Source organism: Phytohabitans maris, assembly GCF_031085175.1.
Lineage (GTDB): Bacteria > Actinomycetota > Actinomycetes > Mycobacteriales > Micromonosporaceae > Phytohabitans > Phytohabitans maris.
Genome location: NZ_JAVHUY010000021.1, coordinates 114,470 through 158,684 on the forward strand (window position 1 = coordinate 114,470; position 44,215 = coordinate 158,684).

At 72.9% G+C, this 44,215-nt stretch carries 40 protein-coding genes (1 of these 40 only partly in view); 28 read left to right on the forward strand and 12 right to left on the reverse strand.

The window, feature by feature from the left end; genetic code table 11:
- The 5 genes from RB614_RS22820 to RB614_RS22840 all read left to right on the forward strand — a co-directional run.
- Nucleotides 1–402, forward strand: the end of a protein-coding gene (locus tag RB614_RS22820) for a ribonuclease J (protein WP_308714626.1). 1,287 nt of this gene lie to the left of the window's left edge; 402 of the gene's 1,689 nt are visible here — the last part of the coding sequence; the start codon falls outside the window, past its left edge; its stop codon occupies nt 400–402.
- 214 nt (nt 403–616) lie between these two features.
- Nucleotides 617–1,510: a helix-turn-helix domain-containing protein gene (locus RB614_RS22825; protein ID WP_308714627.1), complete on the forward strand. Its 894-nt coding sequence runs from the start codon at nt 617–619 to the stop codon at nt 1,508–1,510.
- A 98-nt stretch (nt 1,511–1,608) separates the two neighbouring features.
- Complete coding sequence (locus RB614_RS22830) at nt 1,609–1,806, forward strand: DUF397 domain-containing protein (protein WP_308714628.1); 198 nt, start codon at nt 1,609–1,611, stop codon at nt 1,804–1,806.
- A 108-nt stretch (nt 1,807–1,914) separates the two neighbouring features.
- Nucleotides 1,915–2,103 (forward strand): DUF397 domain-containing protein, encoded by a 189-nt coding sequence (locus tag RB614_RS22835; protein WP_308714666.1) that lies wholly within the window; start codon nt 1,915–1,917, stop codon nt 2,101–2,103.
- 124 nt (nt 2,104–2,227) lie between these two features.
- Nucleotides 2,228–3,757 carry a S1 family peptidase gene (locus tag RB614_RS22840; RefSeq protein ID WP_308714629.1) on the forward strand — a complete coding sequence of 510 codons (1,530 nt, stop codon included), beginning with the start codon at nt 2,228–2,230 and terminating at the stop codon, nt 3,755–3,757.
- Nucleotides 3,758–3,911: 154 nt separating this feature from the next.
- Here the strand turns inward: RB614_RS22840 and RB614_RS22845 are convergent, their stop codons facing one another.
- Nucleotides 3,912–6,368 carry a DNA translocase FtsK gene (locus RB614_RS22845; protein ID WP_308714630.1) on the reverse strand — a complete coding sequence of 819 codons (2,457 nt, stop codon included), beginning with the start codon at nt 6,366–6,368 and terminating at the stop codon, nt 3,912–3,914.
- Between the two features lie 156 nt (nt 6,369–6,524).
- On the opposite strand from RB614_RS22845, the gene RB614_RS22850 reads away from it, so the two are divergent.
- The 8 genes from RB614_RS22850 to RB614_RS22885 all read left to right on the forward strand — a co-directional run bounded on the left by RB614_RS22850 (nt 6,525) and on the right by RB614_RS22885 (nt 13,640).
- Nucleotides 6,525–6,962 carry a type III secretion system chaperone family protein gene (locus tag RB614_RS22850; RefSeq protein ID WP_308714631.1) on the forward strand — a complete coding sequence of 146 codons (438 nt, stop codon included), beginning with the start codon at nt 6,525–6,527 and terminating at the stop codon, nt 6,960–6,962.
- Nucleotides 6,963–7,112: 150 nt separating this feature from the next.
- A complete protein-coding gene (locus tag RB614_RS22855) occupies nt 7,113–8,918 on the forward strand; it encodes an HSP90 family protein (protein WP_308714632.1) in 1,806 nt (601 codons plus the stop codon).
- Nucleotides 8,915–10,483: a type III secretion system chaperone family protein gene (locus RB614_RS22860; RefSeq protein ID WP_308714633.1), complete on the forward strand. Its 1,569-nt coding sequence runs from the start codon at nt 8,915–8,917 to the stop codon at nt 10,481–10,483. Before RB614_RS22855 ends, RB614_RS22860 begins: the two co-directional genes overlap by 4 nt.
- 314 nt (nt 10,484–10,797) lie before the next feature.
- A complete protein-coding gene (locus RB614_RS22865) occupies nt 10,798–11,172 on the forward strand; it encodes a type II toxin-antitoxin system RelE/ParE family toxin (protein ID WP_308714634.1) in 375 nt (124 codons plus the stop codon).
- A gap of 20 nt (nt 11,173–11,192) precedes the next feature.
- Complete coding sequence (locus RB614_RS22870) at nt 11,193–11,483, forward strand: helix-turn-helix domain-containing protein (RefSeq protein WP_308714635.1); 291 nt, start codon at nt 11,193–11,195, stop codon at nt 11,481–11,483.
- A gap of 115 nt (nt 11,484–11,598) precedes the next feature.
- Nucleotides 11,599–12,294 (forward strand): alpha/beta fold hydrolase, encoded by a 696-nt coding sequence (locus RB614_RS22875; protein WP_308714636.1) that lies wholly within the window; start codon nt 11,599–11,601, stop codon nt 12,292–12,294.
- A 196-nt stretch (nt 12,295–12,490) separates the two neighbouring features.
- Nucleotides 12,491–13,144, forward strand: coding sequence for a helix-turn-helix transcriptional regulator (locus RB614_RS22880; RefSeq protein ID WP_308714637.1), 654 nt, complete (start codon nt 12,491–12,493; stop codon nt 13,142–13,144).
- A 7-nt stretch (nt 13,145–13,151) separates the two neighbouring features.
- Entirely contained in the window at nt 13,152–13,640 is a 489-nt protein-coding gene (locus tag RB614_RS22885) for a DUF3291 domain-containing protein (protein WP_308714638.1), read from the forward strand.
- Between the two features lie 31 nt (nt 13,641–13,671).
- On the opposite strand, the gene RB614_RS22890 is transcribed toward RB614_RS22885, so the two are convergent.
- Nucleotides 13,672–15,696: a putative bifunctional diguanylate cyclase/phosphodiesterase gene (locus RB614_RS22890; RefSeq protein WP_308714639.1), complete on the reverse strand. Its 2,025-nt coding sequence runs from the start codon at nt 15,694–15,696 to the stop codon at nt 13,672–13,674.
- A 139-nt stretch (nt 15,697–15,835) separates the two neighbouring features.
- Nucleotides 15,836–17,095 (reverse strand): D-arabinono-1,4-lactone oxidase, encoded by a 1,260-nt coding sequence (locus RB614_RS22895; RefSeq protein WP_308714640.1) that lies wholly within the window; start codon nt 17,093–17,095, stop codon nt 15,836–15,838.
- Between the two features lie 94 nt (nt 17,096–17,189).
- Here RB614_RS22895 and rimO point away from each other — a divergent pair, with 94 nt between their 5' ends.
- From rimO to pspM, 6 genes are all read left to right on the forward strand, one after another.
- The gene (gene rimO, locus RB614_RS22900; protein WP_428983091.1) at nt 17,190–18,617 is read left to right on the forward strand and encodes a 30S ribosomal protein S12 methylthiotransferase RimO; all 1,428 of its coding nucleotides are present in this window, start codon (nt 17,190–17,192) and stop codon (nt 18,615–18,617) included.
- The gene (gene pgsA / locus RB614_RS22905; RefSeq protein ID WP_308714641.1) at nt 18,614–19,207 is read left to right on the forward strand and encodes a CDP-diacylglycerol--glycerol-3-phosphate 3-phosphatidyltransferase; all 594 of its coding nucleotides are present in this window, start codon (nt 18,614–18,616) and stop codon (nt 19,205–19,207) included. The genes rimO and pgsA overlap by 4 nt, the downstream gene beginning before the upstream one ends.
- Nucleotides 19,200–19,691: a CinA family protein gene (locus RB614_RS22910; protein WP_308714642.1), complete on the forward strand. Its 492-nt coding sequence runs from the start codon at nt 19,200–19,202 to the stop codon at nt 19,689–19,691. The genes pgsA and RB614_RS22910 overlap by 8 nt, the downstream gene beginning before the upstream one ends.
- A gap of 127 nt (nt 19,692–19,818) precedes the next feature.
- Complete coding sequence (locus RB614_RS22915; protein WP_308714643.1) at nt 19,819–20,373, forward strand: helix-turn-helix domain-containing protein; 555 nt, start codon at nt 19,819–19,821, stop codon at nt 20,371–20,373.
- A gap of 189 nt (nt 20,374–20,562) precedes the next feature.
- Complete coding sequence (locus RB614_RS22920) at nt 20,563–21,426, forward strand: PspA/IM30 family protein (protein ID WP_308714644.1); 864 nt, start codon at nt 20,563–20,565, stop codon at nt 21,424–21,426.
- Between the two features lie 12 nt (nt 21,427–21,438).
- Nucleotides 21,439–22,248, forward strand: a complete 810-nt coding sequence (gene pspM / locus RB614_RS22925; RefSeq protein ID WP_308714645.1) for a phage shock envelope stress response protein PspM — start codon at nt 21,439–21,441, stop codon at nt 22,246–22,248.
- Between the two features lie 519 nt (nt 22,249–22,767).
- Here the strand turns inward: pspM and RB614_RS22930 are convergent.
- Nucleotides 22,768–23,253, reverse strand: a complete 486-nt coding sequence (locus RB614_RS22930; protein ID WP_308714646.1) for a MarR family winged helix-turn-helix transcriptional regulator — start codon at nt 23,251–23,253, stop codon at nt 22,768–22,770.
- A gap of 84 nt (nt 23,254–23,337) precedes the next feature.
- Between RB614_RS22930 and RB614_RS22935 the strand changes: the two genes are divergently transcribed.
- Complete coding sequence (locus RB614_RS22935) at nt 23,338–23,715, forward strand: DoxX family protein (RefSeq protein ID WP_308714647.1); 378 nt, start codon at nt 23,338–23,340, stop codon at nt 23,713–23,715.
- A gap of 80 nt (nt 23,716–23,795) precedes the next feature.
- On the opposite strand, the gene RB614_RS22940 is transcribed toward RB614_RS22935, so the two are convergent.
- Nucleotides 23,796–26,195 carry a sigma-70 family RNA polymerase sigma factor gene (locus RB614_RS22940; RefSeq protein ID WP_308714648.1) on the reverse strand — a complete coding sequence of 800 codons (2,400 nt, stop codon included), beginning with the start codon at nt 26,193–26,195 and terminating at the stop codon, nt 23,796–23,798.
- A gap of 206 nt (nt 26,196–26,401) precedes the next feature.
- Here RB614_RS22940 and RB614_RS22945 point away from each other — a divergent pair, with 206 nt between their 5' ends.
- Nucleotides 26,402–27,133 (forward strand): hypothetical protein, encoded by a 732-nt coding sequence (locus RB614_RS22945; protein ID WP_308714649.1) that lies wholly within the window; start codon nt 26,402–26,404, stop codon nt 27,131–27,133.
- Here RB614_RS22945 and RB614_RS22950 read toward each other — a convergent pair.
- Together RB614_RS22950 and RB614_RS22955 are read right to left on the reverse strand one after the other, a co-directional pair.
- A complete protein-coding gene (locus RB614_RS22950; protein WP_308714650.1) occupies nt 27,124–27,951 on the reverse strand; it encodes a DNA-formamidopyrimidine glycosylase family protein in 828 nt (275 codons plus the stop codon). The two genes, RB614_RS22945 and RB614_RS22950, sit on opposite strands and share 10 nt — an antisense overlap.
- A 5-nt stretch (nt 27,952–27,956) precedes the next feature.
- A complete protein-coding gene (locus RB614_RS22955) occupies nt 27,957–28,238 on the reverse strand; it encodes a WYL domain-containing protein (protein ID WP_308714668.1) in 282 nt (93 codons plus the stop codon).
- 59 nt (nt 28,239–28,297) lie between these two features.
- Here RB614_RS22955 and RB614_RS22960 point away from each other — a divergent pair, with 59 nt between their 5' ends.
- Nucleotides 28,298–29,050, forward strand: coding sequence for an N-acetyltransferase (locus RB614_RS22960; protein ID WP_308714669.1), 753 nt, complete (start codon nt 28,298–28,300; stop codon nt 29,048–29,050).
- 8 nt (nt 29,051–29,058) lie between these two features.
- Here the strand turns inward: RB614_RS22960 and RB614_RS22965 are convergent, their stop codons facing one another.
- Nucleotides 29,059–29,844, reverse strand: a complete 786-nt coding sequence (locus RB614_RS22965; RefSeq protein WP_308714651.1) for an SAM hydrolase/SAM-dependent halogenase family protein — start codon at nt 29,842–29,844, stop codon at nt 29,059–29,061.
- Between the two features lie 69 nt (nt 29,845–29,913).
- Between RB614_RS22965 and RB614_RS22970 the strand changes: the two genes are divergently transcribed.
- Nucleotides 29,914–30,822: an LLM class F420-dependent oxidoreductase gene (locus tag RB614_RS22970; protein WP_308714652.1), complete on the forward strand. Its 909-nt coding sequence runs from the start codon at nt 29,914–29,916 to the stop codon at nt 30,820–30,822.
- A gap of 123 nt (nt 30,823–30,945) precedes the next feature.
- On the opposite strand, the gene RB614_RS22975 is transcribed toward RB614_RS22970, so the two are convergent.
- A complete protein-coding gene (locus RB614_RS22975; protein ID WP_428983092.1) occupies nt 30,946–35,598 on the reverse strand; it encodes an ATP-dependent helicase in 4,653 nt (1,550 codons plus the stop codon).
- A 2-nt stretch (nt 35,599–35,600) separates the two neighbouring features.
- Here RB614_RS22975 and RB614_RS22980 point away from each other — a divergent pair, with 2 nt between their 5' ends.
- The 5 genes from RB614_RS22980 (at nt 35,601) to RB614_RS23000 (ending at nt 40,923) form a co-directional block, all read left to right on the forward strand.
- Nucleotides 35,601–35,927 (forward strand): hypothetical protein, encoded by a 327-nt coding sequence (locus RB614_RS22980; protein WP_308714653.1) that lies wholly within the window; start codon nt 35,601–35,603, stop codon nt 35,925–35,927.
- Between the two features lie 56 nt (nt 35,928–35,983).
- Nucleotides 35,984–37,249: a cation:proton antiporter gene (locus tag RB614_RS22985; RefSeq protein WP_308714654.1), complete on the forward strand. Its 1,266-nt coding sequence runs from the start codon at nt 35,984–35,986 to the stop codon at nt 37,247–37,249.
- Nucleotides 37,249–38,544: a hemolysin family protein gene (locus RB614_RS22990; protein ID WP_308714655.1), complete on the forward strand. Its 1,296-nt coding sequence runs from the start codon at nt 37,249–37,251 to the stop codon at nt 38,542–38,544. Before RB614_RS22985 ends, RB614_RS22990 begins: the two co-directional genes overlap by 1 nt.
- Nucleotides 38,545–38,665: 121 nt before the next feature.
- Nucleotides 38,666–39,958 carry a hemolysin family protein gene (locus tag RB614_RS22995; protein ID WP_308714656.1) on the forward strand — a complete coding sequence of 431 codons (1,293 nt, stop codon included), beginning with the start codon at nt 38,666–38,668 and terminating at the stop codon, nt 39,956–39,958.
- Nucleotides 39,959–39,966: 8 nt separating this feature from the next.
- A complete protein-coding gene (locus tag RB614_RS23000) occupies nt 39,967–40,923 on the forward strand; it encodes a sporulation protein (RefSeq protein ID WP_308714657.1) in 957 nt (318 codons plus the stop codon).
- Between the two features lie 391 nt (nt 40,924–41,314).
- Here RB614_RS23000 and RB614_RS23005 read toward each other — a convergent pair whose 3' ends face one another.
- From RB614_RS23005 to RB614_RS23015, 3 genes are all read right to left on the reverse strand, one after another.
- Nucleotides 41,315–42,238, reverse strand: a complete 924-nt coding sequence (locus tag RB614_RS23005) for an RNA polymerase sigma-70 factor (protein ID WP_308714658.1) — start codon at nt 42,236–42,238, stop codon at nt 41,315–41,317.
- Nucleotides 42,239–42,244: 6 nt separating this feature from the next.
- Nucleotides 42,245–43,189, reverse strand: coding sequence for an NAD-dependent epimerase/dehydratase family protein (locus tag RB614_RS23010; protein ID WP_308714659.1), 945 nt, complete (start codon nt 43,187–43,189; stop codon nt 42,245–42,247).
- Nucleotides 43,190–43,321: 132 nt separating this feature from the next.
- Nucleotides 43,322–44,215, reverse strand: an 894-nt coding sequence (locus tag RB614_RS23015; RefSeq protein WP_308711405.1) for an ABC transporter substrate-binding protein, incomplete at its 5' end; no start/stop codon positions are given.

Below are 44,215 nucleotides of genomic sequence, written 5' to 3' on the forward strand. Positions count from 1 at the left end.
GACGTGGTCGACCTGGTCGAGGGGCGGGCGCGGCTGGTCGGGCACGTCAAGAGCCGCTACGTGTACGTCGACGGGCTCGCCGTCGGCGACGTGGGCGAGTCGCTGCTCACCGAGCGGCGGATCCTCGGCGACGGGGGCTTCATCGCCGCGACCGTGGTGGTCGACTCGGTGACCGGCAAGGTGGTGGGCGGGCCGACGGTCTCCGCCAAGGGCTTCTCCGAGGACCCGGAGGCGTTCAACGCGGTCATCCCGCTGATCACGGAGGCGCTCGACCGGGCCGCGCTCGAGGGCGTCACCGACCCCCACCAGCTCCAGCAGATCGTGCGCCGTACGGTCGGCCGCTGGGTCAACGAGGCCTACCGCCGCCGCCCCATGATCGTCCCCACGGTCGTCGAGGTCTGAAAGCCGCTCTCTCACCACGCCTTGTCGCACATAGTGGCATGGCGATCTCGGAGCGTTCCGCCCATACTGTCGGCACCTGATCCCCAAGCCGTCCCGCGAGTTGTTGTGTTGTCCTGGCGTGTTCGCAGTGACACGTGTAACGTCCTGCATCGTGTCGTGTGGCGGAACAGCAATCTGCCACATGGCAGGTTTGCTCCAGCTCACTGGTTGGATCATGACTTCGCCCGAGCCGCCCGCGGTCGCACGCCGCCGCGTCCGCCTCGCGTTGCGCGCGGCACGCGAGGCGAGAGGTTTCACCCAGCAACACGTCGCGGATGAGCTCGACTGGTCACTGAGCAAGGTAAACCGCATCGAAAAGGGCGATGTCACCGTCTCGAAGACCGATCTGCTCGCGCTACTGGAGTTGTTCGGCGTCGATGACGACGATCTGATCGACGAGTTGGTGCGCGCCGCCCGTTCGTCGCGGCAGCGGGGGTGGTGGGACGAGCCGCGCTACCGCGAGCACCTCACGGCGGCGATGCTTCAGCTCCTGCAGTTCGAGACCGAAGCGACGGCGATTCGCGTCTTCCAGCCGACCGTCGTCAACGGCCCGTTCCAGACCCGGGCGTACGCGCAGGCGGTCCTCGATTTCTGGCAGCCCGAGCTGTCCCAGGTCGTCCGCGAGGCGCGCTTGGAGACCCGGCTGCGAAGGGGGGAGCAGCTGCTCGGTCGCGCCGATCCGCCGGACATCTTCTGCATCTTCGACGAGTCGGTTCTGCACCGCCCGGTCGGCGGCGTCGAGGTGATGGCGGAGCAGCTCCGGCAGCTCCTGGTCATCATGCGCCGGCCCAATGTGCACGTCCGGGTCGTGCCGTTCGCCCAGGGTGCGCTGGTCGCGATGCTGGGACCGTTCCTCATTTTCGACTTCGGCGACGAGGAAAATGCCGTCCTGTACCGGGAGAGCCTGCTGCTCGACGAGGTGCTGCATACCGGAGAGGCGCTCATGCGCCATCGCGGCTATTTCGAGCATCTCTGGCGAGAATCGCTGGGCGAGACGGAGTCCGCGAAATTGATAGCGGCTCGGGCCGACCAGATGCTGCCGGAGTCGGATCGATATACCAGCGGCTGAAAAGCTTCGGCCGCGGTAATCCTCGAAACGCAACAGTGTGGCGAGGCCCCCGTGGGCCGGGGGTAACACACACTATTAACCTATCCGAGGAGAACCGAATGGAGCAGACCGCCGTGCCTGTCTGGCGAAAGAGCGGGCGTTGCGACAGCAACACGTGTGTCGAGGTCGCCGTGGTCGGCCGCGACATCGCGATCCGCGACTCGAAGCAGCCGGACGGGCCGACGTTGCTCTTCACCAGGGCTGAGTGGGACGCCTTTGTGGGCGGCGTGCACGACGGCGACTTCCTGTTCGACTGAGCTCTGACCGAGGCGGCATCGGGGCGCGTGCGCCCGGGGTGCCGCCTCTTCCTTTCGGCGGAATGATTACGTATCGTGAAGGTGCCCCTGCACGGAGTGGAGTCGGTGATGGCAGACACCGAACGCCTTCAATGGCGCAAGAGCGCTCGCTGCGATAGCTCGAGCTGCGTGGAAGTTGCACAGATAGATGGCGGGATCGCGCTTCGGGACGGCAAGGATCCGGGCGGACCGCGACTGATCTTTACGGCCCGGCAGTGGACCTCCTTCCTCGCCTGGGCTCGCCAGCGCACAGAGTGATCAGTTCACTACTTTCTCGGCTTTCTCTGTGAGATCAGGCACGGCGGCCCCATTCATCCGCGTCTAGCTCTCCGGCCGTACACCGATTTGCCGGTTCAGTACGGCTATGTGGGAGGTGTTGCGGATGGACCGCAGGAGGGCGTTGACCATCGGCCTGGTGGTGGCCACAGCTGGAGCCGCGGCCGCGGTGACGATCCCGGCGGTGGCGACCACGAGAGGCGCGGCGCCCGGCGCGCCAGAGCCCGAGCTGCTCTCGGCGCTCCAGCGCGACCTCGGTCTGACCCAGGACCAGGCCCGCACGCGGCTGACGAGCGAGCGCTCCGCCAGTCGTACCATCGCCGAACTGAAGGCCGGCGCGGCCGACGCCTGGGGTGGTGCCTGGCTGAGCGCGGACGCCACCCGCCTGACCGTGGCCGTGACCGATCCGGCGCTGGCCGAGCGGGTGCGTGCCGCGGGCGCCGAGCCCAAGGTGGTCAGCCGCAGCGCCGCGGACCTCGACACGGTCAAGCGCACGCTCGACCAGAACGCGGACGCGGCCACCCCCAACCTCCCCGGTTGGTACGTGGACGTGGCCGACAACACCGTTGTCGTGCTCGCCCAGAAGGGCGGGGAGGCGGCGGCCCGCGAGTTCGCGACGGACGCGGGCGCGCCGGCGTCGAGCGTGCGGGTGGTCTCCACGGAGGAGGCACCGACGCCGTTCTTCGACGTACGCGGTGCCGACCCGTTCTTCATCGACAGCGCCGCCCGCTGCTCGATCGGCTTCTCGGTCGTCGGCGGCTTCGTGACCGCCGGCCACTGCGGCGAGGTCGGGGCCACGACCACTGGCTTCAACCAGGAGGCGCAGGGCACGTTCACGGCGTCCTCCTTCCCCGGCGACGACTGGGGCGTGGTCGAGGTCAACGGTGACTGGACGCCGCGTCCGGTCGTCAACGACTTCAACGGCGGCGAGGTCACCGTCGCGGGCGCCGAAGAGGCCCCGGTCGGCGCCTCGATCTGCCGCTCCGGCTCCACGACCGGCACCCGCTGCGGCGTCGTACAGGCCAAGAACGCGACGGTCAACTACCCCGAGGGCACCGTGACCGGCCTGACCCGCACCGACGTGTGCGCCGAGCCGGGCGACTCGGGTGGCTCGTGGATGTCCGGCGACCAGGCCCAGGGCGTGACCTCGGGCGGTTCGGGCGACTGCACGGTCGGCGGCATCACGTTCTTCCAGCCGCTCACCGAGATCCTCGAGGTCAACCAGCTGACCCTCGTCACCAGCAACGGCGAGGTGCCCCCGCCGCCCGAGACGAGCACCCCGCCGACCACCGCCCCGCCCGCGCCCGAACCCCCGGCGGCCAACGCGTGCGCGGACGAGGAGGTCACGGTGGCCGGTGAGCTGAGCCGTACGGGTGCCCGCCAGTCCCAGCCGAACGGCCGCTTCTTCCGTACCGGCGGCGGCGAGCAGACCGCCTGCCTGGACGGGCCGGACGGCACCGACTTCGACCTCTCCCTCCAGCGCTGGAACGGCCAGTCGTGGCAGACCGTGGCGCGGGCCACCGGCGCGGAGGCGGACGAGACGCTGACCTTCGACGGCGACGCGGGCATCTACCGGTACCGGGTGCAGTCGAGGAGCGGATCGGGCGAGTACACGCTGGGGTTCTCCACCCCGTAACCGCGGCAAGAGTCTTCAGCAAGGCGTCGCGGGCACATCCGGTAACTGCCAGCCGGGGCCCGCGGCGCGCCGCAGCGGACGCGCCTCCTCGGCCGCGGCGGCGAAAAGAAGCCCGTACACCGCCATCTCGGGCCGGCGGTGAGCGGGCGGAGGGCTACTCGGGGCGGAGCTGGGCCAGGGCCTCTTCCAGCTCGTCCGGCTTGACCAGCACGTCTCGCGCCTTGGAGCCCTCGGACGGGCCGACGATGCCGCGGGTCTCCATCAGGTCCATCAGGCGGCCCGCCTTGGCGAAGCCGACCCGCAGCTTGCGCTGGAGCATCGAGGTCGAGCCGAACTGCGACGTGACGACCAGCTCGATCGCCTGTACCAGCAGGTCGAGGTCGTCGCCGATCTCCTCGTCGATCTTCTTCTTCGGGTCCTGCACCGGGGTCAGCACGTCCGGCCGGAACTCCGGCTCGCGCTGGTCCTTGCAGTGCTTGACCATGGCGTTGATCTCGTTTTCGCTGACCCAGGCGCCCTGGATGCGGATCGGCTTGGAGGCGCCCATCGGCAGGAAGAGGCCGTCGCCGCGGCCGATCAGCTTTTCCGCGCCGGGCTGGTCGAGGATGACCCGGGAGTCGGCGAGCGACGAGGTGGCGAACGCCAGGCGGGACGGCACGTTCGCCTTGATGAGGCCGGTTACCACGTCGACCGAGGGGCGCTGGGTGGCCAGTACCAGGTGGATGCCGGCCGCGCGGGCCAGCTGGGTGATCCGGACGACCGAGTCTTCGACGTCGCGCGGGGCGACCATCATGAGGTCGGCCAGCTCGTCGACGATCACCAGCAGGTACGGGTACGGGCGGATCTCCCGTTCGCTGCCCGGCGGAGGCTTGATCTGCCCACCGCGTACCTTGCGGTTGTAGTCGTCGATGTGGCGTACCCCGGCGGCGGCCAGGTCGTCGTACCGCATGTCCATCTCGCGGACGACCCAGTCGAGCGAGTCGGCGGCCTTCTTCGGGTTGGTGATGATCGGGGTGACGAGGTGCGGGATCCCCTCGTACGAGGTCATCTCCACGCGCTTCGGGTCGATCAGGACCAGCCGTACCTCGTCCGGCGTGGCCCGGCTCAGGATCGAGACGAGCAGCGAGTTGAGGCAGGACGACTTGCCCGCTCCGGTGGCGCCGGCGATGAGGATGTGCGGCATCTTGGCGAGGTTGGCCACCACGTAGCCGCCCTCGATGTCCTTGCCGAGCGCCACGAGCATCGGGTGGTGGTCGCCGGTGGCGGCGCGCGAGCGGAGCACGTCGCCGAGCGCCACGTCCTCGCGGTCGGAGTTGGGGATCTCGACGCCGACCGCGCTCTTGCCCGGGATCGGGCTGAGGATCCGCACGTCGGGGGACTTCACCGCGTACGCGATGTTGCGCGACAGCTGCGTGATCCGCTCGACCTTGACGCCGTGGCCCAGCTCCACCTCGTACCGGGTGACCGTCGGCCCCCGGGTGAAGCCGGTGACCGCCGCGTCCACGTCGAACTGCTCGAAAACACCCTGCAGGGCGGCGATGACCTCGTCGTTCGCCTTGCTCCGGGCCTTGGCCGCGGCGCCCTGCTTGAGCAGGTTGGCCGGGGGCAGCTTGTAGTCGCCGGCCATGCCGGTGATGGCGAGCTGCTCGGCGCGGGTGGGGGGCGGCGAGTGCTCGGGCGGCTCGGCGGCCTTGCGGGCGGCGGGTACGGCGGCCGGCGGCTTGCGCGGCAGCAGCACCGTGTCGTGGACGACCTCCTCCTCGGCCGGCTCGCCCGCTTCGTCCGCGAGGGCCGCCTGCCTGCGGCGCGACGGCGATCGGCGCCGCACCGGCGGGGGCTCCTCTTCCTCTTCGTCGTCCTCGTCATCGGACGAGTCGGGTTCGTCCGGCGGAAGCGGCCGCCCCAGCACGGAGCCGATCAGCAGGCCCAGCCGCTCCGGGACCTTGTTGATCGGGGTGGCGGTGATGACCAGCAGGCCGAAGAGCATCAGCAGGACGAGCAGCGGGAACGCCACCCACTCGGTCACCGCCCGCTCCAGCAGCCCGCCGAGGCCGGCGCCGACCAGCCCGCCCGCGTAGTCGCGCTGGGCGTTGTCGATCGGGTCCTGGGCGAGGTGGAGCAGGCCGGCCGCGGAGAGGATCAGCGCGGACCAGCCGACCACCCCCCGGCCCCGCTGCTCGGGGTCGCTCGGCGCGCGCATCAGCCGGATCGCGGCGACGAGCAGCAGCAGCGGCAGCGCGGCGGCGATCGCGCCGAGGAAGAGTCGTACGGTGTCGGCCACCCGGTCGCCGACCGGACCGGCACCGGAAAACCAGACCGCGACGCCGGTGAGGATCGCCAGGCCCAGCAGCAGGAGGCCACCGCCGTCGCGGCGGTGCTCGGGGTCGAGGTCACGGGCGGTGGCGGCCTGGCGGCCGACGCCCCGGACCACCCAGCCCACGCCGTGCGCGATACCCATCCAGAGCGCGCGGACGCCCCGGCCGACGAAGACGGCCGGGCTGCCGGTCGAGGTGCGGCGGCGGGTGCGTGAGGTCTGACGGGCGCGACCGCTCGCGGCGCGCGCGGTGGACGCGCCGCGCCGCCGACTCGCCTGGGTGGTGCGGCCAGCCATAGGCCCTAGGATCACACGGTAGTCGCACGGCACGGCGGACCTGGGGTCTCCGGCGGCGTGTCTCGGCCGGGCGCGACCCGTTGATCCGCGTTGGCGCCGCCGTCGTATCGTGCCCCGGGGATTCAACGCAGCCACACCCGAAGGGACATTTCTCGCATGCCAACCGACGGCGAGGTGCAGACACTCGCGCCGCTCACCAACGGGCTGATCGCCGAGGTGCTGACCGCCCGCGGCTACAACTTCGGCACAGACGACGACGGTGACATCGGCGGGATGTGGGACGACAACCTCATCTGGTTCTTCCGCCGCGGCTCCCAGGGCGAGATGCTCCAGGTACGTACGCTCGCCGCCGCCGAGTTCACCGTGGACGACGTGCCGCGGCTCTACGCGTTCTGCAACGAGTGGAACCACGACCGCCTGTGGCCGAAGGCGTTCGTCCACGTCAACGACGACGGCACGGCCCGCGTCTTCGGCGAGGTCACCACCGATCTGGAACGCGGAGTCTCGCACGCCCAGCTCGACCAGCTCATCGGCTGCGGCATCTCGACCGGCTGCCAGCTCGCCGAGGCGGCGGCGGGGCTGAAGGCACCGTGAGCGAGCGAGCGAACCAGGAGGCACCGTGAGCGAGCGAGTTGGCGCGGCGGCGTCTGGACTGAGGGGCCCCGCCGACGAAGTCGGGGTTTCGGGGTCGCGAGGGAAGACGTCGCCTTCGGCGCCGCACGAGCGAGCGAACCAGGAGGCACCGTGAGCGGGACCGAGCACCGGTTTCAGGTCGACCTGCGCGGTGTGGTCGACCTGCTCAGCCACCATCTTTACGCGAGCCCGCGAGTCTTCGTACGCGAGCTGTTGCAGAACGGCACCGACGCGATCACCGCGCGTCGCGCCGCGGACCCGGACGCACCCGCCGGCCGCGTGGTCATCGAGTCGCTGCCCGGCGGCGCGCTGCGGGTGACCGACAACGGCATCGGGCTGACCGAGGCGGAGGTGCACACGTTCCTGGCCAGCGTCGGGCGCACCTCCAAGCGCGACGACCTGGGCTTCGCGCGGCAGGACTACCTCGGCCAGTTCGGCATCGGGCTGCTCTCCTGCTTCATGGTCGCGGACGCGATCGAGGTGGTCTCCCGCTCCACGAAGGGGGGCGAGGCGGTCAGCTGGACCGGGTACGGGGACGGCCGCTACACCGTCGGCGCCGCCGAGGCCGCGGAGGTCGGCACGACGGTCACCCTCCGCCCGCGCGCCGGCGCCGAGCACTGGCTCACCCCGGCCACCGTCCGCGAGCTCGCCAGGTCGTATGCCCAGCTCCTGGACATCGAGGTCACCGTCGGGGGCGAGCGGATCACCGAGCCGCGGGCTCCGTGGGAGATCAGCTATGACGATCCCGAGGTACGCCGCTCGGCGCTCCTCGACTACGGCGCCAAGCTGCTCGGCAGCCGCCCGATGGAGGTCATCGACCTGAGCGTGCCCGAGGCGGGGCTGCGCGGGGTCGGCTTCGTGCTCGCCTCCCCGGCCCAGGTCGGGCAGGGCGGCCACCGCGTGTACCTCAAGCGGATGCTGCTCAGCGAGGACGCCTCCAAGCTGGTGCCGGAGTGGGCGTTCTTCGTCCGCTGCGTGGTCGACACGAGCATGCTGCGGCCGACCGCGAGCCGCGAGGCGCTGTACGAGGACGACCTGCTCTCCGCCGTGCGCGCCGGGCTCGGCGAGCAGATCCGCACCTGGCTGCTCGACCTGTCGGTCAACGACCCCGAGCGGCTCGCCGCGTTCCTGCGCGTGCACCACCTGGGCGTCAAGGCGCTCGCCGTGCGCGACGACGAGATGCTCAAGCTGGTCGACGCGTGGTTGCCGTTCGAGACGAGCCGGGGCACGATGCCGCTGCGGGTGTTCCGCCGCGGCCTCTCGATGATCCGGTACGTGGAGACGGTCGACGAGTTCCGTTCGCTGGCCGCGATCGCCAGCGCCGCCGGTACCCCGGTGGTCAACGCCGGGTACGCGTACGACACCGAGATCCTGGAGCGACTGTCCAGGGTGGACTCCGAAGCACGGGTGCGCCGCCTCGACCCGGGCGAGCTGGCCGCGCGGCTCGACCCGCTGCCGCCGGCCCAGGAGGAGCTGGTGGCGCCGTTCCTGGAGACCGCGCGGGCGGTGCTGCGCGAGCTGGACTGCGTGCCGCTGATCCGCCAGTTCGACCCGGTGTCGATGCCCGCGCTGTACGTGATGAGCCAGAAGGCGCGCACCCAGGACACCGTCCGGCGCAGCATCGAGGCGGTCGACGAGCTGTGGTCGGACGTGCTCTCCGCGTTCAACGACGTGACCGTGGAGCACCGGCCGGAGCTGGTCTTCAACTGGCGCCACCCGCTCATCCGCAAGATCACGTCGTACCCGCCGGGGCCCGCGCTACGCCACGCCGTCGAGGCCCTGTACGGCCAGGCGCTGCTCGCCGGACACCACCCGCTGCGCGCGGTGGACCAGGCGGCGCTCAACCGTTCCTTCCTCGCTCTGCTCGACCGTGCCTTTACGGACGTCCCGTCATCTGATTCAACGGAGAAGTCATGACCACCGCGCACGAGTTGCAGGAGGCCCTCGAAGAGGCCCGCGAGCTCCCCGACGGCGACGGCAAGATCGCCGAGCTGGAGCGCATCGCGGCCCACGCGGACGCCGCCGGCGACGTACGGCTGGGCTACGACGCCCGGATCGACCTCATCGACGCGTACAACAACCACACCGAGCGGTGGCGCATGCTGCCCGCGTTCGGCTGGTGCCTGGCGGCGTACGACCGCGACCCCTCGATGTTCGAGGAGTGGGACGGCGAGCAGTTGCGCTGGTACCACAAGTGGGCGGTGGCCACGCTGCGCAGCACGCCGCGCGTGGGCCTGGCCCAGACGCAGGCCGCGCTCGACGACATGGAACGGCGCTTCCGGGCCGGCGGGCACAGCATGCAGACCATCTACAACCTCCGCTGCAAGATCGCCGACCACATCGGCGACGAGCCGGGGGCGCGCAAGTGGTTCGACCTGTGGCGCACCGCCGAGCGCGACGAAAACAGCGACTGTGCCGGCTGCGACCCGTCCCGCCAGGCCGAGCTGCTCGCCGGCTGGGGCGAGTGGGACGACGCCGTCAAGACGGTCGAGCCGGTGCTGAGTGGCGTGCTGGGCTGCGCCGAGCAGCCGGAGAAGGCGCTGGTCGCGGTCCTCATGCCGTACCTGCGGCTGGGCCGCCACGAGGAGGCGGCGAAGGCGCACGTGCGGGCGTACCGCCGGCACCGCCACGAGCGGGACGCGTTCGCGTTCCTCCCCGAGCACCTGCGGTTCTGCGTGCTGACCGGCAACGCCGACCGGGCCGTCGACATCCTCGCCGAGCACCTGAGCTGGCTCGACCGCCCGTACGACGACGCCTCCGCGATGGAGTTCGCCGCCGCGGGCGCGCTGGTGTGCCGGCTGGCCGCACCGACCGGCCGGACCATCCATCGGCCGTCGTTCGAGAGCCGCCCCGAGGCCACGCTCACGCTGGAGCAGCTCGGCGCCGACCTGGCCGCGCAGGCCCGGGAGATCGCCGGGCAGTTCGACGCCCGCAACGGCACCGACCACCAGTCTCGCCGGATGGCCCGGTGGATGTCCGCGGAGCCGATGCTGGACAGCCTGGAGCTGCCGCCGGACCAGCCCACCCCGTCGTACATGACCGAGCCCGGCCTACCCCCCGAGGGCCGCGAGGAGGTCGTGGCGCCGCTGAACGTGCAGAGCATCACCGCTGCCCTGGACGACCGCGGCGACCGGTACTACGTCGACGAGGACGGCACGGTCGGCGGCCAGTGGGGCAAGGGCATGCTGACCTTCGACCGGATGGGCGAGCAGGGCGAGATCCTGCACGTACGCGTGGTGGCCCAGCGCCGCCTCCCGGCCGACCGGCTCATGGAGGCGTACGCGTTCTGCAACGCCTGGAACCACGACAAGCTGCTGCCCAAGGCGTACGTGCACGACACCGGCCAGGGCGACCTCATCCTGGCCGGCGACATCACCACGGACCTGGAGCACGGCGTGGCCGCGCCCCAGCTCGGCGTGCTGCTGCACGCCGCGATCGTCACGAGCGCCCAGTTCGCCGACGAGGTGGCCGACCTGCCGTAGCCGGTAAAGTCGCGGGGGCGCCCCCCCCCGGGGCGGGGGGGGGGGGGGGCCCCCGGCCCCGGCGGGCCCCCCCCCCCCCCCCGGCGGCCCCCCCCGCGCCCCCCCCCCCCCCCGGCGCGGCCGGGCGCCCCCGCGGCCGGACGAAGCGGCCCCACGAGACCACGACGGCGTCGCCGCCAGATCGTGCGCGGCCTGCGCCAGGCGAGAAACCCGCCGAAGACCGCATACGCCACGAACGCGAAGTGCAGCCCCAGAATCACGCCCGTGAGGCGTACGATCTGGACGATATACCGAGGATGGTATATCGTCGGTAAGTGCCGGACCGCTACGTGATCGAGTTGGAGCCAGAGGTTCGAGAGTGGTTGGACACGCTCTCGCTGAAGGACTACGCGAAGGTCGAGGCGATGGCGGACATCCTCGCGGATCAGGCCGAAACCTTGGGGGAGCCCTATTCGCGGCACCTTTCGGGCAAGACTCGCGAGCTGCGGTTCTATCTCGAGCGCAGTGCGGTGCGGATCAGCTATTGGCTCGCCCCTGGCCGACGAGTGGTGTTGTTGACGGTCTTTCGTAAGACCAGGCAGGCGGAACGAGCCGAGGTCGATCGAGCGGTGGCCGCGCAGCATGGGTGCGCGGCGGGACATGAGGCACACGCACCGGCCGATCAGGTGTACGGACGCAAGTGGCTGTGACGTCCGGGAAGGGGTACAGGATGACGACGCGACACACGCGGTGGGAGCGCACCGGGGCTGATGAGCGCGCCGCCGCCTACGAGGAGGCGCGAACGTCGCTGATGCTCGGCCAGATGGTGCACGACCGGCGCGTTGAGCTGGGTCTCACGCAAGCCGAGCTGGCGGAGCGCGCGGGCATGACCCAGCCTCAGCTTTCCCGCCTGGAGTCCGGAGGTGCCACGCCCACCGTGCCGCTGCTGGCTCGCCTCGCGGTGGCGCTGAACGCAGACCTCGACATCGCCTTCCGGCCGCATACCCCTGTTGCGGCCTGACGGATGCTGAAGGAGCTTCGGCGCGGGCGCCGAAGCTCGGGCGTCGGTGCTTTCGGCGCGGGGGTGGAGCATAAAGCGGAAGTAGAGCGTCCGGAATCTGTCCTAGCCTGGCCGCATGGAGATTGTGTTGGTTGCCGGCCTGTGGCTCGACGCCTCGGTGTGGGACGGCGTCGCCGCCGCGCTCGAACCGCTCGGTCACCGTCCCGTGCCGGTCACCTTGCCGGGCCAGGGCGACGGGGCCGGGTCCGCGACGCTGGAGGACCAGGTGGCCGCGGTGCTCGCCGCCGTCGACGCGGCGTCCGCCAAGCCGATGGTCGTGGGGCACTCCGCCGCCTGCACGCTGGCCTGGCTCGCCGCCGACGCGCGGCCGGAGCGGGTGGCCAAGGTCGCCCTCGTCGGTGGCTTCCCCTCCGGCGACGGGGCGCCCTACGCCGACTTCTTCCCGGTGAAGGACGGGGTCATGCCGTTTCCCGGCTGGGGACCGTTCGAGGGGGCGGATGCCGCCGACCTCGACGAGGAGGCCAGGCGCCGGATCGCGTCCGCTGCCATCCCGGTCCCGGAGGCGGTGGCCACGGGCGTGGTGCGCCTGACGGACGAGCGGCGGTTCGACGTCCCGGTGGTCGTCGTGTGCCCGGAGTTCACGCCGGCCCAGGCGCGGGAGTGGATCGACGCGGGTGAGGCGCCCGAGCTCGCCATGGTCAAGCGGCTCGACCTGGTCGATATCGACTCGGGTCACTGGCCGATGGTCACCAAGCCGGGCGAGCTCGCCCGCCTCCTGGCAGCCGAAGCAGCCAAAACAGCCGAGACCTGACCGCCGGCCAGCAGGCAGCCGGGCCGACCGGACGGCAAGGCCGACCAGCGCCGACGGAACGGCAAAGCCGAGCAGCGCCGCCCGGACGGCGAGGCCGACCAGCGGGGGCGGCGAGCAGGGCTGAGCAGCGGCGGGCGCCAGCAGGGACGCTACGAGGCGAGAGACAGGCCCGCGAACTGGCCTCTATTGTCAACCCGTGGAGGATTTAGAGGCGCTGGCGCTGCTGACCGACCCGGTGCGGCGCTCGGCGTACCAGATGGTCGCTGGAGCTGGCGCGGAGCCGGTGGGGCGCGACGAGGTGGCGGCGGCACTCGGGGTCGGCCGCACTCTCGCCGCCTTCCACCTGGACAAGCTGGTCGACGCCGGCCTGCTGGAGGCGTCGTTCGCGCGGCGGTCCGGGCGGTCCGGGCCGGGGGCCGGGCGGCCGGCGAAGCTGTACCGGCGGGCGGCGGCCGAGCGGGCGGTGAGCGTGCCGCCGCGGGCGTACCTTTCGGCGGCCGAGCTTCTCGCCGAGGGGGTGGAGCGGGCCGGCGCGGACGCGGCGGTCTACGGCGTCGCGCGCGAGCACGGGCGGGAGGTCGGTGCCGCCGCCGGCGCGGGCGCCGATCCGGTCGGGGTGCTCGCCGGCCGAGGCTACGAGCCGGAGACCGACGGCGCCACCGTGCGCCTGCGCAACTGCCCCTTCCACCAGCTCGCCGCGCGGTTTCCGCCGTTGGTCTGCGGCATGAACCTGGCGCTGGTCGAGGGCGTCCTGGAGGGGGCTGGCGCGGCGGGGTGGGGGGCGCGGCTGGACCCCACGCCGGGGCGCTGCTGCGTGACGCTTTCTAAAAACAATGAAGATGCCATATAGTACCGTCATGAGCGACTTCCACCTGGCCCAGCTCAACGTCGCGTATCCCCGCGCGCCGCTCGACGACCCCGCGATGGCCGGCTTCGTCGCCGACCTCGCGCTCATCAACGCGCGTGCCGACGAGGCACCCGGCTTCGTGTGGCGGCTGGTCGGCGAGGACTCGGACGACGCGACGGCGCTCCGCCCGTTCGGGCCGGACCTGATGGTGAACATGTCGGTGTGGGAGTCGGTCGAGGCGCTGCGCGACTTCGCCTACCGCGACGGCGTCCACCTGGAGTCGCTGCGCCGGCGGCGGGAGTGGTTTTCGCACGAGGGGCTCGGCTCGCACCTGGTGCTCTGGTGGATCCCGGCCGGCACGCTGCCCACTTTGGACGAAGCGCGGGAGCGGCTCGCGCTGCTCGACCGGGACGGCCCGGGGCCGGCGGCGTTCACGCTCCGCGAGCCGTACCCGGCCCTCCGCACGTCTGTGATCGAAGCTCCCTTCACGTCGTTCTAGCGACGTGAAGGGAGCTTCGATCACAGACCAGCTAGGAGGCGGGGACCGAGTGGCGGCCGGCCAGCAGGTCGAGGGCGGCGTCCGGGGTGAGCGGCGCGGAGAGCAGGTTGCCCTGGCCCCAGGCGCAGCCCAGGCCGCGCAGGGCCGAGCGCTGCTCCTCGGTCTCCACCCCTTCGGCGATCACGCCGAGCCGGAGCGAGTCGGCGATGGCGAGCACCGCCCGCACGATGCCCCGGTCGGTGTCGTTGGCGGCCACCCCACCCACGAACGAGCGGTCGACCTTGAGCAGGTCGATCGGAAACCACTTGAGGTAGTTGAGGCTGGAGTACGACGTGCCGAAGTCGTCGAGCGCGAAGTGCAGCCCGGCCGAGCGGAGCACCGCCGCGCTCTCGGTGACGTCGTCGCGCAGGTAGCTGTGCTCGGTCACCTCCAGGCACACGTCGCCGGGGTCCACACCGGAGCGTCGCACGATGTCGAGCAGCTCGTGGGCGAGGTCCGGCTGCTGCAGCTGTACCGGGGAGAGGTTGACGTTGACCCGCACCCGCCGTCCGCCGCCGGTGCCCCAGCGGGCCAGCTCGCGGCAGGACCGCTCGAGCACCCAGTGTCCGATGGGGACGATCGCGCCGGTCTCCTCGGCGAGCGGGATGAAGACGTCGGGCGGCACCGGGCCGCGCCGCGGGTGGGTCCACCGCAGCAGCGCCTCGAACGCCACCACCTGCCCGCTGCCCAGGTCGCAGATCGGCTGGTAGTGGACCGCGAACTGGTCGCCTTCGAGCGCGCCGAGCAGGTCGGAGCGGAGCCCGAGCCGGTCCAGCGAGCGGCTCGACGCGTCGTCGTCGAAGACCTCGATCAGGCCGAGGCCGCGCTCCTTCGCCGCGTACATGGCGGCGTCCGCGTCGCGCAGCATCGCCGACGCCGTGGTACCGCGGCGCACGCCGAGCACCCCGCCGACGCTCGCCGAGATGCGCACCGGCTCGTCGTGCAGCTGGAACGTGTCGTCCAGCGCGCGGGCCACCCGCCGGCCGATCTGCGCGACGTGGGCCAGGTCGCGTACGGCGTCGAGCACAACCACGAACTCGTCGCCGCCGAACCGGCCGAGCAGGTCGCCCGGGCGCAGGCTCTGCCGCAGCCGCGCGGCCACCTGCTTGAGCAGGTCGTCGCCGGCCTCGTGGCCGAGCCGGTCGTTGACCGCCTTGAACCGGTCGAGGTCGCAGAAGAGCACCCCCACGTGGTCGGCGCCGCGCGGGTCGGCCAGCGCCTCGGCGAGCCGCTGCGCCACCAGCGTGCGGTTGGCCAGGCCGGTCAGCGGGTCGTGGGTGGCCCGCAGCCGCAGCTCGTCTTCGAGCCGCTTGCGGTCGTCGACCACGCGGGAGGAGAGCACCACCGTGCCGCCGGCCGAGGGGGCGGGGCGCAGCGCGCTCTCCACCCAGGTCCAGCGGCCGGAGCCGGTACGCAGCCGGTACTCCACCTTGTCGCCGGAGGCGGCGCCCTTGAGCGCGCTCTCCAGCCGGTCGCGGTCGTCCGGGTGCACGAAGTCGGTGACCCGCCGCCCGACCAGCCGGTCCGGCTCGCGGGCCAGCTCCCGACTGTGCGAGGGGGAGGCGTACGCGAAGCGCCCGTCCGCGCCGACCATCGCCACCAGGTCGCTGATCGAGTCGGTGACCAGGCGCAGCGAGGCCTCGCTCTGGCCGAGCGCGCGGTACAGGTCGGCGTTGGTGATCGCGGCCGCGACGTAGTTGGCGAAGACCGCGATGATGTCGAGCGCGTCGCCGGTCGCCGGGCCGGAGAGCGAGCGGGCCGTGTAGAGCAGGGCGCAGGGCTCGCCGTCGCGCATCACCGGGACGCAGACGAGCCGGCGCTCGCCGTCGACCAGCACGTACGGCGCGCCGCGGCAGACCTCCTCCCACCCCGGCAGCCAGTCACCCGGCTCCAGCGTGTCGTCGGCGCCGGTCAGCTCGCGCAGCAGCGCCGCCGCCTCGTGCAGCAGCGGCACCAGGTCGAGGTGACGGGCCAGCCGGTGGCCGGACTGGGCGAGGCGGACCATGAACTCGGTCACAGCGCGATCGCCACCCTCGCGGCGTGACCGGCCGCCCGCGGGTCGGCAAGCGCCGCCGCGGGCCCCGCGGACCTCTGGTCACGCTGGGTGAGCACGACGTATCTTCGCACACTTCCGGGGCTCGCGGGACCCCGGCTGATCAGCCGAGGTAGCGGTCGAGCATCTCGTTGCGGAAGGCGCCGCGCGGGTCGTGGGCGCGGGCGAGAGCGGCGGCGTCGCGGAGCCTCGGGTAACGCTCCGCGACCACCTCGGGCGCCATCGCGAAGACCTTCCCCCAGTGCGGCCGGGCGCCGAACGGTGCCAGCCGCTCCTCGATCGCGGCCACCGCCGGGGCGACCGCCGCCGCGTCCTTGATCCACGTGAAGTGGAAGGCGACGCTGTCCCGCCCGTACGCGGGGCTGAGCCACAGCCGGTCCGCCGCGATCGTGCGGATCTCGCAGATCTGGAGTACCGGGGCGATCCGGTCACGCACCGTGTCCAGCGCCTCCAGCGCGGCGACCGCGTCCGCGCGCGCCACGAAGTACTCGGTCTGCAGCTCCTCGCCGCTGCTCGGGGTGAACTCCAGCCGGAAGTGCGGCAGCCGCGCGTGCCACGGGCCGGGTACGCCGAGCTGCTCGGTGCAGTTCTCCGCCGGCATGCCGGGCACGGGGTGGCGGGGCCCGTCCGCCCGTACCGCCCCCAGCCACTCGACCGGTGGCGGAAGGGGCTCGTCGACCCGGCGCTTCACCCACACGTTGCGCAGCGTCGGGCCGGCCCAGCGGGTGAACGCGCTCACGCTGTAGGCCGCGGCCATCACCTCGGTGAAGTGCCCGCGGAGCGCGTCGAACGGCAGGTCGTCGTAGACGTACTGCTCGACCTCGAACGCGGGCAGGATGTCGAGCGTGAGCCGGGTGGCCACGCCGAACGCGCCGAGCCCCACCACCGCCGCGTCGAAGAGGTCGCCATCGGCCCGGGTGAGCTGGATCAGCTCGCCGCCGGCGGTGACCAGCTCGATCGCGGAGACGGCAGTGGCGAGGCCGCCGTTGCGCACCCCGGAGCCGTGCGTACCGGTCGCGCAGGCCCCGGCCACCGACAGGTGCGGCAGCGAGCCGAGGTTGTGCAGCGCGTACCCCTTGCCGTCGAGGTAGGGGGCGAGCTCGCCGTACCGCAGGCCGGCCGAGACGGTGACCGTGCCGGCCGCGCTGTCGATGTCCATCACCGGCGGCAGCCCGGCCACGGTGACGAGGTCGCCGGGGGAGTCGGCGACCCGGCTGAACGAGTGGCCGGTGCCGAGCGCGTGGATCCGCTCCGCACCGGCGACGAGCGCCTGGAGCTCCGCCACGGTCGAGGGGCGGTGCAGGCGTGCCGCGGTGAACGTGACGTTGCCGGCCCAGTTGCTGGTCCGCTCGTGATCTCGCATGGCACCGCCCTGATCTCGCATGGGCGGTATCGTCTCGCACTTCGGGTACGGACGCCTCGGGCGCTTCCGCAGCCGGGACCGGTACCCTCGGGTGGTGTCTCCCTCCTCCGCCGAAACCCGTCGCGTAGCCCTGCTGACGTTGGGCTGCGCCCGTAACGAGGTCGACTCGGAGGAGCTGGCGGGCCGCCTGCACGCCGAGGGGTGGGAGGTCACCACCGACGGCGAGCGGGCCGACGTGGTGCTGGTCAACACCTGCGGCTTCGTCGACAAGGCCAAGCAGGACTCGATCCAGACGCTGATGGCCGCCGCCGACACCGGGGCCAAGGTGGTCGCCGCCGGGTGCATGGCCGAGCGGTACGGGCGGGAGCTCGCCCAGAGCCTCCCCGAGGCGCACGCGGTGCTCGGCTTCGACGACTACCCGCAGATCGCCGCCCGCCTCGACGCGGTGCTGTCCGGCGAGCGGCTCGACGCGCACACCCCGCGCGACCGCCGCGAGCTGCTGCCGCTCACCCCGGTCGCCCGCCGGGACAGCACGGTCGTGGTCCCCGGCCACCTGCCGAAACACCTGCGCCGGCGCCGCCTCCAGGACGGGCCGGTCGCCTCGCTCAAGCTGGCCAGCGGATGCGACCGCAGGTGCGCGTTCTGCGCGATCCCGGCATTCCGCGGCGCCTTCGTCTCGCGTACGCCCGACGAGCTGCTCGCCGAGGCCGAGTGGCTGGCCAAGACCGGGGTGCGCGAGCTGGTGCTGGTGAGCGAAAACTCCACGTCGTACGGCAAGGATCTCGGCGACCCCCGCCTGCTGGAGAGGCTCCTGCCCCAGCTCGCCGCGATCGACGGGATCGTGCGGGTGCGGGCCAGCTACCTGCAGCCCGCGGAGACCCGCCCCGGCCTGGTCGAGGTGCTCGCCACCACGCCCGGCGTCGCGCCGTACTTCGACCTGTCCTTCCAGCACTCCAGCGAGCCGGTGCTGCGGCGGATGCGGCGGTTCGGCTCGACCGGGCGCTTCCTCGAGCTGCTGGAGTCGGTGCGGGCGCTGGAGCCGGAGGCGGGCGCGCGGAGCAACTTCATCGTGGGCTTCCCGGGCGAGACCCGGTCCGATGTGGACGAGCTGGTGCGCTTCCTCGCCGACGCGCGGCTCGACGCCATCGGCGTCTTCGACTACAGCGACGAAGACGGCACCGAGGCCGCCGCGATGACCGGCAAGGTCGGTCGGGCGACCATCAAGCGGCGGTACGACAAGCTGCTCTCCCTCGCCGAGGAGCTGTGCGCCCAGCGTGCCGCCGAGCGGCTCGGCTCGGTCGTCGAGGTGCTGGTCGACACCGTCGACGACGGCACCGTCGAGGGGCGCGCCGCCCACCAGGCGCCCGAGGTCGACGGTTCGGTGACGCTGGTCGCCGGCGACGCCGGGGTCGACCTGGCCGCGCTGCTCCCGGGCGACCTGGTCCGGGCGACGGTCACCGCGACCGAGGGCGTCGACCTGGTGGCGGTGCCCAGCGAGATGCTCTCCGCGGCGGCGCGATGACCGACTCCGGTCTGCGCGCGGCACCGTTGCCTCCACCGGTGCCGCTGGTCAACGCGGCGAACGCGATCACCGCGCTGCGGCTGGTCATGGTGCCGGCGTTCGTGGCGATGGTCATCGCCTCCGACATGACCGGGCGCGACTGGCGGATCGCGGCCTGCCTCACGTTCGGGGTGGCCTCGCTCACCGACTTCGTCGACGGCTGGATCGCCCGGCGGTACGGGCTGGTCACCGCGTTCGGCAAGGTCGCCGATCCGATCGCCGACAAGGCGCTCACCGGCGCGGCGCTGGTGCTGCTGTCCTGGTACGACCGGCTGCCGTGGTGGGTGACGGTGGTGATCCTGGTGCGCGAGGTGGGCGTGACGCTGCTGCGCTTCTGGGTGATCCGGTACGGCGTGATCGCGGCCAGCCGCGGCGGCAAGATCAAGACGACGCTGCAGATCCTGGCGATCGGCTGGTACCTGTGGCCGTTCCCCGAGCCGCTCTCCGACGTCGGCCCGTGGATCATGGCGGCCGCGGTAGTGACCACCGCCGCCACCGGCATCGACTACACGTTCCGGGCCCTGCGCATGCGGGCGGCGGCGCGTGCCTGATCCGGTAAACCCCGCCGCGATCCCGTCGGTGGCCGCCGGAGTGGTGCACGCCCTCGTGGAGCGGAAGGAGACGCTCGCCACCGTCGAGTCGCTCACCGGCGGGCTGATCGCGGCCACCATCGTCGAGGTGGCCGGGGCGAGCGCGGTCTTCCGGGGCGGCCTGGTGGTGTACGCGACCGAGCTCAAGGCGACCCTGGCCGGGGTGCCGCGGGACCTGCTCGACGCGCGCGGCGCGGTCGACCCCGAGGTGGCGGTCGCGCTGGCCGAGGGGGGCCGTGCCCGGTGCGGAGCCGACTGGGGGCTCTCCACTACGGGTGTGGCCGGTCCCGAGCCGCAGGATGGCCAGCCGGTCGGCCTCGTCTACGTGGCGGTGGCCGGGCCAAACGGTTCAGCCGTGCGCGAACTCTCCCTGGGCGGCGGCCGCCAGGCGATCCGCTCGGCGAGCGTCACCGAGGCGCTCCGCCTGCTCACGGAGTACCTCTGAGGAATCTTTTGTCGGCTTCTCCGGTTGGTGCGGGGACAGGCGCGGCCGGCGGCCCGCCGCAAGTGGGAAGCTGTCGCCGGGCCTGGAAGCGGGTAACGTTGCGGGCAGCGTTTCCAGGGGAGGTGCGATGATCCTGCTACGCCGTGTGATCGGCGACGCACTACGCGCGCGCCGGCAGGGGCAGCACCGCACCCTGCGCGAGGTCTCCACCGCCGCCAACGTGAGCCTCGGTTACCTGTCCGAGATCGAGCGCGGGCAAAAGGAGGCGTCCAGCGAGCTGCTGGCCTCGATCTGCGAGGCGCTCGGCGCCCAGCTCAGCGAGCTGTTGCGCGAGGTCAGCGACGAGATGGCGCTGGCCGAGCAGATGGAGCACGTGCTCGTTCCGGCGCAGGGTGGCGACCGCGACGGCCGCGACACGCCGCCGGCCGCGGCACCGGCGACCAGGCCCGCGCCCACCCCGGCCCCGGTGCCGGCCACGGCGGGTGCCGGCGACGAGACCCCGAGCCAGCCCGAGGCGGCCGTGCACCACGTGGCCCGGCCCAGCAAGGTCGCCGGTGGCAAGATCACCGACGGGGCGGTCTCGGTCTCCATCCGCCAGGACACGCCGCTCAGCGCGGTCCTGCGCACCACGCGCACCGTGCGTCCCACCCCGCGCGACCGGGATGTAGTCTGCGTCGCTTGACGCGCGTAGGGTTGACGCGCGGACCCGGCATCCACCCAGTCGCGTCGGCACATACCCGGATATCCCCCTGAGGTCGCATGACGGGTTGGCGCCGGGCTGGGAGTATGGAACTCTGCCGGACCGCGGGGGCCTGCCGCCCGTGCGGTGGCGGCCCGACCGGAGTGCTGACACTGAGGGGATACCGCGGAGATGGCGAACCCGTTCGTCAAGGGCTGGCGCTACTTTATGGCGTTGTTCGGCGCCAAGATCGACGAGTACGCCGATCCCAAGGTGCAGATCCAGCAGGCGATCGAAGACGCGCAGCGACAGCACCAGGCGCTCGTCCAGCAGGCCGCCGCCGTGATCGGCAACCAGCGGCAGCTGGAGATGAAGCTCTCCCGCCAGATGGCCGAGGTGGAAAAGCTGCAGTCGATGGCCCGCCAGGCGCTGGTGCTCGGCGACAAGGCGCGGGCGGGCGGTGACGAGGCCGAGGCGGGTCGATACGAGCAGACCGCGCAGACGCTCGCCACCCAGCTGGTCGCCGCCGAGCAGTCGATGGAAGACCTCAAGACGCTGCACGACCAGGCGCTCGGCGCCGCCGGCCAGGCCCGCCAGGCGGTGGAAAACAACCAGATGATCCTCCAGCAAAAGCTCGCCGAGCGCACCAAGCTGCTCAGCCAGCTGGAGCAGGCCAAGATGCAGGAGACCGTGGCCCGCTCGCTGGAGTCGATGTCCGCGCTCGCCGCGCCGGGCAACACGCCCTCGCTCGACGAGGTGCGGGAAAAGATCGAGCGGCGGTATGCGAACGCGATGGGGCGCGCCGAGCTCGCCGGCAACTCGGTCGAGGGGCGCATGCTCGAGATCCAGAAGTCCACGTTGGACCTCGCCGGCTCGTCACGGCTGGAGCAGATCCGGGCCAGCATGGCCGGTGATCAGCTGGCGTCCAAGCCGGCCACACCCGCCGTCGAGCCGGCCAGCGCCGCCGACTCGGCCGGGGTCGCCCGCCTCGACCAGATCCGGGCCAGCCTCGCCAACAAGGAAAAGAGCACCGGCGACGCCAGCGCGGCCGGCTAGCGGGAGCCTCTGGTGAAAGATCCCCGGGCCCGCCACTTCCGGCGGCTGCGCAGGCTGCGCCGTTCCGCGCGGCGGTGGAGCGTCCTGGCCGCGGGCCTGGGCGGCGCCGCGGCGGTGCTCACCCCCTACGCCGGCCTGGGCCTGCCCGACGCGGCCTGGGCCGCCGCGGCGGGCGGCTCGATCGCGCTGGCTGCGTGGCGCTGGGTCGACTTCCGCGGGCTGGCCGCGCAGCCCGCACCGCCACCGCTCGACCCCGCCACGGCCGGCGAGCAGGCCCGCGCCAAGCTGGTCGCCGCCGTCCAGCGGCTGCCCGTGGGCCGGACCGCCCTCGACGAGGTTCGCCGCCAGCAGGCCCGCTTCGCCCTCCGCGGCTCGGCGGCGGCCGGCCCCTGGATCCGGCTCGACCGCGCGTCGCTGACCCTCTCCGGCCTGGCCGGCCGCCTGACCGGCCCCGGCGAGCCGGCGGTGCTGGAGGCCGCGGTGGCCGAGCAGTCGCTGCGCGACCTTGCCCAGCGGGTGGCGAGCGTCGAAAAGGCGCTGCGCTTCGCGCCCGACGACTCCCGGCCCGCGCTGGAGGAGGCCCGGCGGACGCTGCTCCAGCAGCTGGAGGGCGGCGTCGTGGCCTACGAACGCCTGGTCGCGGCCGCAGCCAGCTACGTCGCCGAAGACGGCCGCGCGGCGACCGAGCACCCGGCCGTGTCCCGCCTGACCGACGCGAGCGACATGCTGCGCGGCGTCGCCGCCGGCCTGGCCGAGCTACGCGACCTGACCGAGCCGATGCGCATCCCCGACCAGCTCCGCACGCCGCCACAGACCGCATAGAGCATTGAGCTACCGCGATGCCGGCGATAGTCCAGACCGTTGCGCGGGGCCCCTGGGGAAACGTGGAGCGTCTTCTTGGGCTGCGTTCCCGCGGCCTCACCCACCGCGGTTCCCATCATTTCCGCTCCGGCCCGCGGTCCGCGCGGACGATGACCGGATCCAGGCCATTCGTCGAGATCGTGGTACTTAGGTGCCCCGCAGGGGGCACTGGAATACCACGATCACCGCATGAGCCCGCTGATCGAGCGCTGGGCTTCATCGCGGGGCCCGAGGCGTGCGTGGAGCTCTTGAGCCGCACGCGCAAACGGGGCAGCTTGAGAGCGCCCCCACACGCGGTACCCGTTCCGTCCTCGTGTCCGGAGCGCTCCTGCCGGAGGCGGGAGGGTTACCCGTGACCAGGCGCGGAGGGTGAGGCCGCGGGAGCAACGGCCTGGACCGGGACGGGCGTCGCGGTAGCCCAAAGTCTCTTGAATCGGGCCCTGGCAGAGCCGGGCCGCGAGCCGGGGGATCGTGGGTCTTTCAACGGGTGGGGCAGGTGCCGCCGGGGTCGACGGCTGCCATGATGCGCCGGCCGATGGTGCCGAGCTGCCGCTGCTGGGCCTTGGTCATCGGGTCGAAGACGAGGCGGCGGACCTCCTCGACGTGTCCGGGCGCGGTCGCCACCACCTTGGCCCAGCCCTCCTCGGTGAGGATCGCGAGCGTGTAGCGGCCGTCGTCGGGGTCGGGGGTGCGCCGGATCCAGCCGCGCCGTTCGAGGCGGGCGACCACCTGGGAGAGGCGGGGGAGCGAGGCGTCGGCGAACGCGGCCAGGTCGCTCATCCGCAGCGTCCGCTCCGGCGACATGGAGAGGCCGGCGAGCACCTGGTACTCGAAGTGGCTGATCGCGGCGTCCCGCTGGAGCTGCCGGTCGAGCGCGGCGGGCAGCCGGATGAGCAGGCTCAGCAAGGCTAGCCAGGTCTCCCGCTCGTCGGCGTCCAGCCACCGCGGCTCCGCCTCGGTCCCCATGCCGGGATCATATCTTCACTTGCGCCGTTAAGTGATCAACGCTAGCTTTTGGTTAAAGCTTGAAGTGATCGGCAGGAGGACTCCGTGAACGTCGTGTTGTGGATCATCGCCGGCCTGCTCGCCGCGCTCTTTCTCGGAGCCGGCGTCCTCAAGTTGGCCCAGCCGAAGGAAAAGCTGGCCGCGTCCGGCATGGGGTGGACCGACGACTTCTCCGCCGGCACGATCAAGCTGGTCGCCGGGCTGGAGGTCCTGGCCGCGGTCGGGCTGATCCTGCCGGCCCTCCTCGACATCGCGCCGGTGCTCGTGCCGCTCGCCGCGCTCGGCCTGGTGATCGTCATGGTCGGCGCGGTGGTCGTGCACGCGCGGCGCAAAGAGGTCCCGCAGGTCGCCCTGAACCTGGTGCTGCTCGCGCTCGCCGCGGTGGTGGTGTGGGGCCGCTTCGGCCCGGAGTCCTTCAGCTAGCGCGCCCCACCGGTCCCGCCGTGATCGAAGCTCCCTTGACGTCGTTCTAGCGACTTCAAGGGAGCTTCGATCACGGGCCGTCAGCCGGAGACCACCGCCACCGGGCCGAGAAGCCATGCGTCCGTGGTGGACGAGGCGGTGAGGGTGGCGGTGCGGGGTCGGGCCGGCAGTACGCGCGCGTCGGTGCCCAGCGTGTGCCAGCCCGTCGGCGTGCCGCCCGACCAGCCGCCCACCACGTTGCCCCCGCCGACCGCCGCGCCGCCGACCGTGAGGCGCTCGCCGGCGAGGGTACGGTCGCCCTCCCAGGCGACCAGCCCCACGCTCGCCGGGCCGGGCACTCCCCACAGTGGAGACGAGTACGACGCGCCGCGCGCCAGCGGCGTGAAGCCGTCGAAGACCGCCACCGTCCGCTGTGGACCGCCCGCGTCGACGACCACGAGCAGCGCCCAGCCGCCGTACGCGTTGAAGCCGCCCTTGAACGCGTCCCGGTCCACCGCCACCCACCAGGTGCCGCCACGGCTGCCCCGCACCAGGGAGGTGACGTCGGCCGACGCCTGGTACACGGAGCCGAAGTCGGCGCCCGACGCGCTGTCGACGCGGCTGGCCGCCACGGTCACGTACCGGTCGGCGCCGGGCACCCGCAGCCGCGCGGCCGGCTCGTTCGGGCGGGGGCCGGTGCCGGACCAGTAGAGGCCGGCCCAGAGGACCTTGCCGCGTACCGGGATCGTGGCCCCGCTCACCGCCGAGCCGTACGGCAGCCCGGCCGGCGCTTGGGCCTCGGTGTACCGGGTCATGTAGTAGTCGCCGTTGTCCGCCTTCCGCTCGCCCGACCGCGCCTTCCCGCAGGTGAGCGAGATGCCGCCGCAGGAGAGCAGCGAGTTGCCGCCGACCGCGAGCGTGGCCGGCGCGGTGCCGGCGAAGACCGCGGGGAGGCCGCTGGGGCGTACCCCGACCGGGGCGGCGACCGCCAGCGTGCGGGCGCGGGGCGCGGTGAGCCGCACCCGGGGCACCTCGGTGCCGGCCGAGTCGGAGACCGTCACCGGCAGGTACGCCCGCGTGGTGCCGCCCACCCCCAGCCCGCGCCGGGTGCAGCGGGCGGCGGTGCAGGTCCAGCCGTCACCGGCCGGACCGGCGCGCAGCGTCACTCCACGAGGGAGGGTCACCTGCGCGGCGAGCGGCCCGGTGTCCACAGTAGATGGCGCGGAGGCGGGGACCGGGCCGCCGCCGCCGGAGCCGCCTGGCTGTCCAGGGTGGACGACGGTGAGCGCGAGCACGCCCGGCCGTCCCCGCACCAGCGTGCCGACCGGCTCCAGCCGCGCCTCCATCGGCACCACGGCCGGCGCGGGCGAGGACGGCGGCGCGGACAGCGGCGAAGGCCCGCCCGGCGGCACCGCGGGCGAGGGCGTCGATCCCGGCGGCGGTACCACGGTGGACGGTGGCGCGGAGGGCGGCACCGCCGTGGAGGGTACGGGCGGCGGGGGTGCCCCGGGACCGGCCGGAGGAGGCTCGGCCACGGTCGTCGACTCTCCGGTCCGCACCATCGCGAACGCGGCCAGCCCGAGGGCGACCACCACCACGCCCGCGGCCGCGGCCTGCACCGAGCGCCGCCGGGCCAGCCGCGAGATGAGGCTCGAGCCGGCGCTGGCGCCGGAGCCGGCCACGTACGCGGCCGCCGAGCCGCCCAGCAGCGCGACCGCCAGCACGCCACGCATCCGCGCCGAGTCCTCGGCGAGCTCGACGAAGAGCAGGTGGCAGCGGCGGCACTCGTCCAGGTGGTCCTCCACCCGGCGACCGTCCCGCCGGGACAGTCCCTTGCGGACGTGCGCGCCGAGCCGTTCGATCGCCCACCGGCACTCCTCGCCCGGGTCGGCGGCGATGTGCTCCTGCAGGTAGTGCTGGCGCAGCCGTTCGCGTGCCCGGTACGCCATCGCGGCCACCCCGTTGGGCGTGAGCCCCATCCGTGGCGCGACGTCGGCCGGGTTCTCCCCTTCCACGACGGTGTGCCACAGCACGGCCTGCCAGTGCTCGGGCAGGCGGGCGAAGGCGCGCGCGACGAAGGCGTACTCCATCCCCTGGACCGCTGTGTCCACGAAGGGCACGCCGGGGTCGTGCGCCTCGGGGTCGTCGGTCACCGCCTCGCGACGGGCCTTGCGGATCCGGTCGTAGAAGAGCCGCCGGATGGTCGTGAGCAGGTAGGGCCGGAACGCGGAGTCCGGCCCGCCGCCCGACTCCAGCGTCGCGAGCAGCTTGGCGAACGCCTCGGCTACCAGATCCTCCACGTCCGCCGGATCGCGCGCCAGCGTGCGGGTCATCCGCCGGGCGGACTCGACGTGCCGGCGGTAGAGCAGCGCGAAGGGCTCCGGGTCACCGCCGCGGACGGCGGCGATCAGTTCCGCGTCGCTGGGTTCGGCGGAGCGATCGGCGGGGGCCGCGGAGCCGGCGGATGGCTCAGCGGGCGGAGGGGTGTATTCGTCTGTCATCGGCCTGCCACGGGTCGGGGGAGGACCTCAACGGTCGGGGGACCAAAGGATCAAACGCCGGACTCGGAGCGTTGTCACGCCCGTGTCCAGGTTGTCCCGGTAAATCCTCTCGCGAAAACCAGAGTCATAACCTGTGGGTCGCTCTGTCGTGGTGGTGACGAAGCCCGAACCGCCACGGGCTTCGCACCGAAGGTGGGAGCGGGTGCATGACAATGGACGGCGACCGGTGGCTCTCCGCGACGGCCGCGGAGCGTCGAGCCCGGACGGCGTACCGGTACCGGACCGACGCCGAGGCGCTGCGTGACGCCTGGCGGGCCGGTGCCGCCGAACAAGGCTGGGAGCCGCGGGACTGGTGGGCGCCGGGCGTGGACGCGGTCGCCCGGGCGTTGGTCGCCGGCCGAGCGGCCACACCGGCGTTCGCCCGGCTGGGACGGGAGCGGGCCCAGGCCGGGTACGGGGTCCGGGAGGTCCTGGCCGACGTACACACCCTCTACCAACCGCTGACCCCGAACGGGCCACCGGCCCAGACGGTGCGCGCCCTGCTGCAAGGCTGGGCAAGCGTACGGCTGGCCCCCGTCCGGGTCATCCTCTGCACCAGCTACGCCACCGCCGACTACCTGCGCGACCGCCTCTTCGACCTCTACCCCCAAACCCTCCCCCACGGGCTGGCCGTCATCGCCGTCGACGCCCCCGGGGCAGGTAGCGAATGGGAGGCACTGACCCTGCTACTGGAGGCCGGCGCCCGTACACCGACGGTCTTCGCCGCCGAAGCACCCATCACCCGCACCTCACCCCATCGGGTACTGGCCCTGGTGCGGACCAGCGCCCGCGGCCCCCTGCGCCGCGCCGGCCTGCGCAACGCCCGACTCATCCCCCTACCCCACGACCTACCCACCGCCGCCAACCTCATCGCCCAGGTGGGTGAGGATCAGGACTGACAGGCCGGGCACCAGTACGTGACCCGCACGTCCTGCTCCAGCTTGCGGATCGCGGTGCCGCAGCGGCGGCAGGGCTGCGCGCGCCGGCCGTACACGTAGGTGGTCTCGGTCCGGCGCAGCGAGCCGGTCGTCGACTGGGTCCACCGCCCCCGGTTGGCGACCAGGAGCTTGTGCGCGAGCGCGACCATCGCCGGCAGGTCGGGCACGTCCCGCACCGGCGTCCACGGGTCGACGCCGCGCAGGAAGAGCACCTCGCACTTGTACAGGTTGCCGATGCCGGCGAGGTTGCGCTGGTCGAGCAGGGCTTCGGCGATCGCGGTGTCCGGGTGCGCGGCCAGCCGCCGCACCGCCTCGGCCGGGTCCCAGTCGGCGCCGAGCAGGTCCGGGCCGAGGTGCCCCACCAGGCCCTTCTCCTCTTCGCTGGGGATCAGCGCCAGGTCGTGCAGGTGGTAGCCGACCGCGACCGCGTCGGCCGTGCGCAGCACCGCGCGGATCAGGTGCGCGGGGCGGGCCGCCCACCGCTCGCCCGGCGAGTACGCCCGCCAGGCGCCGTCCATCCGCAGGTGCGAGTGGAGCGTCAGGCGCCGCTCGCCCTCCGGATCGCGGCCGGCCCCGCTCGCCGGCCGGATGGCGACGTCGGGGGCGCGCAGGCGCAGCAGCAGGTGCTTGCCGCGGCTGGCCGACTCCAGCACGGTCCAGCCGGTGAGGTCGGCGGCGGCGAGCTGGGGCACCCGGAAGTCGGTCGCGGTGAGCCGCCCGCCGGCCAGGGCGCGGTGCAGCGCGCGGGCCGTGTTCCAGACGGTGTCACCCTCGGGCACGCCCTCTATCCTCCCGTACCGGGCGTCGCGCGCTGGTAACGACCGGCCAGCGCGCGCAGGTGCGCGACCAGCTCGGGCGGCTCGGTGACCTCGAAGTCGGCGCCCAGCATGCCCAGCCACACCGCGAGCGTCTCGGGGGTGTCCGAGCCGGTCCGGAAGACGCAGGTCTCCGCGTCGACCGCCTCGAACATCCCGGCCGAGGGCGGCACCCGCTCGACCATCCGCCCGGCCGGCGCGACGTCCGTCGAAACGCGCCGGCGGACACCCGTCGAAACGCGTCCACTGATGCCCGTCGAAAAAGGAGGGGCCCGCGAGGCGGGTCCCTCCTTACCATGACGGCGTGGACATGAACGGCATCGAGATCGCGACCGTGGCCGCCCGTCCGGAGTGGGGGCAGATGCTCGGCCAGCTCTCCGGGTTCTGGCCGGAGTTCATGTCCAACGACCCGACCAGCCCGCTCTACTTCGGCTACCACCTGAGCGCCTACCCGGAGTACGTGCTGATCGCCGTCGACTCCGCGACCGGGCAGCCGGTGGCCAAGGCGCACTCGGTGCCGCTCTCGTGGGAGGAGGACCCGGCCGACGGCATGCCCGACGGCGGCTGGGACTGGGCGATCCGCACGTCGGCGTACGACCGGCTGAGCGGCAACACGCCCACGATCGTCTCCGCGATCGAGATCTTCGTCCGCCCCGACCTGCGCCGGGGCGGGCTCTCCGGCCGCATGCTGGCGGCCATGCGGGCCAACGTCGCACGGCTCGGCTTCACCGACCTGGTCGCGCCGGTGCGGCCGAGCGGCAAGCACGAGCACCCCGACGTGCCGATCGAGGAGTACGTCACCTGGACCCGCGACGACGGGCTCCCCTACGACCCGTGGCTACGGGTGCACGTGCGGGCCGGCGGAAAGATCGTCAACGTCGCGCACACCAGCATGGTCATCCCGGCCCAGGTGGCGCGGTGGCGGGAGTGGACCGGCCTGCCGTTCGACAAGAGCGGGCCGGTGCACGTGGCGACCGCGCTCAACCCCGTGCACTGCGACGTCGACCAGGGCGTCGCCGTCTACGTCGAGCCGAACGTCTGGGTGCACCACCGCATCGGCTGACCGGGCGCTCAGGCGGCGACGAGCCGTACCACGTCTCCCGGTGTCACCGAGAGCACGACGGCGGCCCGGCCACCGTTGACCGCGACCGCCGCGCGACCGGCGGAGTCCACATAGACCACCAGCCCACCCGGCGCCGCCTCGCCGAACGTGGTCCCCCGCACCGCGCGCACCCCGCCGACCCGCAGGTGCCGCCCGAGCCCGTCCAGGGCGTCGCCGCCGGCCGCGAGCTGCACGTTGCCGAACCGGTCGATGGTCAGCACCTCGGCCTCCAGCCACCCGTCGCCGACCGCGACGACCGGCTCCGGCAGGCGAAACAGCGTCGCCGGCGCGGTGGCCGGTCCGGCGTCGGCGAGGTCGGCGCCGAGCGCGAGCCGCGCGGCGACCGGCGTGAAGACGTCTCGCCCGTGGAAGGTGCGCGAGACGTCGGCCAGGAACCACTCCGGGTTGGCCAGCTCCACCAGCTCCTCGATGCCGCCGAGCGCGTCCGCCGCCCAGGGCAGCAGGCCGTTGTCCGGACCGACCAGGACGCCGCCGGGCGTGCGCGCCGCGACACCGCGCCGGGCCGTGCCCACACCCGGATCCACCACCGCCACGTGTACCGCGGGCGGCAGGTGCGGGACGGTCTGCGCCAGTACGGCCGCCCCGCGCGGCACGTCACCCGGCGCCACCCCGTGCGTGACGTCGATGACCCGTACCCGCGGGGCGAGGCGGGCGACCACCCCGTGGCAGGAGGCGACGAACCCGTCGGAGAGCCCGTAGTCCGTCGTGAGGCTGATCCAGTCGAAGCCGGCCATGCCTGAACGTTAGCGGGGTATCGCAGCACGTGTCCGTACCGCCCCAACACCCCCGATAGGGTGATCCACATGCGGTTGTGCATCTTCACCGAGCCACAAGAGGGCGCCTCCTACGACGACCTGCGAAAAGTGGCCCAGCACGCGGAGGAGTGCGGCTTCGACGGCTTCTTCCGCTCGGACCACTTCCTGTCGATGGACACCGAGGGCCTGCCCGGCCCGACCGACTCCTGGCTGACGCTGGCCGCGCTGGCCGTGCAGACCAGCCGGATCCGGCTCGGCACGCTGGTGTCGTCGGCCACGTTCCGGCTGCCCGGGCCGCTGGCGATCGCGGTGGCGCAGGCCGACCAGATGAGCGGCGGCCGGATCGAGCTCGGTCTCGGTGCGGGGTGGTTCGAGGCCGAGCACTCCGCGTACGGCATCCCGTTTCCGCCACTGGGCGAGCGCTTCGACCGCTTCGAGGAGCAGCTGGAGATCGTCACCGGCCTGTGGCGTACGCCGGTCGGCGAGCGCTTCACGTTTCACGGTGACCACTACCGGCTGACCGACTCGCCCGCGCTGCCCAAGCCGGCGCAGACGCCCGGGCCGCCGGTCATCATCGGCGGCGCCGGGCCGAAGCGGACGCCCGCGCTGGCCGCCCGGTACGCCGACGAGTTCAACGTGCCGTTCCGTACGGTCGAGGAGACCCGCGGCGCGTACCAGCGGGTGCGCGAGGCCTGCGCGGCCCAGGGCCGGGAGGTCCCGATCGTCCTCTCCGCGGCCCAGACCGTCGCCTGTGGACGTACTCCCGGCGAGGCGAAGGCGCGGGCCGAGCGGATCGGCCTGACCGGCGGCGTCTCCGGCACCCCCTCCGAGGTGATCGACCAGATCGGCAGGTACGCCGAGCTCGGCGCGACCCGCTTCTTCCTGCAGATCCTCGACCTGAGCGACCTGGACCACCTGGACCTGTTCGCCGCCGAGGTGGCCCCCCAACTGCCGTAACCCCCGCGTCCGTGATCGAAGCTCCCGTCAAGTCGCTCTAACGACGTGAAGGGAGCTTCGATCACAGCCCATCATCCCGGCGTCGAGGTCCGGTCTCGGGGCGAGCGACCGCGGGCCTCGCGGTTAGCCGCGTAGGCGGAGGCCTTTCGGGGTGGCGCGGAAACCGGCCGCGGTCAGGGCGTCGCGCAGCGGGGAGGTGAAGACCGCCTCGCCGTCGGCGCGCTCGACGGACAGGGCGCCCAGCGCTCCGGTGTGGACCGCGTCGGCGAGTGCCTTGGCGGCGGCGGCCAGCGCCTCGTCGTCGTCTACAAAGGACAGCAGGGTGCGGCCGCCGCGCTCGACGTAGAGGGTCAGCTCGCCGGCGACCAGCACCACCAGGGCGCCGGCCTTGCGGCCCGGTCGGTGGCCGGTGCCCTCCTGGGCGACCACGCGCTCGGGCCAGGGCAGCGCCGCGCCGAACGGGCTGGCCGGGTCGGTGGCGGCCAGCACCATCGCGGTGGGTGTGCGGCGGTGCTCGTCGGCCAGCGCGCGCAGCCGGTCGACCGCGCCCGGTACGGCGAACTGGGCCGCGCCCAGGCCCTCGACGAAGTAGCCGCGGCGGGCGGCGCCGCGCTCCTCCAGCGCGGCCAGCACCGGGTAGACGGCCGCGAAAGCGCCGGGCACACCCTCCGCCGCCACGGCACCCCGGGTGACCACGCCGTGCCGCTCGAGCAGGGCGTCGGCCTGCGCGGCGGCGCGCCGGGTGGGGTCGGTGTCGCGCTCGGGCAGGCGGGACCAGCGGCCGGCCACGGTGGGCGGGCCGGTGCGGGAGGGGAGCGCGACGCGGCCCGGGCGTCGGTATCGGGTGCGGGGCGCGGCCGGCCTGGCCCGGTGGGCGCCGCCACCGCCGAGCAGGGTGCGCAGCGGGGCGAGCGTGTCGTTGGTCAGCCAGCCGGCCCAGACGAGATCCCAGACCGCGGCCGAGAGGTCGGCGTCGTCGGTGGCGCCCACCCGGTCGGACAGGGCGCGGAAGAAGAGCGCCTGCCCGTCGCCGAGCGCGTCGAGCACGGCCTGGTGCAGCGGGGTGATGGCGAGCGACTCGTCCGGCGGGGGGAGCAGCAGCGGGGCCTGGTCCGCGTACGCCAAAGTGACCCAGCCGTCGCCACCGGCGATCGCGCCGGAACCGGCCCAGAGCACCTCGCCCGAGGCGCAGAGCTCGTCGAGGTATGCGGGGGAGTAGTCGGCGACCCGCCCGGGCAGCACCAGCCGCTCCAGCGCCGACGCCGGCACCGCCGCGCCCTGGAGCTGCTCGACCGCCGCGGCCACCGCCTCGACGCCGCGCGAGGAGGCGCCGACGTGCTGCCACCGGGGCAGGAACGTGGCCAGCGCCCGCGGCGGCACCGGCTCGATCTCGCGGCGCAGCGCGGCCAGCGAGCGGCGGCGCAGCATGCGCAGCACCTCGGCGTCGCACCACTCGGCCCCGGCCCCCTCGGGCGAGAACTCACCGGAGACCACCCGCCCGGTCGCGGCGAGGCGGCGCAGCGCCTGCTCGACCACAAACACCCCGAGCCCGAAGCGGGCGGCACAGGCGGCGGCGGTGAACGGGCCGTGCGTGCGGGCGTAGCGGGCGACCAGGTCGCCGAGCGGATCGGGCACCGGCTCCAGGTATGCCTGGGCGACGCCGACCGGCAGCGCCACGCCGAGCGCGTCGCGGTAACGGCCGGCGTCTTCGATCGCGATCCACCGGTCTTCGCCGGCGACGCGCACCAGCAGCGCCCGGCGCGCACGCTCCAATGAGGACAGCCAGGCGAGGTCGGCGCCGCGCGACGTGAGGTCGGAGGCGGAGAGGTCACCGAGCAGGCGCAGCAGCTCGGCAACGTCTTCGGCGTCGCGGGGACGGCGCTCGTCGGTGAGCCACCGCAACTGCCGCTCGGTCGCGGTGACCACCGCCGGCTCCAGCAGCTCGCGCAGGTCGACCCGGCCGAGCAGCTCGCCGAGCAGCGTGGAGTCGAGCGCCAGCGCGGCGGCCCGGCGCTCGGCGAGGGGCGCGTCCCCCTCGTACAGGAAGGCGCCGACGTAGCCGAAGAGCAGCGACCGGGCGAACGGCGACGGCTTGGCGCTCTCCACCTCGACCAGCCGCACCTTGCGGGCGGCCAGGTCGCGCATCAGCCCCACCAGGCCGGGCACGTCGAAGACGTCCTGGAGGCACTCGCGGGCCGCTTCGAGGGTGACCGGAAAGTCGGCGTACTCCCTGGCGACGTCGAGCAGCTGGGCCGCCTTCTGCCGCTGCTGCCACAACGGCTGGCGGCGGCGCGGGTCGCGGCGGGGCAGCAGCAGCGAACGGGCGGCGCACTCGCGGAACCGGGACGCGAACATCGCCGAGGTGCCCACCGACTCCTCGACCAGCTGGGTGACCTCGTCCGGGTCGAAGGCGACCAGCTCGGCGCCGGGCGGCTGGTCGGCGGTGTCGGGCAGCCGCACCACGATGCCGTCGTCGGAGGGCATGACCTGGGCGTCCACGCCGTACCGCTCGGTGAGGCGGCGGGCCACGGCGAGCGCCCACGGGCCGTTGACCTTCGCACCGAGGACACAGTGGACGGCCAGCCGCCAGTCGCCCAGCTCGTCGCGGAAGCGCTCGACCACCACGGTGCGGTCGTCGGGGAGCGCGCGGGTCGCCTCGCGCTGCTCGCGCAGGTAGGCCATCAGGTTGCCGGCGGCCCAGTCGTCGAGCCCGCCCGCGCGCAGCGCCGCCGTCGCGGTCTCGTCGTCCTGCCGCACCAGCGCGCGCAGCCGGGCGCCGATCGCCCGCCCCAGCTCGACCGGGCGGCCGGGCTGGTCCCCCTTCCAGAACGGCATCCGCGCGGCCGCACCGGGCGCGGGCGAGACGAGCACCCGGTCGGGCGTGATGTCTTCGATCCGCCAGGAAGTGGAGCCGAGCAGGAAGACGTCACCCACGCGCGACTCGTAGACCATCTCCTCGTCGAGCTCGCCGACCCGGGCGGCCCGCTCGGCCCCGGCCAGGAACACGCCGAAAAGGCCGCGGTCGGGGATCGTGCCGCCGCTGGTCACGGCGAGCCGCTGGGCGCCGGGGCGGCCGGTGAGCAGGTCGGCCGCGCGGTCCCAGACCAGGCGGGGGCGGAGCTCGGCGAACGCGGTCGACGGGTAGCGCCCGGAGAGCATGTCGAGCACCGCGTGCAGCGCCGAGTCGGGCAGCTCGGCGAAGGGCGCGGCCCGGCGGACCAGCGTGGCGAGGTCGGCCAGCGGCCACGCGTCGAGCGCCACCATCGCGACGATCTGCTGGGCGAGCACGTCGAGCGGGTTGCGCGGGTAGCGCAGCTCCTCGATCGCCCCCTCGCCCATCCGCTCCGCGACCACGGCGCAGGAGAGCAGGTCGCCGCGGTGCTTGGGGAAGACCACGCCGCGGGAGACCGCGCCCACCTGGTGGCCGGCCCGGCCGATGCGCTGGAGGCCGGCGGCCACGCTGGGCGGGGCCTCGATCTGCACGACGAGGTCGACCGAGCCCATGTCGATGCCGAGCTCCAGGCTGGAGGTGGCGACCACGGCGGGCAGCTGGCCGGACTTGAGCGACTCTTCGATGTGCTTGCGCTCGGAGCGAGAGACGCTGCCGTGGTGGGCGCGGGCGATCACCGGCGGCGCCCCGGAGGCCGCGCCGGACTGCGCCATGATCGCCGCCGGCATCGACCGCGGCTCCCGGCCGCCGCCCGCCCCGCCCTGTGGCGGCCCATAGGACGCCGCCGAGCCAGCCGCCGCCGGGCCGGGCGCCGGGAAGAAAGCCTCGGCGGCCAGCTCGTTGAGGCGGGCGCAGAGCCGCTCGGCGGAACGCCGCGAGTTGGTGAAGACGATCGTCGACCGGTGCTGCCCGATCAGGCCGAAGACCCGCTCCTCGACGGCCGGCCAGATCGACGCCCGGCGCGAACCCTCCTCCGGCTCGCCCACCTCGTCGAGCTGGGTCATGTCTTCGACCGGCACCTGCACGCTGACCTCGATGGTCTTGGCGGTGCGCGGCTGCACCACCTCGACGGGGCGGGACCCGCCGAGGAAGCGGGCCGTCTCCTCGATCGGCCGCACGGTGGCGGAGAGGCCGATCCGCTGCGCCGGCCGGGGGAGCATCGCGTCGAGCCGCTCCAGCGAGAGCGCGAGGTGGGCACCGCGCTTGGTCGCCGCGACCGCGTGCACCTCGTCGACGATCACCGTCTCGACGCCGGCCAGCGACTCCCGGGCGGCGGACGTGAGCAGCAGGAACAGCGACTCCGGCGTGGTGATCAAGATGTCGGGCGGGGTGCGCTGGAACGCCCGCCGCTCGTCGGCGGGCGTGTCGCCGGTGCGCATGCCGACCGTGATGTCGGGCTGCGGGATGCCGAGGCGGGCGGCGGCGTGGCGGATGCCGGCGAGGGGAGCCCGCAGGTTGCGCTCGACGTCGACCGCGAGCGCCTTGAGCGGGCTCACGTAGAGGACCCGGCAGCGCCGCTTGGGATCGCCCGGGACCGGCTCGCGGGCCAGCCGGTCGAGCGACCAGAGGAACGCGGCGAGCGTCTTGCCCGAGCCGGTGGGCGCGACGACCAGCGCGTGGTGGCCGTCACCGACGGCCCGCCAGGCGCCGGCCTGCGCGGGGGTCGGCGCCGCGAACGCGGCACCGAACCACTCCCGCGTCGCCTGCCCGAAGCGCTCCAGCACATCCACCACGAACCCATACTGCCCCGCGGGTGTGACATGCACGCAACGTAACGAGCGTGCTGGCCGGGTAGACTTACCGCTCGGCGACGGGCGGGAGATCATTCATGCGGGGTACGGCGGCGGTCGGCCGCGTGCTCGCCGCTGCCCTGCTCGCCGTCCTGGCCCTCACCTCGGTGCACGGGTCGTCGTCCATGGCCGCCCCGGCCGGCGCCATCGCGCACGGTCCCGCCTCGATCGGCGCCGCGGTCGTGCACGCCGCCCCGGCGATGGCAACTCAGGACCACCGGCTGGACCTCACACCCGTACCCGGGAATGCTCTTCTGCCTCATGCGGAGCGTGCGCCGGCGGCGGTGGCCGACCCCGGCGTCACGCCGCCCGTCGACGGCGCGTCGGCGCCGCATCCCTCGCGGGCACCACCCCGCCTCCACTGATCCTCGCCCGCATCGAGATCGACGCGCCGTGACCCGGCGCGAGTGGAGGCACACCTATGCACATCGGCGATGCACTCGTAGCCCTGGGCGGGGCGTTCCTGGCGGCGGCCGTGCTGGCCCGCCTCGGCGCCAAGATCGGCCTGCCCACGATTCCCCTGTTCATGCTCGCGGGCGTCGTCTTCGGCCCGCACACGCCCGGTATCGAGCTCGTGGAGGACCCCGGCGACCTGGCCCTGATCGCCGCCCTGGGCCTGGTCTTCCTCCTCTTCTACCTCGGCCTGGAGTTTCACACCGACGACCTGGTGGCGGGCGGGCGGCGGATGCTCGCCGCCGGCCTCGGCTACCTGGTCCTCAACATCGGCGGCGGGCTCGCGCTCGGCTTCGCCTTCGGGTGGGGTACGCGCGAGGCGCTGGTGATCGCCGGCGTGGTCGGCATCTCGTCCTCGGCGATCGTCACCAAGCTGCTGGTCGAGACCGGCCGGCTGCGCAACCCCGAGTCGCGGCTGATCCTCGGCGTGATCGTGATCGAGGACGTCTTCCTCGCGCTCTACCTGGCCATCCTCCAGCCGGTGCTGGGCAACGCCAGCGGGCCGGCCGAGGTGGCGACCGACCTGGCCAAGGCGTTCGGGTTTCTGATCGTGCTCGCCGCGCTGGCCCGGTGGGGCGCCCGCGCGGCCGGGCGGCTGCTGCGCGTCTTCAACGACGAGCTGCTGGTCGTCTTCTTCGTCGGGCTGGCCGTGCTCTCCGCCGGCGTGGCCGAGGAGCTGGGCGTCTCGGACGCGATCGGCGCGTTCATGATCGGCCTGGTGCTCGGCGGGTCGACCGCCGCCGAACGCGTGCGGTCGCTGGTGCGCCCGCTCCGCGACGGCTTCGCCGCGATCTTCTTCTTCACCTTCGGCCTCACCATCGACCCCGGCGACATCGGGCCGGTGCTGCTGCCGATCGCGGTGGCGGTGGCGCTCACCGTCGTACTCAACATCGCCGCCGGGCTGCTCGCCGCGCGACTGCACGGGTACGGCCGGCAGGAGGCCGCCAACATCGGGCTGACCGTGCTCACCCGCGGGGAGTTCTCGTTGATCCTGGGTTCGCTGGCGATCGCGGCGGGGCTGGACGGGCGGATCGCGCCCTTCGTCGCCGGGTACGTGCTCGTGCTCGCCGTGATCGGTCCGCTGGCCGTGATCAGGTCGGAGAAGCTGGTCACTCCCAGGAAACGCTCAGGCAGCTCCGATAAGATGCCGGCCATGATCGTGGCACCTGCCCCGGAGGGCAGTAGTACCGAGCCGGGTGACACCCGGCGCACGACCTCTTCCGAGAGCCGCTGATGCTCATCGCGATCGGCCTCCTTCTCATCCTGTCCCTCACCGCCCTGACGGGGTACTTCGTCGCGCAGGAGTTCGGCTACGTCGCCGTCGACCGGGGCAAGCTGCGCCGCCTCGCCGACGAGGGCGACCAGGCCGCGGCGCGGGCGCTGGCCGTCACCGGGCGGCTCTCGTTCATGCTCTCCGGTGCCCAGCTCGGCATCACCGTGACCGTGCTGCTCGTCGGGTACGTGGCCGAGCCCTTCGTGGGTGAAGGGCTCGCCGACCTGCTCGGCACGGCCGGCGTCTCCCGAGCGGTGAGCCTGCCGGTGTCGGTGATCCTGGTGTTGCTGCTGTCCACCGTCATCCAGATGGTGCTCGGCGAGCTGGCCCCGAAAAACCTCGCCATCGCCCGGGCGGTGCCGCTCGCCCGGGCGCTGAGCCGGTCGACGCTGATCTACCTGGCGGTGTTCGCGCCGGTGATCCGCCTCTTCGACATGGCGGCTGCGCGGCTGCTGCGCCGGGTCGGCGTCGAGCCGATCGAGGAGCTGCCCTCCGGCGCCACCGCCGAGGACCTGGAGCAGATCATCGCGGAGTCGCGTGCCGAGGGGCACCTCGACGCGCAGATCTCCATGCTGCTCGACCGGGGCCTCGACTTTCGCCGCCTCACCGCCGGCGAGGTGATGGTGCCCCGCGTCGACGTGCACACCGTGCGCGCCGACGAGCCGGTTCGCCGCGTGGTCGACCTGCTGGAGACCGGACACTCGCGCTTCCCCGTGCAGAGCGGTGACGGGGTCGACGACGTGACCGGCGTGGTGAGCATCGCGGACGTGATGGAGGTGCCGCCGGCCGAGCGCGCCACGACCCCGGTGCGCGTAGTGGCGGTACCCCCGCTGATGGTGCCCGGTTCGCTCCCGCTGCCCGCGGTGCTCGACCGGCTGCGCTCCGGGCACCGGCAGATGGCCTGCGTGGTCGACGAGTACGGCGGCTTCGCCGGCGTGATCACGCTGGAAGACATCGCCGAGGAGCTGGTCGGCCCGATCCGCGACGAAGACGACCACCCGGAGCCCGCGCCGCGCCGCCAGCCGGACGGCTCGTGGCTGGTCCCGGCCCGCTGGCGGATCGATGAGGTGGCCGACGCGACCGGCGTGGAGCTGCCCGAAGCCCCCGAGTACGACACGGTCTCCGGCTTGGTGATGCGCGAGCTGGGCCGGGTGCCGTCGGTCGGCGACCGGGTCGAGCTCGGCGACGCGGTGCTGTCGGTGGAGTCGGTCGACCGCCGCGTGCCCGAGTCGGTGCGCCTGGAGGTGCGGCCGTGAGCGAGCGAGTTGGCGCGGCGGCGTCTGGACGGAGGCGGCCCGCCGACGGAGTCGGGGTTTCGGGACGGCGGAGGAAGACGTCGCCTTTGGCGCCGCATGAGCGAGCGAACCCGGAGGCGCTGTGAGTACGTCCTGGGCACTTGTGCTATCGCTGATCCTGCTGGCGCTCAACGGCTTCTTCGTGGCGGCGGAGTTCGCGCTGGTCGGCAGCAAGCGGTACCGCCTCGAGCAGGCCGCCGCCGGTGGCAGCCGTGCCGCCCGCGCCGCCCTCGAAGGCACCCGCGAGCTCTCCGTCATGCTCGCCGGCGCGCAGCTCGGCATCACGCTCGCCACCCTCGGCCTGGGCGCGCTCGCCGAGCCGGCGATCGAGCACCTGCTCGGCCCGGCCCTGCACGCGGTCGGGCTGCCGGACGCCGCCAGTCACGTGATCGGGTTCGTGGTGGCGCTGCTGCTGGTCGGCTTCCTGCACCTGGTGGTCGGCGAGATGGCGCCCAAGTCGTGGGCGATCACCGATCCGGAGCGCTCGGCGCTGCTGCTGGCGCTGCCGTTCCGGGCGTTCGCGCGGCTGACCCGGCCGGCGCTTGTCCTCTTCAACGGCCTCGCCAACGGCGTGCTGCGACTGGTCAAAGTGGAGCCCCAGGACCAGCTCGCCCAGGTGCACGGCCCGGAGGAGCTGCGCATCCTGCTGGAGCAGTCACGCGAGCACGGCACGCTCGCCGCCGACCAGGAGCAGCTGCTGACCAGCATGCTCCAGCTCCAGCGCACCACGGTCGCGGCGGTGATGCAGCCGCTGGACGAGCTGGTCACCGTGCCCCCAGGCGCGACCGCCGAGCGGATCGAAGCGATCTCCCGCGGTTGCGGCCGGTCTCGCCTCGCGGTGGCGGCTGGCGTTCCCGGTGGTCCTGGTGCTCCCGTTGCTGGCGCTCCCGGTCCTGGCGTTCCCGCTTCCGGCGTTCCCGCTTCCGACGCGAGCGGGCCTGGCGCGAGCGGGCCGGGCACGAGCGGTCCTGGCGCGAACGGTCCTGGCGCGAGCGGGGCGGGCGTGAGCGGTCCTGGCGCGAGCGGGGCGAGCGGGGTGAGTGGGGCGGACGCGAGCGGGGCGGCATCGGCGAGTGGGAACGCGCCGGGTGAGGAGCTGGTCGGTCTTGTCCATGTGCGGGACGCTGTAAGGGCGACCACTTTCGGGCGCCCGGCCACCGCGGCCGAACTCATGACGGAGCCGTTCACGCTCCCGGCCGCGGCCACGGTCACCGAGGCGGTCGCGGCGATGCGCGCCGAGCGCGCCCAGCTCGCCCTCGTGCGTGAGGGCGACCGCACGGTCGGCTTCGTCGCACTGGAAGACCTGCTGGAAGAGGTCATCGGCGAGTTCGACGACGAGACGGATGCCGTGCCGCAGGGCCGGCGGATGCGATAGGAGCATCGATGGTATTCAAGAAGTTGTTGGGTGCCTTCGGCGTCGGCGGGCCGTCCGTCGACACCGTGCTGGCAAACTCCAACACCCGGCCGGGCCTGACCCTCGACGGTCAGATCCACATCCTGGGCGGTGACCACGACGTCAAGATCGACCAGGTCGCGCTCGGGCTGGTCACCCGCGTGGAGGTGGAGAGCGGCGACGCCAACTATGACTCCACAGTGGAGTTCCACCGCATCGCGGTCGCGGGCGCCTTCCCGCTCGGCAAGGGCGAGCGCAAGGAGATCCCGTTCCGCTTCCCGGTGCCGTGGGAGGCCCCGGTCACCGACGTGTACGGCCAGCGCCTGCGCGGCATGACCATGGGCCTGCGCACCGAGCTGGCCGTGGCCCGCGCGGTCGACAAGGGCGACCTCGACCCGGTGCAGGTGCACCCGCTGCCCGCGCAGGAGCGCATCCTCGACGCGTTCAACCGGCTGGGCTTCCGCTTCAAGGGCGCCGACCTGGAGCGCGGCCGCATCTACGGCGTCAACCAGCAGCTGCCGTTCTACCAGGAGATCGAGTTCTTCCCGCCGCCCCAGTACGCCGGCGGCATCAACGAGGTCGAGCTCACCTTCGTCGCCGACCCGCAGGGCGTCGAGGTGATCCTGGAGTTCGACAAGCGCGGCGGCTTCCTGAGCAGCGGCCACGACGCGTACGGCCGGTTTCGCGTCGACCACGCCACTGTGGACCAGACCGACTGGGCCACCGTAGTGGACGGCTGGGTCCGCTCCGCCAGCGACCGGTACTCCAACCTCCGTGCCTCGCACGGCTTCCACGGCGGCGGCCACCACGGCCACGGCCGCGGCGGCCTGGGCGCGGGCGCGGTCATCGCCGGCGCGGGTGCCGGCATCCTCGGCGGCATGGTGCTGGGCGAGGCGATGGAAGAGGTCTTCGAGGGCGGCGACGACTTCGGCGACTTCGGCGAGTGACGCCAGCCTGACCTGAAAGGGCCTCGCTTCGGCGGGGCCCTTCGCGGGTGCCTCGATCGGCCGCGCGGTCCGGAGAGGATCCGGCCCGAAAGATGTGAGCTACCGCGATGTCCGCTGTGGTCCAGACCGTTGCGCGGGGCCCCCGGGGAAACGTGGAGCGCAGCGGAGCCTCACCCTCCGCGGTCCACAACCCGTCGTGTCGCGGAATCAGATCGTGGTACTTATGTGCCCCCTGAGGGGCACTGGAATACCACGATCTCCGGCTGGAGCCGGGCTTGCCCCGCGGAGCCGGCAGCGGAGGGCCGGGGTTTCGACGAGCGCAAGCGAGGAGCCGGCCGGGAGGGGTGCCTGCGGGAAGGCGCCCCAATCCGCCTGAAGATCTACGGCGCGCTCAGGCGTTGTTGATGGGTCGGCGGCCGGACCGCAGCAACGCGCGGGCGTCGCCGACCGGGCCGAGGTGCCGCAGCTTGTCGGGGTTGGCGACGGAGTGGATCGCCTGGATCTGGCCGCCGGCGATGTCGAGCGCGATGACCCCGACCAGCCCGTCCCGCGGGTCGAGTGCCAGCGCGCCGGGCTGGCCGTTGACCTCGGTGACCCGCAGGCGGACTCCCAGGCGGGCCAGCGCGGATATCCCGGCCGACATGGTCCGCACCACCCGCTCCCGGCCGTCGACCGGCTGGGCGAGCGCCGGGACCTTGCCGCCGCCGTCGGCGTGCAGCGCCACGTCCTGCGCCAGCAACGCCTCGAGCGCTCGCAGGTCACCGCGCTCGGCGGCGGCGAAGAAGCGCTGGGCCAGTTCCTCCCGCTGATGGCGCGAGGTGGGGTAGCGCGGCCGGCGCTCGCGGACGTGCCGGCGGGCCCGCGAGACCAGGTGCCGCGCACTGTCCACATCGGTACCGAGGATCTCGGCGACCTCGCCGTACGGGTACTCGAACACCTCGCGGAGCAGAAACGCGGCCCGCTGCGCCGGCGTCAGGCTCTCCAGCAGCACCAGGAACGCCAGCGACAGCGAGTCCGCGGTCTCGACCCGTTCGGCCGGGGTCGGGTCGGTGACCAGCGGCTCTGGCAGCCACTCACCGACGTACCGCTCCCGCCGGACGCGCGCCGAGCGGAGCTGGTCGATGGCGAGCCGGGTGACCAGCGTGGCGACGTACGCCCGCGGGGAGGCGATCCGCTCGTCGCGCCGCAGGGTCTGGTGCATCCGCAGGAACGCCTCCTGCACCACGTCCTCGGCTTCGCTGACGCTGCCGAGCATCCGGTACGCGATGGAGAACGCCCGCGGTCGCAGCTCGCCGTACAGCTCCGGGGTGGACATGCCGGCTCAGCTCAGTCCCTCGGCGAAACCCGTACGCCAGCTCGGGTATCGCGGCGTCCAGCCCAGCTCGCGCTTGATCTTCTCGCTGGAGATCCCGCGGGCCCGGGTCATCATGTCGACCGCGGCCCCGCCGGCCAGCAGGCGGACGGGCCAGGCCGGGATCCGGCGCGGCGGCTTGGCGCCGAGCGCCGCGGCCAGGACCGGCAGCCACACGTGTACCGGTGCCGGGTCGTCGTCGGCGACGTGGTAGATCCCGGGCTTGCCGCGCTCGATGACCGCGACCGTCGCCGACGCCGCGTCGGTGATGTGCACCAGCGGCCACACGCCGGTGCCGCCGCCGACGATGGGAAACCGGCGCTTGCGGATCAGCCCGGCCATGACGGCGTCCGGCGCGGTCTCGATGCCGGTCCCCGGGCCATAGAAGCCACCGTAGCGAAGCGCGATCCCGTCGGCCCAGGTTATGCCGGTGACCGCCTCCTCCAGGTGACGCAGTGCGGCCACCGCCTCCTTTGCGTCCGCGGGCGGGTTCGGCTCGATCCGGTCGTCTTCGTCGGCGAGCGACCCGGGGGCGCGCTCCATCCAGGAGCTGTTGCTCTGCGCCACGAACCTGCGTACGCCGACCGCGCGGCCGGCCGCCAGCAGGTGGTCGGTGCCTTCGGTGCGCAGCCGGTTGGTCGCGGCCGCCATCCGCTTGACGTTGCGAAAGTCCGGCGGTCCGCCCAGCGCGGTGAGCTGATGGACGATCACCTCCGGCTCGGCCTTGGCCACCACGTCGGCCACCGAGTCGGGGTCGAGCGCGTCGACGACCACCGGTTCCGCGCCGAGCGCCCGCAGCGCCCCGGTCTTGGCGGCCGAGCGGGTCGTGCCGACCACCTCGTGGCCGCGCGCCACGAGCTGGGAAACGAGTGGTCCGCCGATCGCGCCGGACGCGCCGGCGATGAAGATTCTCATGACGTCTCCGTTTCGTTGGGCTCACCAACACAGACGAGACGCCTCCGGGACACATGACCGGCGGTAACCCAGCTCACAGGCGCGGCAGGGCCGCCCCACCCTCGGGTCGGTGGGGCGGCCACAGGGATTGCGTCAGTACTGCCGTTCGGGGAGGACGGCTTTGGCTTGTTCCTGGGTGAAGGTGGTCTCTTTGGTGATCACGCGGGGTTCGACGGTTTCGCCGGCGTGGACTTTTTGGACGAGGTCCATCAGTTGTGGGCCGAGTAGGGGTGAGCATTCGACGATGAAGTTGATTTTGCCGTCGGCGAGGGCTTGCATGCCGTCGTGGACGGCGTCGACGGTGATGATTTTGATGTCGGTGCCGGGCTTCTTGCCGGCGCCTTCGATGGCTTCGATGGCGCCCAGGCCCATGTCGTCGTTGTGGGCGTAGAGCACGTCGATGTCGGGGTTGGCCTTGAGGAAGGCTTCCATGACTTCTTTGCCTTTGGCGCGGGTGAACTCGCCGGTCTGGGAGGCGATGATCTTGAATTTGGGGTCGGTGGCGATGACGTCGCCGAAGCCTTTTTTGCGGTCGTTGGCGGGGGCGGAGCCGGTGGTGCCTTGGAGTTCGACGATGTTTACCGGGTCGGTGGTGGTGGTGTACTGGTTGACGAGCCAGTCGCCGGCTTTTTTGCCTTCTTCGACGAAGTCGGAGCCGATGAAGGTCTTGTAGAGGGTGGTGTCGGTGGAGTCGACGGCGCGGTCGGTGAGGATGACGGGGATGCCGGCGTCTTTGGCTTCTTTGAGGACGGTGTCCCAGCCGGACTCGACGACGGGGGAGAAGGCGATGATGTCGACCTTCTGTTGGATGAACGAGCGGATGGCTTTGATCTGGTTTTCCTGTTTTTGTTGGGCGTCGGAGAACTTGAGGTCGATCCCGGCTTGTTTGGCGGAGTCCTGGATTGATTTGGTGTTCGCGGTGCGCCAGCCGCTTTCGGCGCCGACCTGGGAGAACCCGAGGGTGATCTTCCCGTCGTCGGTGCCGCC

What these genes read in the sequence shown, in the direction of transcription:
- RB614_RS22860 (WP_308714633.1), top strand. Translation starts at nt 8,915, where the DNA reads ATGACCACCGCGCACGAGTTGCAGGAGGCCCTCGAAGAGGCCCGCGAG.
- RB614_RS22985 (WP_308714654.1), top strand. Translation starts at nt 35,984, where the DNA reads ATGCACATCGGCGATGCACTCGTAGCCCTGGGCGGGGCGTTCCTGGCG.
- RB614_RS22895 (WP_308714640.1), bottom strand. Translation starts at nt 17,095, where the DNA reads ATGCGAGATCACGAGCGGACCAGCAACTGGGCCGGCAACGTCACGTTC.
- RB614_RS22970 (WP_308714652.1), top strand. Translation starts at nt 29,914, where the DNA reads ATGCGGTTGTGCATCTTCACCGAGCCACAAGAGGGCGCCTCCTACGAC.
- RB614_RS22960 (WP_308714669.1), top strand. Translation starts at nt 28,298, where the DNA reads ATGAACGGCATCGAGATCGCGACCGTGGCCGCCCGTCCGGAGTGGGGG.
- RB614_RS23010 (WP_308714659.1), bottom strand. Translation starts at nt 43,189, where the DNA reads ATGAGAATCTTCATCGCCGGCGCGTCCGGCGCGATCGGCGGACCACTC.
- RB614_RS23005 (WP_308714658.1), bottom strand. Translation starts at nt 42,238, where the DNA reads ATGTCCACCCCGGAGCTGTACGGCGAGCTGCGACCGCGGGCGTTCTCC.
- RB614_RS22850 (WP_308714631.1), top strand. Translation starts at nt 6,525, where the DNA reads ATGCCAACCGACGGCGAGGTGCAGACACTCGCGCCGCTCACCAACGGG.
- RB614_RS22830 (WP_308714628.1), top strand. Translation starts at nt 1,609, where the DNA reads ATGGAGCAGACCGCCGTGCCTGTCTGGCGAAAGAGCGGGCGTTGCGAC.
- RB614_RS22945 (WP_308714649.1), top strand. Translation starts at nt 26,402, where the DNA reads ATGACAATGGACGGCGACCGGTGGCTCTCCGCGACGGCCGCGGAGCGT.
- RB614_RS22930 (WP_308714646.1), bottom strand. Translation starts at nt 23,253, where the DNA reads ATGGGGACCGAGGCGGAGCCGCGGTGGCTGGACGCCGACGAGCGGGAG.
- RB614_RS22845 (WP_308714630.1), bottom strand. Translation starts at nt 6,368, where the DNA reads ATGGCTGGCCGCACCACCCAGGCGAGTCGGCGGCGCGGCGCGTCCACC.
- RB614_RS22835 (WP_308714666.1), top strand. Translation starts at nt 1,915, where the DNA reads ATGGCAGACACCGAACGCCTTCAATGGCGCAAGAGCGCTCGCTGCGAT.
- RB614_RS22915 (WP_308714643.1), top strand. Translation starts at nt 19,819, where the DNA reads ATGATCCTGCTACGCCGTGTGATCGGCGACGCACTACGCGCGCGCCGG.
- RB614_RS22840 (WP_308714629.1), top strand. Translation starts at nt 2,228, where the DNA reads ATGGACCGCAGGAGGGCGTTGACCATCGGCCTGGTGGTGGCCACAGCT.
- RB614_RS22975 (WP_428983092.1), bottom strand. Translation starts at nt 35,598, where the DNA reads ATGATCTCCCGCCCGTCGCCGAGCGGTAAGTCTACCCGGCCAGCACGC.
- RB614_RS22940 (WP_308714648.1), bottom strand. Translation starts at nt 26,195, where the DNA reads ATGACAGACGAATACACCCCTCCGCCCGCTGAGCCATCCGCCGGCTCC.
- RB614_RS22885 (WP_308714638.1), top strand. Translation starts at nt 13,152, where the DNA reads ATGAGCGACTTCCACCTGGCCCAGCTCAACGTCGCGTATCCCCGCGCG.
- RB614_RS22870 (WP_308714635.1), top strand. Translation starts at nt 11,193, where the DNA reads ATGACGACGCGACACACGCGGTGGGAGCGCACCGGGGCTGATGAGCGC.
- RB614_RS22920 (WP_308714644.1), top strand. Translation starts at nt 20,563, where the DNA reads ATGGCGAACCCGTTCGTCAAGGGCTGGCGCTACTTTATGGCGTTGTTC.
- RB614_RS23000 (WP_308714657.1), top strand. Translation starts at nt 39,967, where the DNA reads ATGGTATTCAAGAAGTTGTTGGGTGCCTTCGGCGTCGGCGGGCCGTCC.
- RB614_RS22980 (WP_308714653.1), top strand. Translation starts at nt 35,601, where the DNA reads ATGCGGGGTACGGCGGCGGTCGGCCGCGTGCTCGCCGCTGCCCTGCTC.
- RB614_RS22825 (WP_308714627.1), top strand. Translation starts at nt 617, where the DNA reads ATGACTTCGCCCGAGCCGCCCGCGGTCGCACGCCGCCGCGTCCGCCTC.
- RB614_RS22875 (WP_308714636.1), top strand. Translation starts at nt 11,599, where the DNA reads ATGGAGATTGTGTTGGTTGCCGGCCTGTGGCTCGACGCCTCGGTGTGG.
- pgsA (WP_308714641.1), top strand. Translation starts at nt 18,614, where the DNA reads ATGACCGACTCCGGTCTGCGCGCGGCACCGTTGCCTCCACCGGTGCCG.
- RB614_RS22990 (WP_308714655.1), top strand. Translation starts at nt 37,249, where the DNA reads ATGCTCATCGCGATCGGCCTCCTTCTCATCCTGTCCCTCACCGCCCTG.
- RB614_RS22965 (WP_308714651.1), bottom strand. Translation starts at nt 29,844, where the DNA reads ATGGCCGGCTTCGACTGGATCAGCCTCACGACGGACTACGGGCTCTCC.